Below are 57,671 nucleotides of genomic sequence, written 5' to 3' on the forward strand. Positions count from 1 at the left end.
CCTTGGTCTACACCAAGCGCCCGTGTCCCAGTAGTCTCGTCCGTGGCCAGCAGCACACCATGGTGACCTCCCCCCCCCTTTCGCCGCCTCCAGGAGGATCACGGTGAACGTTCGCACCAGAAGCTCTGCCGTCATCGGCGCTCTCTGCCTCGTCACGTCCGTCGCCCTCGCCTCGGCGTCCGCCTCTCCCCGCGACGACGCGGCGAAGGTCGCGCTCACCAAGGTGGCCACGGCCAAGAATCCGTCCGCGGGCACCGCGGGCCCCGGTGGCGCCGTCTGGATCGCCGAACGCGCGGGCACGGTCCGCGTGTTGGGCAAGCAGGGGCTCGGCGAGCCCGTGCTCGACATCTCCGCCGAGACCACCACCGACGGCGAACGCGGCCTGCTCGGCATCGCGTTCGCCAACGACTTCAAGCACTTCTACATCTCGTACACGGACCTCGAAGGCACCAGCACCATCGACGAGTTCGCCGTGCGCAAGGGCAAGCTGCGGCCGGAGACCCGGCGCACCGTTCTGACACAGACGCAGCCCTACCCGAACCACAACGGCGGCGACATCAAGTTCGGCCGCGACGGCTACCTCTACATCGCGTTCGGCGACGGCGGCTCCGGCGGCGACCCGCACGGCAACGGGCAGAACCTCGACACGCTCCTCGGCAAGCTGCTGCGCATCGATCCGCGGGGCGGCAAGCCGTACGCGATCCCGCGGGACAACCCGTTCGTCGGCGACCCGAAGGCGAAGGACGAGATCTGGGCGTACGGACTGCGCAACCCGTGGCGGTTCTCGTTCGACAAGGGCACGGGCGACCTGTTCATCGGTGACGTCGGCCAGAGCGCCTGGGAGGAGATCGACCGCGCCCCGGCCTCCAGCAAGGGCGGCGAGAACTACGGCTGGTCGCAGATGGAGGGCACCCATCCCTTCCGCGAGGGCACCGAGCCCGCGAACCATGTGCCGCCGGTCCACGAGTACGACCGCACCGGCCTCGGCTGCTCCGTGACCGGCGGGTTCGTGTACCGGGGGAAGGAGATTCCCCAGCTCAGGGGCCAGTACCTGTTCAGCGACTACTGCGACGGCACCGTCCGTGCCCTGAAGCTGAAGGACGGCAAGGTCACCGGGGTGAGCGACCTGGGCGTCAACGGCGGCGAGGTCGTCTCGTTCGTCCAGGGCGGCAGGGGCGAACTGTACGTGCTCGACCTGGGCGGGCCGGTGTCGCGCATCGACCCGGCGGCGTAGGGGCGGCGGCGTAAGGCCCGCGGCACAGGTCCGGCGGCGCGCGGGCGCGCTCACCGTCCGTTGGCCGAGAAGTGCTGGTAGTCCGGGGAGCGCCAGCGTCCTCCCCACTGCCAGCCGACCTCGCGCATCGCCGTCGTGATGACGTCACCGTTCTTGATCATGCCCTTGGCGGTGCGTCGCCTGTCCAGATAGGCGGCGCCCGCCGCGGGGTAGACGCGCCCGTTCCTGTCCACGTACGGGTTCTCCAGCGTGTTGATGTCGACCGCGTCCCCGTACGAGTGCTGCGAGAGCCGTGACGGATCGCCGGTGACGGCACGGCAGTTGAACGCCGAGGTGTTGTCCGCCTTCATCGCCGCGACGTCGCTGCCGCCGTACGCCGCCATCGTCCGCATCCGGCGGACGGGGAACCGGGCGTCGAAGGCCCGGCCGAATACGTACAGCATCGGGCGCACGGCCTGCTCGCGCACGACGAGCTCACCGGCGTGGACACGGCCGTCGAACCCCCAGTGATTCATGCGGATGAGCCGCAGGCCGGAGGGCGCGACCGGGCACCCCGGGTGCCAGCTGCGGCCGAGGTCACGCGCGGAGACGGCGCTGACCCGCGCGTCCAGGGCGGGTTCCCGCCGCGTGTCCGCGGCGGCGGGCGGCGGGCCGACCGCGGTGAGGAGGACTGCGGCCGGGGTGGCGAGTGCGAGGAACGCACGGGCTCTAAGCGTGATCACCCCACAGGCATAACGCGCCCCCACGGCCCTGCCCGGTCCGCGCAGCCGCCCGTCGGCCGCCATTCGCCCGATTGGTGGGACCCTCGCCGCTCCTCGCCGCACCCTCGTTTTTCCTTTCTATGGACAAAGTGTGGACGTCACTCGACGTCATCCCTACGCTGAGCGTCGCTCTGCCACAGAGATCTGCGTAACCCACGACGGAACCACGCAGGAGGAAGAGTGAAGCCTCACCACGGAGCCCGAAGTACCGCCAGGGCCCGAAGATCCACGGGACTGCTGCTCAGCGCCTTGCTCGGAGCCGGTCTGCTCGCACCCGGCGCGGCCGCGGACGACGACGACGCGCGCCCGTTCGCGGACTTACCGCCCCAGGAACCCGGCGTCACCCTGCGCGTCTTCGACGTGCGGACCCCGCTGGAGAAGCTGTGCGACCTCAAGCCGGCCCAGACCCCCAACGTCGACAAGCTGATCCCGACGGCGGACTGGACGTCGACCGACGGCTTCGGCTTCAGCGACAACTTCGTGTCGCAGATCGTCGGGAACCTGAACGTGCCGGAGGCGGGCGCGTACGACTTCCGGCTGATCAGCGACGACGGTTCGCGGCTCTTCCTCGGAGGACAGCAGGTCATCGACCACGACGGGCTGCACGGCGCCGAGCCGAAGGACGGGAGCATCACGCTCAACGCGGGGTACCGGTCGCTGCGCATCGACCACTTCGACCGGGGCGGCGGCCAGCAGGTCACCCTTCAGTGGAAGCCGCCGGGCGCGAGCGAGTTCACGACCGTGCCGAACTCCGTGCTCAGCACGGACGCCGACGTCGTCCGGGTCACCGCGCCCGGCCGCAAGGAGTGCGAGGGCACGTACGACACACCCGGTGACGGCCTGCCGCTCATCGAGGTCAACCCCGGCTACCAGCTCACCGACCTGCGCCCCAAGGGATTCGAGCCGCAGGTCTCGGCGATGGACTGGCTGCCCGACGGCCGGCTCGCGATATCGACGTGGGGCGGCAGCAACGAGACGAAGGGCGAGGTGTACCTCCTCGACCACGTCACCGGTGACACGAGCCCCGAGAAGGTCACGTACAAGAAGATCGCCGACGGGCTCAGGGAGCCGATGGGCATCAAGTACGTGGACGGGAAGCTGTACGTGTCGGAGAAACACCAGCTGACCGAGTTGAACGACACCGACGGCGACGACGTCAGCGACGAGAAGCGGAAGATCGCCGAGTGGCCGTGGGGCAAGAACTTCCACGAGTTCGCCTTCGGGCTGCTGTACGAGAAGGGCGACTTCTATCTGAACCTCTCCGTCGCCATCAACTACGGCGGCGCGACCACCGACCCGCAGCCCGCCCCGAACCGCGGCACGACGATCAAGGTCAACAAGTCGACCGGCAAGGTGAGTTACCTCGCCGGAGGCCTGCGCACCCCGAACGGCATCGGGCGCGGTCCGGGCAACGACCTGTTCGTCACGGACAACCAGGGCGGCTGGCTGCCCGCGTCCAAGCTGGTCCACATCAAGCAGGACAGATTCTTCAACCACTACACGAACCCCGACGGGCCCTTCGACGACAAGCCCGTCACCAAGCCCGTGCTGTGGCTCCCGCAGAACGAGATAGCCAACTCCCCCAGCACGCCCATGCGGTTGAAGAAGGGGCCCTTCGCCGGGCAGATGGTGTTCGGCGACGTCACGTACGGCGGACTGCAGCGCGCGGACCTGGAGAAGGTCGCCGGTGAGTACCAGGGCGCGGTGTTCCGGCACACGCAGGGCCTGGAGGCCGGCATCTCGCGGATCAGCGAGGGCCCCGACGGCGCGATCTACACCGGCGGTCTGGGCGCGGACGGCAACTGGGGCCAGGAGGGCAAGCTCCGCTTCGGCCTGCAGAAACTGACGCCGAACGGGAAGACCGCCTTCGACATCAAGACGATGCGCGCCACGCGTGACGGCTTCGACCTCACCTACACGAAACCCCTCTCCGAGGAGACCGCGGCCAGGCTCACCGAGGGCGCGTACGCGGTCGAGCAGTGGCGGTACGTTCCCACGCCGGACTACGGCGGCCCGAAGGTCGACGAGGAGTCGCTGCCGGTCGCGTCGGCGAAGCTCTCGGACGACCGGCGCACGGTGCGGCTCACCATCCCCGGCCTGCAGCCGGACCGGGTCGTGCACGTCCGCTCGCCCCGCCCGTTCTCGTCCGCGGGCGGCGAGGAGCTGTGGTCCACCGAGGCCTGGTACACCCTGAACGCCAAGCCGGGCCCGCAGGAGCCCGTCACGACGTACGACGCCGAGTCCGCGAAGCTGTCGGGCAGCGCCGACATCGACAACGAGCACGCCGGGTTCACCGGCGGCGGCTTCGTCGACGGCTTCGGCGACAAGGGCGCGAAGGCGACCTTCGACGTCGTGGCCGACAAGGCGGGCGCGTACGACGTGGGGCTGCGCTACGCGAACGGCCCGCACCCCGCCCCCGGCACCAAGACGGTCGGCGTCAGCGTCAACGGCGGCACGGCGAAACAGACGAGTCTGCCGTCCACGGTCGCGTGGAACCGCTGGTCGACGAAGACCGAACGGCTCACCCTGCGCAAGGGCCACAACACGATCGCGTACTCCGTCGGCGCCGACGACACGGGTCATGTGAACCTCGACGCGCTCGACGTGCGCAGACCCGGCACGCGCATCGACCTGTTCTCCGGCGGCAGTGTCTCCACCGCCTGGCAACACGGTGACGGCCGCAGCGCGGAGTGGCCGCACAAGGCCGAGAAGTCCATGGAGGTGTGCTGCGGCGACCTGCGCACGAAACAGCACTTCGGGGACTTCAGGCTGCATGTCGAGTTCCGGGTGCCGAAGCTGCCGGACGACGTGACCGGTCAGGACCGCGGCAACAGCGGCGTCTACCTCCAGGAGCGGTACGAGGTGCAGATCCTGGACTCGTACGGCGTGGCGAAGCTCGCGGACGACGAGGCGGGGGCGATCTACCGGAAGAAGGCCGCCGACCGCAACGCGTCGAAGGCGCCGGAGACCTGGCAGACATACGACATCACCTTCCGTGCCGCCCGCTTCGACGCGGACGGCAAGAAGACGTCGGACGCCCGGGTCACCGTCGTGTGGAACGGCGAGAAGGTCCACGACGACGTGGCCGTGGACGGCCCGACCGGGGCGGGTGACGCCGAATCCGCGACGGCCGGCGCGATCCGGCTGCAGGACCACGGCAACAAGGTCCGTTTCCGGAATGTGTGGGTGGAGCCGCTGACCTGACCCGCCGTCACCCTCCGGCGAACAGGGTCGTCCCGTCGGGGCCGACCGCCTCGACGCGGGCGCCGTGTTCGACGGTGCGGCTGACCGTGCAGTACTTCTCGTGGGTCAGCCGGATGGCACGCTCCAGCGCCTCGGCGGCACGGGTGTCACCCTCGGGCAGGTCGAGTTCGTAGGAGACGCGCACGACGCCCACGCGACCGTCGTCCTCGGGCCGGGACACCGACTCGACGACGACGCGCAGGGCGTCGTGCTCGACGGTGCGGGCGGTGCGGTCCACGACGAGTCCGCCGCAGCCGCCGAGTGCGGCCAGGAGGAGCTCGACGGGGGTGAAGGAGGGCTGGGCGTCGGCATGGTCGGCGGCGGCGATGCGGACCTCGGCGCCGCGGTCGTTGCGGGCGGTCCAGTCGCGTTCGCCGTTGCGTACGGTCTCGATGCGGTAGTCGGCCATGGCCGAACGGTAACCAGGGCGGGGCTCGGTATGGCGCAGGCCGGTCCGACGGGCCTGGCTCAGGCGTCCGGTACGGCGAAGTCGCACCACACGGCCTTGCCCTCGCCGCGCGGCTCCACGCCCCAGCAGGAGGCGACCGCCTCCACGAGGAGCAGCCCGCGCCCGGAGGTGGCGGTCTCCGCGGGCGACCTCCGGCGGGGGCGGTCGCTGGAGCGATCCTTCACCCACAGGCGGACGCGTCGCGGCGGCCCGGAGAGCACCTCCAGGGTGAGGATGGCGCCTCCGTCGGTGTGGACGAGGGCGTTGACGAGGAGTTCGCCGGCCGCCACCTCCACGTCGTCGGCGACGGCGCCGAAACCCCACGAGGCGAGGTGTTCGCGCAGTGCGGCCCGCGCGTCGGCGAGCCCTTCGGGGTCGGCCTGGTGGACGTACCGGTGAATGCGCGGCTCCTGGGGCGTGCCGGGGTCGGGCAGTCTGCGCAGGACGAGGAGCGCAACGTCGTCACTCGTGCCCCAGCGCTGCCACAGCGCCTGGGAGAGGTGGTCCGCCAGGGCCTCGGCGCGTTCGGGGCCCTGGCGCATCACGTCGGCGAGGTTGCCCATGCCGGTATCGACGTCGAGAGTGGCGTCCTCCACGAGCCCGTCGGTGCAGAGCACCATCGTCTCGCCCGGCACCAGGTCGAGGCGGACCTCGGGGAAGTCCTCCATGCCGAACTCGGAGGCCAGGCCGAGGGGCAGCCCGCCGGGCACCCGGGGCACGCCCACCCGGCCGTCCACGTGGCGCACGAGGGGCGGCAGATGTCCGGCGCGGACGGCGCGCACGATGCCGGTGGCGGGGTCGAACTGGGCGTACGTGCAGGTGGCGAACCGCTCGGTGTCGAGCTCGGCGAGGAAGCGGGAGGCACGCGAGAGGACCGTGCTCGGCGGGTGGCCCTCGCCCGCGAAGGCGCGCAGGGCGATGCGCAGCTGGCCCATGATGGCCGCGGCGTGCGTGTCGTGCCCCTGTACGTCGCCGACGACCAGGCCGATGCGGCCGCGGGGCAGGGCGACGACGTCGTAGAAGTCGCCGCCGACGTCGCGGCCGCCCCACGCGGCGTGGTAGCGCACGGCGACCTCGCAGTCCGCGACGGCGGGCACCCCGCGCGGCAGCATGGTGGCCTGGAGGCTCTTGGCGAGATCCCGCTCCTCGTCGAAGAGCATGGCGCGCTGCAGCGACTGGGCGACGATGCCGGAGAGCCCGATGCAGAGGTTGCGGTCCGCGTCGGTGAAGTCCTTGCGGCCGCGGTAGAAGAGGCCGAGTCCGCCGATGGCGCGGTCCTGGGCGACCAGTGGCAGGAACGCCGCGGAGTCGAGCCGCATGCGCTCGATGTAGGGGCGCAGTCGGGTGAAGCGGCGCGCGAGGTCGGGCAGCGAGGCGACGAAGCGGGGCTGCCGGGTCATGACGGCCTCGGCCAGCGGCTGGGACTCGTCGAACTTGTGCAGTTTGAGTTCGTCGAGGGCCTGCATCGTCTGGCCCACCAGGGCGATCAGCTTCAGCTTGTCCCCCTCGACGAGGCCGAGGACGAGTCCGTCGGCGGCGAACCGGTCGAGGCCGCTCGCGCCGGACAGGACGGCGACCACGTCGTCGACGGTGACGGCCCGCGAGAGGGCCTGCGTGGTGCCCTGCACCATCAGGGCGATGCCCTGGCGGCGTTCCTCCCTGGGGTCGATGGCGGCGAGCTCCGCCCCGTCCTCCGACGCCGACCGCAGGACGCCGAGCACGCGCACGGCCCGGCCCTCGCCGTCGCGCACGATGCGTCCGCGCGCGTGACCGAGGTGGCTCGTGCCGTCCCTGCGCCGGGCGCGGAAGTACACGCCGTAGCGGTCCGCGCCGGAGGCGACGGCCTCGGTGACGGCGTAGTTGATGCGCACGGCCTCTTCAGCAGGGATGCGCCTCGTCAGGCAGGTCACGCGCCCGTCGAATTCATCGGGTCGCAGGTCGAGCACCGCGAGGGAACCGGCGTCGAGACCGAGCGCGCCGGTCTTCAGGTCCCAGTCGAAACCGCCCACGCCGGTGAGGAGCAGGCACTGTTCCACATCGACGGATGTCTTCTTCGCTGACGTCATGGTGGTCTCCGGTATGCCGCTCGGCCACCATAAGCCGCCCGCGCGTCACCCGCCCGCCGGAGTCCGGCGTGCCATTGGTCCCGTCAAACGTGACGTTGGTCCTGTGTGACTCGTCATTGTCGGGACATTCGCTCTGTGTCGGCCTGGGGATCCAGTGCCGACCGGAGCACAAAGAGAGGAACGTTCTCGTGGGCATCATCGCCTGGATCCTGATCGGTCTCATCGCGGGAGCCATCGCCAAGGCCCTCACCCCCGGCAAGGATCCGGGAGGCTGCCTGCTGACCATGGTGATCGGCATCGTGGGCGGCCTGCTCGGCGGCTGGCTGGGCAAGGTGATCTTCGGCGTCCACTCGATCAACGGGTTCTTCCACCTGTCGACGTGGATCGCCGCCATCGTCGGCTCCGTGATCGTTCTGTTCATCTACCGCCTGGTCTCGGGGAAGCGGTAGAAGCCGCCCGTAGGGCCTCTCGGGGGCGCGCATCCGGCCGGATGCGCGCCCCCGAGGCGTTTCCGGGTTCCACCGACTCCTGAATTCGCTCGCGTGTTCGAACACTGGTTACACTGGTCGCATGGCAACGCACCAGCTCCAGGGATCGCTCTTCGACCAGAGCGACGACGTACGCCTGGGCTCCCTGGCCGGAATCCGCCGGACCGTCCTCGGCGACGGCGCGTGGATCGACCTGCTGACGGGCTGGCTGAGCGGCGCCGACACCCTGTTCGAACAGCTCGCCACGGAGGTCCCGTGGAAGGCGGAGCGCCGCCAGATGTACGAACGGGTCGTGGACGTCCCCCGCCTCCTCGCCTTCTACGGCGCGCGCGACCCCCTCCCCCACCCCGTCCTCGACGAGGCCCGCCGAGCCCTCTCCGAGCACTACGCCGCCGAGCTCGGCGAGGCGTTCACGACGGCGGGGCTGTGCCACTACCGGGACGGGCGCGACAGCGTGGCCTGGCACGGCGACCGGATCGGCCGGGGCGCCCGCGAGAACACGATGGTCGCCATCCTCTCCGTGGGAGCCCCGCGCGATCTGCTGCTCCGCCCCCGCCGTGGCGGCGCGACCGTCCGGCAGCCCCTCGGACACGGCGACCTGATCGTGATGGGCGGCTCCTGCCAGCGCACCTGGGAGCACGCCGTCCCGAAGTCGACGCGCGCCTCCGGCGGACGCATCAGCATCCAGTTCCGGCCGCACGGCGTGCGGTGAGGGCGAACAGCCGGGTGAGCGGGTGGAAGCGGTAGCGCCCGGGGGCACGGGACTCAAGGAGCTGTACGTCGACCAGTTGCTCCAGGATCACCTCCGTCGCCGACAGGGCGCCGCCGGTCGTCACCGCCGCCTCGGCCACCGTCAGCTCCCTCTGCTCGCCGTGCTCCCCCTGCTCCGCCGCGAGGAGCGGAAGAGCCAGCGCCGCCGCCCGCCCGCTCGGGCCGCGGGCCTGCAGCTCCCGGTGGCCGGCCGCCAGAGCCGCGTGCATGTCCAGGTCCGCGAAGGACAGCTCCGCGAGGCGGCGCGCCGGATCCGCGAGCCGGTCGGCGAGCTCCCGCACCGGCCACCGGGGCCGCGCCGCGAGGCGGGCGCCCGCGATGCGCAGCGCCAGCGGCAGGTGTCCGCAGTGCCGCGCGATGACCTGGGCTGCGCCGTGCTCGGCGGTCAGCCGCCCCGGCCCCGCCCACAGGGCGAGGACCGCGACGGACGCCGGGGGCGGGAGGGGCGTCAGATGGAGGTGCGCGGCGCCGTTCAGGGTGGCGAGGACGCCGAGGCTGGTGACGAGGACCGCGCAGCCGTGCGCCGCGGGCAGCAGCGGACGCACCTGGGCCGCGTCCACGGCGTTGTCGAGGACGATCAGGACGCGCCGCTCGGTGAGCAGCGTGCGGTAGGCGGCGGCCGCGTCCTCCGCACTGCCGGTGTACGGCCGCGGCGCGCCCAGCGCGTTGAGGAAGCGGCGCAGGACGACTGCGGGCGGGACGGGGCGCTCGTCGCGGTGTGAGCCCCGCAGGTCGGCGTAGAGCTGGCCGTCGGGGAACCGCTCGGCGAGCCGATGGGCGGCGTGCACGGCGAGCGCGGACTTGCCGACGCCGCCGGGGCCGTCGAGCGCGACGACGGCAGGACCCGCGCCCCGCGGTCCGGGGCGGAGCACGTCGAGCGCCTCCAGCTCCCTTTCCCTGCCCGGGAGTCCGGGGATGTCAGGAGGGAGCTGCCGGGGCACGGGCGGCAGGGGCCCCGCGTCGTCCTTTCCCTGCGGTACCGGGTGGCCGTTGACCGCCGTGCGGGACCGGCGCGCCTCCTCCACCCGGTCGCGGGCCGTCGCCAGTATCCGCAGTTCGCGCCCGGTGGCGCCGAGGAGCTGGACCAGCGTGTCGAAGCGGTCCGTCGGCGGCAGCGTCTTGCCCGCGAAGTAGTCGCCGATCACCCCGTGCGCCCAGCCCGTCCGCGCCGACAGCTGGCGGTAGGTGAGCTGTGCACCGCCGTCCCTGCGCGCGGCACGCCTGCGCAGCTGCCGCAGCAGCGCGGCCAGCGCCTCCGCCGTGTCCACGGAATCGACCGGGCCCACGCCCGTCGGCGCCTCCCGCGGTTCTCCGTCCGGCGGATGCCCCGCCGCCCCCGTAGTCGCCCCCACTGCCCCCGTGACCCCCATCGTCGCTGCCGCCGCCGACGCTCCGCGCATCCGGATCTGTCCGGTGCTGCCCGACATCCGGGGCCGCCCCCGGGGAGGCGTTGCGAGCATCCCTCTACCGCTCGGAAGCCGCACTCCGGCGAGCGGGCACCGCACCGGCCGTCACCAAGGCATTCGTGGAACGCCGTCGACCGGTTTGGTGCGGCACGACCGACATCGGACAACCGACCTCGGACACCCGACATCGGACAACCAAGGAGACACGACCTCTATGAGCAGGGTCTGCAACAAAGCTCCCAATCTGCCGGACGGCAGCATCGCCGACCAGTCGCTCTACGCGAGCGTGGACGGCCCCATCGCCACCGGCTCGGCCCACTTCATGCGGGCCGGCAGCGAGCTCCACCTGATGCACTCCGACCTGGAGTTGAACGACCAGCGCCAGGCCGCTCTGCGGGTGCGCTGCGCCGCCGCGGCCGTCCAGGCGGCGCTGGTGGAGTACCGCACCTCGCACCGCGTCGCCCAGGAGCTCGGGTTCTACCCGGTCCACGACGAGCGGCTGCGGACCGCGGGCGGCGGGACCGCCCCGGTGCGCGAGACGCTGGACGCCGCCCGGCAGGCGGACCTGGTCCAGCTGGACGACGTCGCCGTGGAAACCATCGCGCTGCGCTACGAAGCGGGCGGCGACGAGGCCGCGTACAGCCACTTCGTGACGGCGCTGACCGGGTTCTCGACGGAGCTCGACGCTTTCGCGGCCGGTGCCGCGGACGCGCCTCCCGCCGACTGGCAGCGGCTGGCCTGGCAGTTCCTGACGGCGTTCGACCGCATCCGGATCTACGGTCAGGCGCTGGCTGTCATCAACATCCTCGGTATGACCCCCAGTGCCGTCGCCGGCGCCGGAGACGGAAGGAGCAACCGGATATGAGCGCCGTCTGCAACAAGATGCTCGCCCTCGGCGAGGAGGACCTGCGCGACAAGAAGCACCTCGCGCTGAGCGCGGGCACGGAACTGACCGCCGCGACCAGCGAACTGTGCCGGGCGCTCGAACTCGCCGAGCACGGCGACGGGGTCAACGCCGCCGCCGTGTACGCCGCGGCGGCGCGGGACCGGCTCGACAACGCCGCGCGGATGCTGGCCCGGGTGGGCGACATCCTCGCGACGGGCACCCTCACCGAGGAGTCGGCCTCCTGGTACCGCAGGCTGGACTACGACCGGCTCTACCGCTCCGGTCTGAGCCTCGGCCAGGTGCCGCACTCCATCGAGCTGTGGCAGGCGTTCGCCCGCCAGGCCGCGAAGGGCGGGCCTGTCGCCATCTGCCGCGACATGCGGGGCCGCACCGTCGCGGTCGCCGCTCTCATCGGGGACTGGCTGGAGCGGGCCGACGGCCCCGGGTCGGACGGAGAGCTGCTCCGCATCCAGTCCGCGATGGCCGACCTGGCCGCGTACGCCCAGTTCGTGGCCTTCGCCAACAAGGTGGAGCCGCGTGACCCGGCGTGGCTGACTCCGCTGGGGTCCGCCGTCGCCTAACGGCTGCCCCTGTGAAGAAAGAAGGAGCGTCGGCCCCGGCCGGCGCTCCTTCCGCGTTCCCGTCACCGGCAGGCGCGGTGCCCGTCACCTGTAGGCGCGCGCCTGAAGCCCGTACATCTGCGCGTAGAGCCCGCGCCGCGCCAGGAGTTCGTCGTGGCTGCCCGTCTCCGCGACCCGGCCGTGGTCGAGGACGACGATCAGGTCGGCGCCGCGCACGGTCGAGAACCGGTGCGAGACGAGGAGGGTGACGCCCCACGACTCCGGACGGCGGGCCGCCTCGATGTGCCGCTCGAAGACGAGGTGTTCGGTCTCGGCGTCCAGGGACGCGGTCGGCTCGTCCAGGATGCGCAGCAGGGGTGCGGGGCGCATCAGGGCCCGTGCGATCGCCAGCTTCTGCCACTGGCCCGTCGACAGGTCGACCCCGCCCTCCCAGCGGCTGCCCAGCTGGGTGCCGAGGCCCGCGGGGAGCGTGCCGGGCAGATCGACGGCGCCCGCCCTGGCCAGCGCGCCGGCCACCGCCCGCCGGTCGGCGATACGGGACAGGTCCCCGACGCCGACCGTCTCGTGGGCGGTGAACTCGAAGCGTACGAAGTCCTCGAAGGCCGCGCCGAGCCGCTCGCGCCACGCCTCCGGGTCCAGCGCGTCGAGGCGGACGCCGTCCACCGTGATCCGGCCCCGCGTCGGCTCGTACATCCGGCACAACAGCTTGACCAGCGTGGACTTCCCCGAGCCGTTCTCACCGACCAGGGCGACCACTCCCCCGGCGGGCAGCCGCAGCGTGACGTCGTGCAGCGCGGTCCGTGTAGTGCCCGGATAGCGGAAGGACAGTCCGTCCACGACGATGCCGTGCCGCAGTTCCGTCGGTACGGCCGCCGTCGACGTGAGGCTCGCCCGCTCCGCGTACGCCTGCAGCCAGCGCAGGCGTTCGGCGCTCTGCAGGAGTTCGACGACGGCTCCGGTGGTCTGCACGAGACCGGCGACGTGGCCGGTGAACCGTCCCGCCAGGACGACGGCGAGCAGCACGGCGCCGAGGCCGGTGCGGCCCGTCACGGCGAGATGCCCGACGAAGGCGACCGCGCCGATCAGGCCGAGCGAGTTGAGCAGGCCGGAAGCGCCGCCGAGCAGGGTGATCCGCCACTGCGCCCGGACCTTGACGCGGTCCGCACGCTGCCTCAACTCGGCGACTCTGGAGCGGAGTTGGGGCCCCGCATCGTAGACGCGCAGTTCCTTGCCCGCCGTCGGCGAGGTGGCGAGGGCCGCCAGACGTGCGGCGAGCCGGTAGTCGGCGGCGGTGGCCTCCTGCGCGCGGGCGCTGATGCCGCGGGCGGAGATCTGCACCCGCATGGCCACCGCCCCGATGAGCGGCAGTACCAGCAGGGCGGGGTGGACGGCGGCGAGGAGCACGGCGGTCACCAGGAAGCCGCCGAACTGTTCGAGGAGGTTGAGCACCCAGTTGAGCAGGGCGCCGATGGCGAGGGTGCGGTCGCGCAGCAGGTGGAGCCGGTCCTGGAACGCGGGCGACTCCTGGTGCCGCAGTCCGGGTATGCCGGCGGCGAGCCGGGCGAGCAGCCGGTCGAAGGCGAAGCCCACCCGCTCGCTGAGCCCGATCCTCGCGCCGAGGGCCGCCAGTTCGACCGCCTCCCACGCGCCGAGGCTCACCACGAGCAACAGCGCGGCCGTCAGCGTCGTCTCGAGGGATCCCAGCTCCGCGCCCTCCGCCATCGACCGCAGCCACAGGGCCTGGAGCGCCGCGAGTCCGGCCGCGGCGGGCACGAGCAGCATGCCGAGCACGGCGAGTTTCCAGGACTCGCGGAAAGATCCCACGACGAGGGTGCGCAGGGCGCCGAGCACGGCGCGCGCACCGCGCTCGGGCCGGGGGACGTCGGTCTCGGTGCTGTCGCCGGGCACGTCGGGCCCGGCGGGCAGCGCTCGTGACCGTACGCTCCCGGCACCCACGACTTCAAAGTCACCCTCCCCGTCCCCGTCCACGAACCGATCGGCCTGCAGCCGGTACATCCGGGCGTACCTGCCGCCGCGCGCCATCAGCCCGTCGTGCGTGCCGCTCTCCACGATGCGGCCGCCGTCCATGACATGGATCAGGTCGGCCCTGCGCACGCCCGAGAAGCGGTGCGAGACCAGGAGCGTGGTGGCGCCCCCGCTCACCGTCAGGAACCGGTCGAAGAACGCTGCCTCGGCCCGTGCGTCGAGGTGTGCGGTGGGCTCGTCGAGGACGAGGACGCCGCCCGTCCGCGCGGCGAGGAGCGCGCGGGCGAGGGCGACCCTCTGCCACTGGCCCGCGGACAGGTCGGCGCCGCCCGTGAACTGCCGGGAGAGCACGGTGTCCCAGCCCGCGCCGAGCGTCCCGACGAGTTCGGCCCCGTCGGCCAGGTCGAGGGCGCGCTCCAGTTCGCGGGGGTCGTCCGCGAGGCCGGGTGCGCCGATGCCCACGTTGTCGCGCAGTGTCAGCGGATACTTCACGAAGTCCTGGAAGACGACGGAGATCCCCCGGCGCCACCCCCGCACCGCGTGCTCCCGTACGTCCGTGCCGTCCGCGGCGATGCGCCCGGCGTCGGGTTCGTAGAGCCGTGCGAGGAGTTTGATCAGTGTCGTCTTGCCGCAGCCGTTCGCCCCGACGAGCGCCACGGACGTGCCGGCGGGGATCGTCAGGTCGAGGCCGCGCAGCACGGGTTCGTCCGTGCCGGGGTAGGTGAAGTGGACGGACTCGAAGGCGATGCTCCGGCGGGTTTCGGGGGCGTCGCCGCTCACACCCCCGTTCTTCGTGAGCTCCCGCACGTCGTCCGCGGTCCCGCGCGCCTCGAGATCGGCGAGGGACCGCAGGCCGAGGAGCGCGTCCCGCACCACGTTGTCGGCGTCGCCGACCCAGCCGAGCGCGGGGACGGCGAGCGCCGCCTGGGCGCTGATCACGAGCCGGGTGAGGTCCAGGTCGCCGCGTGCGGCGGCGAAGGCGGCGTACCCGAGGACCGCCGCCTCCGCGAGGACCACGAACCCCACCGCTCCGCAGGCCCGCCGCGCCGCCGTCCCGCGGGTGGCCCAGACCTCGGCCATGCCCGACTGCCAGACGGCCGTCATCCGCTCGGCGAGCCAGTCGCGGAGCCCGAGGAGCCGGGCTTCCTTGGCGGGTTCGGGGTCCACGGCCAGCGACCGCAGGTATCCGGCCCTGCGGATCACCGCGCTCGCCGCCTGCATGCTGCCGTGCACGTGGCGCGCCAGACGCTGGTAGGAGCGGTACGTGAGGACCGCGGCGAGCGCGAGCAGTATCGGCGCCCACCAGGCGAGCGGCGCCAACAGGACGAGCAGGCCGAGCCCTTCGAGGCGGGGGCGCACGATCTCGGGGAGCAGGGTGGCGAGTTGGTCGGGGCGGCTGTTGGCCTCGGTGACCAGCCGCAGCGTGTCGGCGTAGCCCGGCTCCTCGAGGTGTCCGATGCCGTCCGGGCCGGTACCGGCCGCCATGGCCCTGTCCTCCACGACGGTGGCCGCACGCAGCCTGAGGACCGCGGCGAGCCCGCCCTCCAGGGCGCGCAGTGCCGTCCGTACGAGGATCAGCGCCCCGAACACGGTGAGTGCGGCCAGGACCCGTCGGGCGTCGGCCGATCCGGGGCCCGCGGTCACGGCTCCGGGCAGGTCGCCCACGAGCCGCCCGGTGGCGATCACGACGAGCGGCCCGGTGAGCGCCCCGCAGACCACGGTCACGGTGAGTGCGACGGTGTGCCGGGGACCGGCCCGCCACAACAGCCGCACCGCTGCCGCCCACTCCTGCCACGTCCGCATACCAGCCTCCTCGACCGTGCCCCGTCGTTGGGGGCCCGATGCTCACAGAGGAGGCAGGTGGCCGGGTGACGGTCCCGGGCGCGGCCGGACAGTGCCGGTCGTGCGGCCGGGGGCCGTCAGCTCCGGCGTCGCGTGAGCGCGTGGCGTACCACTTTGGTGAGCACGGCCGGGCGGAAGAGGAGCGCGGGCGGTGCCGTCATGTTCAGGACCCGCACGAACCGCGCCCACACACTCGGGTCGTGCACGGCGAGCGCGAAGACGTGCTGGTTGTACCAGTGGGCGAAGCGGGCGGGCAGCGGGTGCCGGGTGGGCGCCCACATGAGGTCGGAGCTGGTGGCCATGGTCCACGGGACCTGGATGACGCGGGCCGCGGCCCGCTGGTAGGCGCGGCTGAGCCCGTCGAGGCCACCGGTCCTGTGCCGGTGCAGCAGGCGGCCGAGCAGCTGCGCTTCGAGGGCGGCGACCGTGAGCCCCTGCCCGTACACGGGGTTGAAGACGCAGAGCGCGTCGCCGACCGCGACCAGGCGTTCGGGCCAGTGCGTGTTCTTGTGGTGCAGGCGCCATTCGTTGCCGTTGTTCGTGTAGCGGCGGATCTCTCCCTCTCGGGTGCCGCGCTTGATCTGTTCGGCGAGGCGAGGGGTGCCGAGGCTGTGGGCGAAGTCGAGGTAGCCCTCGTCGTCGGTGGGCGGCACGTGCTCGTCGACGCCGAACAGCGAGCACATCCAGCGGTCCCGCTCCACGGCGAGGACCACGCCGCCGCGCGGCACGTCGGGCGCGAAGGCCATCTGGTAGGCGACGTCGAAGTCCTGCCGGTCCTCGGGCGGGCGTACGTAGCACGCGGAGGTGTAGGTGATCTTCGACTTGATGACGTTCTTCGGGGAGGCCGGCAGGTGAGCGTCGGCGAGCCAGCGGTCGACGGACGTGGTGCGGCCCGACGCGTCGACCACGAGGTCGGCGGTGACCTCGGTGGCCTCTTCGTCCTCGGTGCGGTACCGCACCCGGTCCAGGCGTCCCGGCGCGCTCGCGGTGACCGTGTCGCAGTGGGCGGCGGGGACGACGCGCACCGCGGGGAGCGCCGAGACGCGCTGCCGCAGCCGGCGCTCCAGTTCGTCGCGCGTGAAGGTCTGGATGCGGACGCCCACCGGGTCGGTGGGCGCGTATCCGGTGGGCAGCAGGAAGCTGATCCGCTCGCCGTAGTCGAAGACGGGTGCGCCCTCGTCGGCGAGCTCCGCGCGCAGCCCGGGGAAGAGGGCTTCCAGGGCCTCGCCGCCGCGGGCGAGCAGGGCGTGCGCGTGGTAGCCCTGCGGGACGTGCGGGTGGACGCCGGTGTCCGGCAGCACCGGGTCGCGCTCCAGGACGAGCACCTCGGTGAAGTGGTCGGCGAGGGCCCGTGCGGTCACGAGACCGGCGTATCCGCCCCCTACGACGACGGCCCGCTCCCAGCGGGCCGCGGGTGACGAGCTGTGCTGGTTCTCCGGCATGGCCGGTCCCCTCCCTGTCGGCGCGACGTCACCCCACTCCACCGCCCGGCACCCCCGTTCTCAAGACCCCCCGGGGAGCGCACGGAAGCACTTGATCTTCCGTCCTACGTCTCACGCCGGTGATCTCGGGTACTCGTCACGGGCCGCGATCGCCCGTGTGGCGGACCGGCGGACTGTGTGAGCACCGTGGGAGGGGCCCACACCGGCCAGAGGCAACCGAGCTGAAAGAGCGCATCATGCCCGCAGGATCGAACAGCAAGAGGGAACGGCAGTACGAGCACATCAAGGAGAGCGCGAAGGACCGCGGCGCGTCCACGGGCCGCGCGAAGGAGATCGCCGCCCGTACGGTCAACAAGGAACGTGCGCGCTCCGGCGAGTCCCGCACGGCGAGCCGCACGTCGACGAAGGACCCGAAGTCCGCGTCGCAGCGTGGCGGCGAGCGTTCCCACCAGGGTTCGCAGGGCCCGACCAAGGACCAGCTCTACGCCGAGGCGCAGAAGAAGAACGTCAAGGGCCGCTCGTCCATGAACAAGTCGGAGCTGGCCCGCGCCGTCGGGCGCTGAGCAGGCTTCCCGTTCACCCGTACGGGCCCCCGGTGGGGCCTGCGCGGGCCGAGCAGAAAGGTGCGTCCCCATGCGTGCTCTGACATGGCAAGGCAAGCGCGACGTGCGCGTCGACGAAGTGCCCGACCCCCGCATCGAGAAGCCCGACGACGTGATCGTCCAGGTCACGTCGACCGGCATCTGCGGCTCCGACCTGCACCTCTACGAGGTCTTCGGGCCCTATCTGGACCCGGGCGACATCCTCGGCCACGAGGCCATGGGGGTCGTCGCGGAGACGGGCCCCGACGTCACCGAGGTGGCCGTGGGCGACCGCGTGGTGATTCCGTTCAACGTATCCTGCAACACCTGCTGGATGTGCAAGCGGGGGCTGCAGTCGCAGTGCGAGACGACGCAGGTCAAGTCGATGGGCACCGGCGCCTCGCTCTTCGGGTTCACCAAGCTCTACGGCCAGGTGCCCGGCGGACAGGCCGAACTGCTGCGGGTGCCCTTCGGCAACACGCTGCCCATCAAGGTGCCGCACGGCCCGCCGGACGACCGGTTCGTGTTCCTGTCCGACGTGCTGCCGACGGCCTGGCAGGGCGTGGAGTACGCCGACATCCCGCCGGGCGGCAGCGTCACGGTGATCGGCCTCGGGCCCATCGGCGACATGGCCACCCGCATCGCGCGACTGCGCGGCGCCGAGCTCGTCATCGGTGTCGACCTCGTCGACGCCCGTCTGGAGCGCGCCCGGCGCAACGGCACCACCGCGCTCGACCTGCGCGAACACGGCAAGGACCTGGGCGACGCCATCCGTGACCTCACGGACGGCCGCGGCACGGACTCAGTGATCGACGCGGTCGGCCTGGAGGCGCACGGCTCGCCGGTGGCGACGGCCGCCCAGCGCGCCACCTCGCTCCTGCCCGACAAGCTGGCCCGCCCGCTGATGGAGAAGGCGGGCGTCGACCGCCTCAGCGCCCTCCTCGCGGGCATCGACGCGGTCCGGCGCGGCGGCACCCTGTCCATCAGCGGGGTCTACGGCGGAGCCGCGAGCCCGCTGCCGCTCCTGACCATGTTCGACAAGCAGATCCAGCTGCGCATGGGCCAGGCCAACGTGTGGCGCTGGATCGAGGACATCCGCCCGCACCTCACCGACGACGACCCGCTGGGCGTCGACACGTTCGCCACGCACCACCTGCCGCTGAAGGACGCCCCCTCGGCCTACGCCACGTTCCAGGCCAAGGAGGACGGCATGATCAAGACGCTGCTGCAGCCATGAGTGCACGGCACGACGACGATCCCGGCGCCCTGATCGTGATCGACATGATCAACACGTACGACCACAAGGACGCCGAGCGGCTCCTGCCGTCGGTGCGCGAGGTCGTGCCGGTGATCACGGACCTGCTCGCCGCCGCGCGTGCGAGCGGGGCGCCGGTGATCTATGTCAACGACAACTTCGGCCAGTGGCGCTCCCACCACGGGGAACTGGTCGAGGCCGCCATGGCGGGGCCGCACGGGGACCTGGTCGGTCCGGTGCGGCCGGACGACGACTCGCTGTTCGTCGTGAAGGCCCGGCACTCGATCTTCTACGAGACGCCGCTGACCTATCTGCTGTGGCAGCTGGGCGTCCGCAAGGTGACGCTGTGCGGTCAGGTGACCGAGCAGTGCGTGCTGTACTCGGCGCTCGACGCCCACATCAGGCACCTCGACGTGACCGTGGTCGCCGACGCCGTCGCCCACATCCACCCGCATCTCGCGGAGGCGGCCCTGGAGATGATGCGCATCAACCTCGGAGCCCGGATCGCCAACGGCAAGGACATCGGATTCGGCGGAGGCGTCGCGGGCTCATGACGCGTTTCCTGACGGTGGGCGCACTGCTGGCCTGCGCGGCCGGCGGCGTGGTGCTCGCCCTGCTGACGTCGCCCTGGTGGTGGGCGGCCGCCGCGCCGCTCCTGGCCGTGGCGCTGACCGGGGTGTACGACCTCGTGCAGCCACGGCACTCCGTGCTGCGGAACTATCCCGTCCTCGGCCATCTGCGGTTCCTCATGGAGACCCTGCGGCCCGAGTTGCAGCAGTACTTCGTGGAGCGCAACTACGACGGCAGGCCCTTCGACCGCGACACCCGCAGCATCGTCTACGAACGGGCGAAGGGGGTCGCCGCCGAGGAGCCGTTCGGCAGCGAGCGCGACATGGACGACCGGGGTTACGAGTTCCTCGTGCCGTCCATGGCGCCCGCGCCGGTGCCGGACGAGCCGCCCCGCGTCCGGATCGGCGGGCCCGACTGCACGCAGCCGTACGACATGGCTCTCCTGAACGTCTCGGCGATGAGCTTCGGCTCCCTGTCCGCCAACGCGATCCTGGCGCTGAACACCGGGGCCGCGCGGGGCGGGTTCGCGCACGACACCGGTGAGGGCGGCCTGTCCGACCACCACCTGCGGCCCGGCGGCGACCTCGTCTGGGAGATCGGGACGGGCTACTTCGGCTGTCGCACCCGGGACGGCGGGTTCGACGCCCGGCAGTTCGCCGAGAAGGCCGCCCACCCCGCGGTGCGCTGTGTGTCGCTCAAGCTGTCGCAGGGCGCCAAGCCGGGCATCGGGGGCGTGCTGCCCGGCAGCAAGGTCAACGCCGAGATCGCCTCCGTACGCGGCGTGCCGCAGGGTGAGACCGTCATCTCACCGCCGTACCACCGGGTGTTCTCCACGCCCCGCGAACTCGTCCGGTTCCTGGCCCGGATGCGGGAGCTCGCACACGGCAAGCCGGTCGGATTCAAGCTCTGTCCTGGGTCGCGGACCCAGTTCCTCGCCGTGTGCAAGGCCATGGCGGCGGAGGGCATCACCCCGGACTTCGTCATCGTCGACGGCGCCGAGGGCGGGACGGGCGCGGCGCCGCTGGAGTTCGCCGACCACCTCGGCATGCCGCTCACCGACGGGCTCATCACCGTGCACAGCGCCCTGACGGGTGCGGGGCTGCGGGACCGTATCCGCATCGGCGCGAGCGGCAAGGTCGCGACGGGCTCCGACATCGTCAAACGCCTGGCGATGGGCGCCGACTACACCAACGCGGCCCGCGCGATGATGTTCGCCGTCGGCTGCATCCAGGCCCAGCGCTGCCACACCAACCGCTGCCCGACCGGCGTCACCACGGTGGACCCGCACCGTGCCCGCGCCCTCGACGTCGTGGACAAGTCGGCGCGCGTCGAGCGGTTCCAGAAGGCCACGGTCCAGAGCGCGCTGCAGATCATGGCCGCGATGGGGGTACGCGACGCCACCGATCTGGGCCCGCATCTCGTGCGGCGCCGCGAGGACAACGGCAGGTTCCGGTCCTACGCCGAGCTGTACGACTGGCTCTCCCCCGGCGAGCTCATCGCCGGGCCGCCGCAGAGCTGGGCCGCCGACTGGAGCGCCGCGGACCCGGACCGCTTCGTCACCTGAGCGGCCTCGTTTGGATCACATGGCACCGGATACAGAAGGGACGCCACGTATCGCCCGCGACAACACGGGCACCCGGACCGTGACCTGTCTCAGGTCGGGAACGCCGAAGACGAAAGGCACACGCTGATGAACCACGGCACAGGTAAGGCGACCACTACCGATGCCGGCGTACCGGTCGAAAGCGACGAACACTCGCTCACCGTCGGCGCCGGCGGCCCGATCCTCCTCCAGGACTCCTATCTGATCGAACAGATGGCGCAGTTCAACCGGGAGCGCATCCCCGAGCGCCAGCCGCACGCCAAGGGCAGCGGCGCCTTCGGCCACTTCGAGGTCACCGGGGACGTCAGCCGTTACACGAAGGCGGCACTCTTCCAGCCCGGCGCGCGCACCGATCTGGTCGTCCGGTTCTCGACCGTGGCCGGTGAGCGCGGCAGCCCGGACACGTGGCGCGACCCGCGCGGCTTCGCGGTGAAGTTCTACACCAGCGAGGGCAACTACGACATGGTCGGGAACAACACCCCGGTCTTCTTCGTGAAGGACCCGATGAAGTTCCAGCACTTCATCCGGTCGCAGAAGCGCCGCGCGGACAACAACCTGCGCGACCACGACATGCAGTGGGACTTCTGGACCCTGTCGCCCGAGTCCGCCCACCAGGTCACGTGGCTGATGGGCGACCGCGGCATCCCGCGCAGCTGGCGCCACATGAACGGGTACTCCTCGCACACCTACATGTGGATCAACGAGCAGGGCGAGCGGTTCTGGGTGAAGTACCACTTCAAGACCGACCAGGGCGTCGAGAACTTCACCCAGCACGAGGGCGACCAGATGGCCGCGGCCGACACGGACTACCACACCCGTGATCTCTTCGAGCACATCCGGGACGGGGACTACCCGAGCTGGACGCTGTACGTGCAGGTCATGCCGTACGAGGAAGCGGCCACGTACCGGTTCAACCCGTTCGACCTGACGAAGGTGTGGCCGCACGGCGACTATCCACTCGTCGAGGTCGGCAGGATGACCCTGGACCGCAACCCGACGGACAACCACGCCGAGATCGAGCAGGCGGCGTTCCAGCCCAACAACCTGGTCCCCGGCATCGGCCCGAGCCCCGACCGCATGCTGCTGGCCCGGCTGTTCTCGTACGCCGACGCGCACCGCTACCGGATCGGCGCGAACTACCAGCAGCTGCCCGTGAACGCCCCGGTCGTGCCCGTCCACACGTATTCCAAGGACGGGGCGATGGCGTTCCACAAGCGCCAGGACCCGGTCTACGCGCCGAACTCGAAGGGCGGTCCCGCAGCCGACACGGCCCGCTACGGCTCCCCGCCCAGCTGGTACGCGGACGGCGACATCACCCGCGCCGCCTACGTCGACCATGCCGAGGACGACGACTGGGGCCAGCCGGGCACCATGGTCCGCGAAGTGCTCGACGACGCCGAGCGCGACCGGCTCGTCGACAACGTCGTCGGGCACCTGCTCAACGGCGTGACCGAGCCGGTGCTCGTCAGGGCCTTCGAGTACTGGTCGAACATCGACAAGTCGATCGGTGAGCGCATCGAGCAGGGGGTGCGCGCCAAGGCGAACGAGAAGGACCCGAAGGCCGCGGAGCAGGCCAACCCGGCACGCAGCAGCATGCAGGACAAGGCCTGACCGCTCCCCGTCTCATCTCCTGGGTCGGGTCCTCGGCAGCCTCGTCGCTCCGGCGGCGGCGAGCAGACAGAGGCCGAGGACCCACCAGAAGGTGTCGCCGAACGCGGCGGAGATGTCGGGGTCCCGGGCCGCGAGCCGGTTCTCGAGGACCACGGCGAGGGCGGCCGTGCCGACCGAACCGCCCACCGTGTTGAGCAGGTTGAGCGCTCCGGCCGCACGCGGGAGCTGTTCGGGCTCGATGCGGCTGTAGACGATGTTCATCACGGGCGCGCCGATCATCGCCATCCCGATGCCGCGGACCGCGAGCGCCGCGATGATCACCGCGTCCGGCGGTTCGTGGCCGAGCAGGGTGAACGGGACCGTCCCCGCGAGGATCAGGGCGATGCCGGTGACGACCAGGGTCCGCGGCGCGACCTTGTCGATGGTGCGGTTGACCAGGACGGACCCGGCCGCCGCGCCGATGCCCTGCGGGGCGAGCAGCAGCCCGGCCTGCCACGCGGAGAGGCCGCGGCCCGTCTGGAAGTACAGCGGCAGCAGGAACGTCGTGCCGAACACCGACGCGCCGAGGACGAGCAGCGCGAGGGCCGCCGCCCCGAACGGTGGCCGGGCGAACAGCCGGGGGTCGACCAGCGGCGTGGCGCGGGTGCGCAGTCCGTGCACGGCGAAGCCCGCCAGCATCGCGAGGCCCGCCGTCACGCCGAGCGCCGCGGGCAGGTCGCGGCCGTGGGCGACCTCGGTGAGCCCGTACACGAGGACGGCGAGGCCGGGCGAGAGCAGCATGGCGCCCCGCAGGTCGAACGCCGTGCGCCGGGGCGCCGGGGGCACCGCGGGCACGTGGCGGCGGGCGAGAACGGCGGCGACCGCGCCGATCGGCAGGTTGACGAGGAACAGCCACGGCCAGGACGCCGCGCTGAGGATGGCGCCGCCGACGAGCGGGCCGAACACCGGTGACAGCAGCGGGACGACGGCGACGACGCTGATCACGCGGCCGGTGCGGTGGCGGCCCGCGATGCGGGCGAGCAGCGCCTGACCGGTCGCGGGCAGCAGCCCGCCGCCGAGCCCCTGGACCACCCGGAACACGATCAGGCTGGTCGCCGACCAGGCGAGCGCGCACAGCACCGAGCCGAGCAGGAACACGCCGACGGCGGCGAGCCAGGTGCGTCGGCCGCCGAAGCGGTCGGCGAGCCAGCCGGACGCGGGGACGGCCGCGACGACGGCCAGGAGGTAGGCGGTGCTGACCCACTGGATGTCGGCGACCGACGCGTCGAACTCCTCGGTGAGGCGGTCGATGCCGACGCTGACGATGGTGGCGTCCAGCGTGGCCATGAAGGTGCCGAGGACCAGGATGAACGCGATGCGCAGCAGCTGTCCGTCGACCCGGTCGGCGGGCGGCGCGGTCTCCGTCGCCCGGCCCCCTGGAGCGCTGGTCATCGGCCCTCCAGGAGGTCGCGGACGTCGCGGTCGAGGTGCTCGTCCAGGGTGCGGAGGACGTCGAGGAGTTCGCCGGCGAGTCCGTCGGCGCGCACCCCGGCGCGGTGGGCGAGCACGCCGGTCCAGCCGTCGCCGTCCGGCATGACCGTCAGGGTCACCGGGTGGTGCGTGGACTCGCGGAAGCGGGTGCCGATCACCGTGAGCCCGGGAGCCGGCTCGCGGAGCCGGTCGGGGTCGACCGGGTAGTTCTCGAAGACGACCATGCTGTCGAAGAGCCTGCGCCGCCCGGTCAGCCGCTCCAGGTCGGTCAGGGCGACGTGGTGGTGCTCGACCAGTGCGCGCTGCCCGGCCTGGAGTCCGGCGAGCGTCTCGGCGAGGGTGCCCGCGAGCCGAGCGCGGACCGGGACGGTGTTGGCGAGGAGGCCGACGATCTCCTCGACGCCCGCGAGCTCCGGGGGACGGCAGGCGACCATCGCGCCGAAGCAGACGTCCGTACGGCCCGAGTGCCGTGCGAGCAGCACCGACCAGGCGCCCTGGATGAGTGTGTTGCGGGTGAGGCCGCGGCGCGCGCCGAGGCGGGTGAGGGCATCGACGAGGTCAGCGTCGAACGTGATGAGGGTGGGTTCCTGCCAGGCGGGGCCCGGTTCGCCCTCGCTCAGGTAGTCGCCCTCGGGCAGCCCGGCCAGTTCGGCGGTCCAGAGGCCGAGGTCGGGTTCGTGGTCGGCGCGCCAGCGCAGGTAGTCGCCGAACGGCACGGGGGCGGGCAGGTCGGGGGCGGCGCCGCGGGTGCGGGCCGTGTAGAGGTCGAACAGTTCGGTGAGGATGCGCGGGGCGGACCAGCCGTCGGAGAGGACGTGGTGGCTGGTCATGACGAGGTGGGACCGGTCGGCGCCGTCGCGGATAACGGTCAGGCGCAGGAGCGGGCCCTCGGCGAGGTCGAACGGTTCGGCGAGGTCGGCGGCGAGCGCCTCGTCGGCGGGTCCTTCGACGACGCGGAAGTCCGGCCGCGGCGACGTGGGGAGCACCGCGAGGTCGGCGGGGAACACGGCCCCGAGGTTCGGGTGACGGTCCATCAGGTCGGCGCCGGCCGCGCGGAGGGCGTCGAGGTCGAGCGGCCCTTCGAGGGTGAACGCCGACTGCACGGTGTACGGGTCGGGGTGTTCGGTGCGCGAGTGCCGGAGCATCACTTCCTGGAGCGGGGTCAGCGGCTGGATCCCGGCGACGGTCCTGCCGCCGTCGAGTGCGCTGATCTCCGGTGCGGCGGCGAGTTCGAGGAGGGCCGTGCGCAGGCACTCGGCGAGCTCCTCCGCCTCCGCGGCGGTGAACAGGGCGGCGGGCCAGGTGAGGCGGACCCCGAGCGCGTCGTCGCGCACGAGGGCGTTGACCATCAGGCTGTGCGGCAGGGGCAGGTCGTCGGTGCCGCCGGAGCCGAGCGGGTCGGCGTCGGGGGACGGCTGCCACGGTGTCTCGTCGGTGGGGGCGCCGGGGAACTGGCCGAGGTAGTTCCAGGCGATCTCCGGCGTGACCGGGTCGAGGAGACCCGCGGAGGTGAGGATGCCGTGGCCGAGCCCGTCGCCCTGGGCGCGCAGCCGCTCCTTGACCGTCTGTACGTCGTCGTCCGCGTCGAGGCGCACGGGGTGCACTGCGGTGAACCAGCCGACGGTCTGGGAGAGGTCGACGTGCCGCGGGCGGCCGTGGCTCTCCAGCGCGACGAGGATCTGCGGGGTGCCGCGCCAGGCCCGGACGGCACGGGCGAGCGCCGTAAGCAGCACGGCGTCCGGGGTGGTGCGGTGGGCGGCGGGCAGGGTCGTGATCAGTGCGCGGGTCGCGTCGGTGTCGAGGTGGATCTCGTGGTGGCGTGCGGTGGCGACGGTGTCCCTGGCGGGGTCGAGCGGTTCGGTGAGGGCGGGAGTGGCGGTCATCCGCTGCCAGTGCGGGAGTTCCTCCCGGCGGTCGGCGTCGCGCAGGGACTGCGCCCAGCCGAGGAAGGACTGTCCGTGCCGTGCCAAGTCGCCACCTGCGTGGGCGTGTCGGACGTCGTCCAGGAGGATGCGCCAGGACACGCCGTCGGCGACCAGGTGGTGGGCGACGAGGACGAGCCTGCCGGGCCTGTCGGGTCCGGCGTCCACCCACAGGGCGCGCAGCAGCGGTCCTGTGCGCGGGTCCATCGCGTCGCGGATGCCGGTGACGCAGGCGTCGACGAGGGTGCGCAGGTCGCCGTCGGCGGCGCGGACGACGGTGAGGATGTCGGCGCCGGTGACCGCGCCGGTCTGCGGGATGTGCAGGACGTCCGCGCCGAGGCGGGCCCGCAGCACGTCGTGCCGGGCGAGCAGCGCGTCGAGTACGGTCTGCCACTCCCCCGCGTCGCCGCCCGGCGGGACGCAGATCTCCACCCACTGGCAGAAGCCGTCGGCGGCGGTGCCGGCGCGGCGCAGCAGGTCGCGCATGATCGGGGTGAGCGGCGCGTCGCCGGTGGCGGGCGCGTCGCCCTCGTCGAGGGTGCGGGCGCGGGCCGCGATGCCGGCGACCGTCACTCCCTCGAAGACGTCGCGCGCGGTCAGGCCGAGTCCCCGGCGGCGGGCACGGGAGACGACCTGCAGCGACACGATGCTGTCGCCGCCGATGGCGAAGAAGTCGTCGTCGGGGCCGACGGCGTCGGTGCCGAGGACGTCGCGGAAGACGCCGAGCAGGACCGCCTCGGCCTCGGTGGCGGGGTCGCGGCGGGCGGCGGTCACGGTCTCTGGGGCGGGCAGCGCGGTCGGGTCGAGCTTGCCGCTGGGGCTCAGCGGCAGCCGGTCGATGGGCACGAGCGCGGTCGGGACCATGTGGTCGGGCAGTTCCCCGGCCAGGAATTCCCGTACGCGGGCGGTGTCCAGGTCGGCGCCGTCGGTCGGGATGACGTAGCCGACGAGCCGCCCTTCGCGCACGATGACGGCGCAGGCGCGGACGTCGGGGTGCGCGGTGAGCGTGGACTCGATCTCGCCGAGTTCGACGCGGAAACCACGGACCTTGACCTGGTGGTCGACGCGGCCCAGGAACACGAGCTGTCCGTCGGGCCGCCACCGCACCAGGTCGCCGGTGCGGTACATGCGCTCGCCGGGCGGCCCGAAGGGGTCGGCGACGAACCGCTCGGAGGTGAGTCCTGGACGCCCCAGGTAGCCGCGGGCCAGGCTGGGCCCCGCGAGGTACAGCTCACCGGTCACGCCGACGCCGACCGGCTGGAGGCCGCCGTCGAGGACGTACGCCCGGACGTTCGGGTCGGGCAGACCGATGGGCAGCGGCCCCTCGTCGTCCGGGTCGTAGTGCCAGGTCACGGAGTTGATCGTGACCTCGGTCGGGCCGTACGCGTTGAAGAGCGCCCGCCGTCCCCGGCCCCAGCGCCGCGCCAGTTCGGGGTCGAGGCGTTCGGCGCCGACGACGAAGAACACATCGGGGTCGACGGTCCGGTCGTCGGGCATCGCGGCGAGGAACGACGGCAGCAGGTTCACGCCCGTGACCCGGTGCTCGACGATGTAGTCGAGCAGTTCGTCGCCGGGGACGCGCACCTCCTCGGGGGCGATGACGGACGTGCCGCCGGAGAGGAGCGGCACCATCGTCTGCCAGAACGCGACGTCGAAGCTGGTCGACGCGAAGTGCAGGTACCGGTCGTGCTCGGTGACGCCGACGACCTCCTCCTGCAGCGCGATCAGGTCGGGCACGCCCCGGTGGGTCACGCCGACGCCCTTGGGGCGCCCGGTGGTTCCGGAGGTGTAGATGACGTACGCGAGTGCGTCCTCGGTGAGCCGGGCGCGGGCCTCGGCCGGATCGGTGTCCGGCGCGGCGGCGAGCGTAGCGGGGTCGTCGAGGCGCAGGACGGGGATGTCGCGGTCGACGGGCAGTGCGGCGCCGGTCGACACGACGGCGGCCGGGGCGATGTCGTCGAACATGTACGCAAGCCGCTCCCGGGGGTAGCTCGCGTCCATCGGCACGTACACCGCGCCCGCCTTGGCCACGCCGAACAGCGCCACGGTCATCTCGATGTCGCGGCCGAGCAGCACGGCGACCGGGTCCTGCGGGCGCACCCCGCGGGCGATCAGCGCGTGGGCGACGCGGTTGGCCTCGCGGTCGAGCTCGGTGTAGCTGAGGCTGCGGTCGCGGCAGACGAGGGCTTCGGCGGCGGGCTTGCGGCGCACCTGGGCGGCGAACTCGTCGAGCCAGTGGCCGCGGGCCTTGGCGGGGACGATCTCGGTGCCGGTGCGCAGGATCCGCTCGCGCTCGTCGGCATCGAGGGCGGACAGCCGCACGGCGGGGCGTGCCGGGTCGGCGACGATCTCGCGCAGGAGATGGTGCAGCCAGCGGCCGTAGTCGCGGACGGTGTGGGCGTCGAAGGCGCGCGGCTGGTAGCCGAGGCCGATGGTGATCTCGTCGTCGGGGATGACGATGACGGTCAGCGCGTAGTGCGTGGCGTCGGTGATGTCGACGCCCGTCAGGTCGAGTCCGGGGGCGAGCGGGGTGCGCTTCCTGCTGGACAGCGGGAAGTTCTCCATCACCAGCATGGTGTCGAAGAGTTCACCGATGCCGACCGCCCGCTGGATGCCGGGCAGACCGACGTGGTGGTGCTCGGCGAGCGCGACGCTCTCGGCGTGCACGTGCGCCAGGATGTCGCTCGCGGTCTGGTCCTGGGTGTGCCGCACACGCACCGGGATGGTGGTGCCGAGCTGGCCGATCATCGACTCCACGCCCGCGACCTCGGCGGGACGGCCCGACACGGGGCAGCCGAAGACGACGTCGCGGCGCCCGGTGAGCTTGCCGAGGAGCAGGCCCCACGCGGTCTGGACGACGGTGGTGAGGGTGACGCCCTGTTCGCGGGCGAAGGTGCGCAGCCGGTCGCTGAACTCGCGGTCCAGCGTGACGCTTTCGCGTCCCGGCCGCTCGACGGTTGTGCCGGTGCTCGCGGGGGCGAGGCGGGTCGCGTCGTCGACGCCGGCGAGCGCGTCCCGCCAGGCGCAGGCCGACGCCTCGTGGTCGCGGTCGGCGAGCCATCGGAAGTACTCGGAGAGCGGCGGGGCGACGGGGGCGGCGGGGCCGCCGGTCAGCTCGGCGTAGAGGGCGAGGAGGGTGCGGCCGACGATCGGCATGGACCAGCCGTCGAGCAGCGCGTGGTGGTTGGTGATGACGAGCTTGTGCTCGTCGGGTCCGACGCGGGACAGCAGGAAGCGGATGAGCGGCGGGCGGGCCGGGTCGAAGGGGCGCTCCATGTCCTCGCGGGCGGCCTCGGGGAACCGGTCGTCCTCGCGCCAGTCGAGGTGGACGTCGGCGGGGATCACCTGCACCACGTCGTCGCCCGCCGTGCCCAGGTACACGCGCAACGCGGGGTGGCGGCGCAGGAGTTCGCGTGCCGCCTCGGCCATCACGTCGGGCCGTACCTCGCCGACGAGCGTCGTCACGGCCTGCACGACGTAGACGTCGGCTTCGTGGTCGTCGCGGACGAGGGTGTGGAAGGAGAGGCCGACCTGCAGCGGGGTGGCGGGCAGGACGTCGGCGACACGGCCGGTGCGTTCGAGGGCGTCGATGGTGTGCTGGTCGAGGTCGACCAGCGGCAGGTCCGACGGGGTGAGCCCGCCGGAGGTGTGGCGCGCGTGCTCGGCGAGCGCGTCAAGGGCGGCCGTCCAAGCGCTCTGCAGACCCGCCACCGCTTCGGCGCCGAGCACCTCGGACGCGGCCGTCCACTCGACGGCGAGCCGGGGCGCGCCCTCCTCGTGGACGAAGCAGTTGAGGGCGAGGACCTGTTCGAGTGCCTTGGCGTCGGGCTCGATGACGGAGAACGCGTCGCGCTCGGGCAGCCGCCAGCCGGTGCCGGGCAGCGAGCCGAAGCGGCCCAGGTAGTTCAGCAGAACGTCGGGCGGCGCGACGGAGCCCAGTTCGGCGCCCGCCTCCGGGTCGAGGTGGCGCAGGACTCCGTAGCCGACCCCCGCGTCGGGGACGCCTCGCCGGGCCTCCTTGGCCGCGCGCAGCACCTCCCCCACGCCGTCCACGCCGCAGGCCAGGGGGACGCGGACCGGGTACTCGCCGGTGAACCAGCCGACCGTGCGCGACAGGTCGAGGTGTTCCCGGCCGTGGCCCTCCATGGTGACGGTCACCGCGTCGTCGTCGACCGGCCCCCCTTCCCGCAGGGCGATCACCAGTGCGGCGAGCAGCACTTCGTCGACCCCGGCGCGGTAGGCCGCGGGCAGCGTGGTGAGCAGCGCCTCGGTGACCTCGGGCGAGGCGACGGTGACGGACCGGCGGGCGGTCGCGACCGTGTCGCGCTTCTGGTCGAGGGGGCGGGCGCCGACGCGGGACGCGGAGCCGAGGGCGGCGCGCCAGTGGTCGAGTTCGGGGCGACGGGCACCGGACGCGCCCTGCTCGGCGAGGAGCGTGGCGTGGCGGCGCCATGACGTGCCGACGGGTTCGAGTGCGGCACCCGTGCAGGCGGTGTGCAGGTCGGGCAGGAGGATGCGCCAGGACACGCCGTCCATGGCGAGGTGGTGGACGACGATGACGAGCCGGTCCGACGTGTCGTCGCCGGTACGGAGCAGCGCGGCCCGCACCAAGTCTCCTGTACGGGGGTCGAGTTGCGTGGCGAGGCGTTCGGCGAGCGCGGTGACGTCGCCCTCTCCGTGGCTCTCGTCCTCGGCGTGGACCTCGTCTTCGGCGTGGACCTCGTCGACGACGGCGCGCACGGCGCCGCGGGGCAGCACGTCGAGTCCGTCGTCCACGCGCAGCCGCAGCGCGTCGTGGTGGTCGAGGACCGCCTGGACGCCCGCGACGAGGTCTCCGTGGGTGAGGTGGTCGTCGATGTGCAGGGCGGTCCACTGGGCGTACCCGGCGACGGTGTCCACGTCCGGGTGCGGGTCGAGGAGGCCGCGCACGATGGGCGGGGCGGGCACGGGCCCGGTCGGCTCGTCCACCGGCCCGGCGACGTCTTCCACGAGGGTGGCGGAGGCGGCGAGCGCGGCGAAGCTGCGGCGGGCCAGGAGGTCCCGCGGCCGCAGTTCGAGGCCCTTGGCCCGCAGGCGGCTGCTGATGGTGATCGCGGTGATGCTGTCGCCGCCGAGGGAGAAGAAGTCGTCGTCGACGCCGACCCGTTCGACCTCGAAGACGTCGGCGAGGACGGCGCAGAGCAGCCGTTCCCGCTCGGTGCTCGCCGCGCGGCCGCCGCCGGAGGAGGCGGGGGCGGGCAGCGCGGCCCGGTCGAGCTTGCCGTTGGTGGTGACGGGCAGTTCGTCGAGGACCACCACGGCCGCGGGCACCATGTGTTCGGGCAGCCGCGCGGCGAGTTCGGCGCGGACCGCTTCGCCGGTGACGGTGGTGGACGCGACGTAGCCGATGAGGCGGGAGGAGCGGACGGTGGCGGCGGCCGCGGTGACGCCGGGGACGGCGCCGAGCGCGGCCTCGACCTCGCCGGTCTCCACGCGGTGGCCGCGGATCTTGACCTGTCCGTCGCCGCGGCCGAGGTAGGTGAGGCCGCGGCCCGGTATCCAGCGGGCGAGGTCGCCGGTGCGGTACATGCGCGCGCCGGGCGGGCCGAAGGGGTCGGCGACGAACCGGTCGGCGGTCGCGCCGGGCCTGCCGAGGTAGCCGCGGGCGAGGTGCGGGCCCGCCAGGTACAGCTCGCCGGCGCGGCCGTGCGAGACGGGCTGCAGCGCGCTGTCCAGGACGTAGACGCGGGTGCCCGCGAGGGGGTGGCCGATGGTCGGCTCGCCGCCGTCGATGCGGGCGGTGGTGGCGTCGACGGTGGCCTCGGTGGGGCCGTACATGTTGCGTGCGGTGATGCCGGAGTCGGCGACGCGCCGCCACAGCGCGGGCGGGGTGGCCTCGCCGCCGAGGACGAGGAGTGTGGGCCTGCGGTCGAGGAGGCCGCCGTCGATCAGCGGCGCGGCCATGGACGGCGTGGTGTCGACGATGTCGATGGCGTCGCGGGCGTACGCGGCGAGGAGCGCGTCGGCGTCGCGGGCGGTCTCGGTGTCGTACACGTGCAGGCGGTGCCCGCACAGCAGCCAGATCAGGTGGTCGAACGCGGAGTCGAAGGCGAACGAGTAGGTGTGCGAGACGTGCAGTTGCCTGCCCGCGGCACCCTCGGCCTCGGCGACGACGGTCGAGCGCTGGTGGTACAGAAGCGCGGCGAGACCGCCGGTCCGGCCGAGCACGCCCTTGGGCCGGCCGGTCGATCCGGAGGTGTGGATGACGTAGGCGAGGTGTTCGGGGTGGCGGGGCGCGGCCAGTTCACCGGTGGCCAGGGGCGCGCCGGACTGGGTGGCGGCCTCGTCGAGCAGCGTGCTCCAGGGCACTCCGTCGATGTCGTCGGCGGCGGTGAGCACCAGCGCGGGGCGGGTGTCGTCGATGAGGCCGCGCAGCCGCTCGGTGGGGTACGCGGTGTCCAGGGGCAGGAAGGCGGCGCCCGCGTCGAGTACGGCGAGGAGGGCGACGACCGAGTCGGCGGAGCGGGGCAGCGCGAGGGCGACGACATCATCGGCGCCGATGCCCCGGGCGCGCAGGGCTCGGGCGATCCGGTGGACGCGGTCGGCCAGTCCGGCCGCGGTCAGCCGCTCGTCGCCGCACACCAGGGCGGTTTGGTCGGGGTCGGCGGCGACCATGGCGTCGAAGGCGGCCGGGATGTCGGCGGGTGCGCCGGGCAGGGCGGGCGGGCACCAGGACGCGAGGAGGCGCTCGGTGTCCTGCGCACTTCCGGCGAGCGGGGTCCGGCCGACGGTCCGGCCGCCGATCAGCCCGGCGAGCAGAGCGCGCAGGCCGGAGAGGAGCCCGTCCACGGAGGCCTGGTCCTGGGACCTGGCGTCCACCTCGAAGCCGAGCAGCAGTCCCCCGTCGCGGGCCGGCAGGACGCTCAGGCCCATGTCCTCGGGCGGGCCGCCCGCGACGTTGCGCATCACGCCACTGGCACCGGCGAAGTCGAGGGCGAGGTCGAAGGCCTTGAGGTTGATGCCGCGGCCGTGCAGGAGCGCGCCCGCGCCGGGCACGCCGAGGTCCCGGGGCAGGTCCTCGCCGCGGTAGCGCTGGTGGTCGCGCATCTCCTTCATGGCGGTGGCGACGCGGCGGCTCAACTCGCCCAGCCCGTCCCCGGGTTGCACGGTGACGCGCAGCGGAAGGACGTTGACCGCCATGGCGGGGGTGCGCAGCTCGACCGAGCCCGTGCGGCACATGAGCGGCAGGGCGAAGACGACGTCGGTGCGGCCCAGCGTGCGGTGCAGGAACGCGGCGTAGCAGGCGATGAGGGCTTCGCCCCAGGTGACGCCTTCGGCGTCGGCGAAGGCGCGGAGCGCGGCGGTCTCCTCGGGGGTGAGGGCGGCGCGGGCGGTCAGCGTGCTGTCGGGCGCGCCGCCGCTCGCACCAGCGTCGGTGTCGTGGTCGAGTTCGGGGAGCGGCGTGAACCGCTCGACCCAGTACGCGCGGTCCTCGGCGAAGCGGTCGCTCTCGCGGTAGGCGCGGTCGGCCTCGACGAGGGCGGCGAACCCGCCGAACGTCGACGTGCGGGGCTCGGTGCCGTTGACGAGGGCGGTGTAGTGGGCGGCGGTGCGGCGGGCGAGCATCGCGGCGGTGTAGCCGTCGAAGATCAGGTGGTGGCCGAGCTGGGTGTACCAGACCTCGCGGTCGGAGAGCTTGATGACGGTACGTGCGTACAGCGGCCGGTCCACCATGCCCCGGCAGGCGGCGCCCATCCGGGCCCGTTCGGCGTCGACGAGGGCGTGGGCGGCGGCCACCGGGTCGGGGTCGCCGCTGACGTCGATCACCTCGGGCGCGGCGACGGGGTCCTGGGAAACGGTCTGGCGCGGACCTTCCGGGGTGTCGTACACGCGCAGCCGCAGCGTCTCGGCTTCCTCGGTGGTGGCCCGGACGGCCTCGACGAGCGCGTCGACGTCCACGGGTTCGCCGCCGGATATCTCGACGACGTCGCCGACCACGTAGTACGGCGAGTCCGGTTCCAGGCGCTGCGCGTTCCAGATGCCCAACTGGGCGCCGGTCAGGGGCAGCAGGCCGTCCGAGGAGACGCTTGCGGTGCTCAACTTACTCTCCTTGCAGGGTGGGGACGACCATCGGCGTGGCGGTGACCGGGTCGGGGACGATGACGCTGGGCAGGTCGAAGACGTCCTTGATCAGCGCGGCGTCCACGATGTCCCCGGGGTCGCCCTCGGCGACGACCCGGCCGTCCTTCATGGCGACGAGGTGGTCGGCGAAGCGGCACGCCTGGTTGATGTCGTGGAGTACGGCGATGACGGTGCGGCCCTCGTCGCGCAACCTGGCGAGCAGGCCGAGCAGTTGGTACTGGTGGGTGATGTCGAGGAACGACGTCGGTTCGTCGAGCAGGAGGTAGGGCGTCTCCTGGGCGAGGACCATCGCCATCCACACGCGCTGGCGCTGTCCGCCGGACAGCTGCTGCGCGGGACGGTCGCCGAGGTCCTCGACCCCTGCGGCCACCATCGCCTCGTCGATGGCCGCGTCGTCGTCCGGCGAGCGCAGGGCGAGCAGCGACTGGTGCGGGAAGCGGCCCCTGGCGACGAGCTGGCGGACCTTGATGTCCTCGGGGGCGAGGGGGTCCTGCGGCAGGAAGCCGAGCTGCTTGGCGAGGGCCTTGGCGGGGTAGCCGCCGACTTCGCGGCCGTCGAACTCGACGTGCCCTTCGTGGGGGCGCAGCAGTCGTACGAGCGACCGCAACAGGGTCGATTTGCCACAGGCGTTGGGGCCCACGATGGCGGTGAACGCGCCGTCGGGGACGTCCAGGTTCAGCCGGGTGGAGACCACCCGGTCTCCGTAGCGCAGGGTGATGTCCCGCGCGGTCAGGCGTGCGGTCACGCGCGCGCCACCTCCTTGCTGAGGAGCCAGATCAAGTAGCAGCCGCCGATCGCGGTGCTGACGACGCCGACCGGCAGGGCGACGGGTGCGAGCAGCATCTGGGCGATCAGGTCGGCGCCCTGGAGCAGTACCGCGCCGGTCAGCGCGGCGGGGAGCAGCGGTACGCCCGCGGCGCCCGCGAGCCTGCGGCCGATCTGCGGGGCGGCGAGGGCGATGAACGCGATCGGTCCGGCGACGGCGGTCACCGTGGCGGTGCAGCCGACGCCGACGAGCACCATGAGCAGCCGCAGCCGGGTCAGTCCGACGCCGGTGGTCACGGCGATGGCGTCGCCGAGTGCCGCCTGGTGCATGGCGTGCGCCCGCGACGCCATGAGGGCGAGGAGCACGGCGATGACGGTGAAGGGGATGCCCAGGTCCTCCCAGCCGACTCCGGCGAGGGAGCCCGCGCTCCAGCCGACGGCGGCGATCGCCACTTCCAGGTCGGCGCGGAGCACGATCCACGAGTTGACCGCGGTGACCATCGCGTTGACGGCGATGCCGATGACGACGAGTCGCAGTCCGGAGAAGCCGCGGTCGAACGAGAGCAGGTAGATCACGGCGGCGATGGCCAGTCCGCCGAGCACCGACCCTGTGGCCAGCTGGGCGGAGGTGCCCGACAGGACGGTGAGGGCGAGGAGGGCGCCGGTGTAGGCGCCCGCGTCGAGGCCGATCACGTCGGGGCTGCCCAGCGGGTTGCGCGTGAGGTTCTGGAAGAGGGCACCGGCGACGCCGAGGGCGGCGCCGAAGACCAGTCCGGCGAGGACGCGGGGCAGCCGCCAGTCGGAGATGACCACGGAGCGGTGGGTGCCGGTGAGTGAGGCGAACACCTCGCCGGGGGTGGACCACGACGTGCCGTAGCAGAGTCCGAGCAGGCCGAGGCCGAGCATCAGGACGGTCATGACGGCGACGAGGACCACCGTGCGGCGTTCGGTTCTCGGTATGAGGGTGTGCACGGCTCTTCTCGTCACGAGTGTGTTCACAGCGACCCCGCCCCGTAGCGGCGCACGGCCCAGATGAGCATGGGGCCGCCGAGGAACGCGGTCACGATGGCCACCGGCACCTCGCCGGTGGGCAGCAGGACGCGCGAGCCGATGTCGGCGACGAGCAGCAGGATCGGGCCGAGCACCATCGTGTAGAGGATCAGCCACGGCACGGAGCCGCCGGCGGGCCTGCGGACCAGGTGCGGGACGATCAGGCCGACGAACAGGATGGGTCCCGCCACCGCGGTCGCCGCGCCGCTGAGCACGGTGATCAGCACGAGGGCGGCGACCCGCACGCGTCCGACGTTCGCGCCGAGGGTGTGCGCGACGGTCGCGCCGAGCGACAGGGCGTTGAGCGCCCGGCTCAGCAGCAGCGCGCCGATGAGGGCGAGGGCGATGACCGTCATGGGCAGGGCCATGGGGGCCTGTTCGCGGGCCGCGAGGGAGCCGACCGACCAGAACCGGTACGCGTCGAAGGTGTCGGGGAGCATCAGGCGCAGGCCCAGGGCGACGCCGTTCAGCACGGCGGTGAGGGCGACGCCCGCGAGCACCAGACGCAGCGGCGAGTGCCGTCCGACCGCGACGACGAGGAGTGCGGCGACGACCGAGCCGATGACCGCCAAGCCCAGCTCACCGGCTTGATCGACCGTCAGCCCGAGCGCCGAGCCGATGGTGACGGAGAATCCGGCCCCCGCCGTGACCCCGAGGATGCCGGGTTCGGCGAGGGGGTTGCGGGCCAGCGTCTGGATGAGGGCGCCCGCCACCGCGAGGGCCGCGCCCACCACGATGGCGAGCAGGGCGCGCGGCGCGCGGACGTCCCGCACGATCACGTGGTCGTCGTTGGAACCCTGGTAGTCGAACAGGGCCCGTACGACCTCGCCGGGCGCGACCGAGCGGGCGCCGATGCCGATGCTGAGCACGGCGACGACGGCCATCAGCACCAGGCCGCCGACGAGCAGGCCGGTCCGCGAGACGGTCTTTCCGGTTCCGGCCGCCTCACGGGCGCGGCCCGCGACGGTCACCGCTTCAGGAGCGGAGCGAACGACGTGTCGATCGCGTCCAGGGTCTGCATGGCCTGCCCATAGGTCGCGGCCTCGGTGTAGCGGATCGGGAAGGTCTTGCCGGCCTTGACGGCGGGCAGGTTCTTCCACAGCTTGGAGTCCATGACGTACTTGACCGGCTTGGGGACGCTGCCGTCGGGGTTGACGGAGTAGGTGATGGCGTCGGCCTTGCCGAGGGCGTCCGGCAGTTCCTCGATGGAGGGGTACTCGCTGACGGCCTTCGAGCCGGGTCCCGGCTCCTTGACCTTGCCGTAGTACTTCGCGCCGACGTCCTCGGCGATGTTGGTGCCCCACGAGCCGCCGAACTCGCGCTGGAACGTGCCCTTCGCGGTCTCGCCGTACGCGCCGACGTGGCCGAGCTTCAGCTGGGGCAGCACGTTCGCGTACTTCTTGGCCAGCTTGCCGGCCTCGGTCTCGTACTTCTCCTTCGCGGCGTCGAACTTCTTCAGCGCGCCCGCCGCGTCGGACTGCTTGTGGGCCAGCTTGCGCCAGGCGGACGGCACGGTCGGGCCGATCGCGACGACGGGAGCGATGCCTTCGAGCCGCTTGACGTCGATGTCGCCGAGGACCGGGGCGGGCACGCCGATGACGATCAGGTCGGGCTCGGCCTCGGCGATGGCCTCGTAGTTGGTCTCGGTCGCGAGCTCGCCCGCCACCTTGGGCGTCTTCTTGTACGTGGCGAGGTCCTGCTTGCTCATCATCGACTCGCCCCGCTTCCAGGACGAGATGCCGACGAGGGGGGCGCCGCCCTCGATCAGGGCCGGGACGGCGTAGCCGGTGGCGACCACACGCTTCGGGTCGGACGGAATCTTGATCTTGCCGTTGTCCGCAGCGAACGTCCGGGTCTTCCCCTTGCCGGAGTCGTCCGATCCGCCGTCCGACGAACCGCACCCGGTCACCAACAGGGCCAGCGCCACGGCACCGACCAGGCCCGACGATCTGCGTATGGACATGTCTCGCTCCTTGTTACTTAGGTAAGGCTCACCTTAGTAGATGGCCCTCTCGGCAGGTCAATCGGGGCGCGTGACGATGTCGCGCGCCCGGTCCGGCCGGTTGATCAGTGGTCGTCCTCGTCGAAGTCGGCGACGCCGCGCTTCCAGTACCCGGTGATGTCGTGGTCGGCCTTGCCGAGCCCCAACTCGTCGCGGACCCAGCGGCGCAGGGGCTTGATCTGGCCCGCTTCACCGGCGACCCACACGTAGACGCGCTCCCCCTCGGGCACGGTCACCGCGGTCACGGCACGCTCCAGAGCCCCGCCCGTACCCGCGGGCAGCCCGCCGCGGTGCAGCCAGCGCACCTCGAAGCCCTCGGGCGCGGACAGCTCGATCTCCTCGCCGGCGTCGGCGACTTCGACGAACGCCCAGCCCTTCGCGGTCCGCGGCAGCTCCTCCAGCCACCGCGCGATGGCGGGCAGGGCCGTGATGTCACCGGCGAGCAGATAGCGGTCGTAGGCGTGCGGGACGATCAGGCCACCGGGCGGTCCCGCGACGTGCACGACAGCGCCGGGCTCGACCGTGTGCGCCCAGTCCGACGCGAGGCCGCCGTCGTGCGGGACGATGTCGATGTCGAGTTCGCCCGTGGCGGGGTCGTAGCGGCGCACGGTGTACTCGCGCGAGGTGGGCGCGGGCCGGGGCCAGCGCAGCATTGCCCCGTTGCGCTCGGGCAGCCGCAGCTCGCCGTCCGGTTCCGGGAAGATGAGCTTCACGTGCTCGTCCGGGGCGTGCGCCTCGAACCCCTCGGTGCCGGGGCCGCCCAAGGTCAGCCGCAGCAGCCCTTCGCCGACCTTGGCGGTGCGGACGACCTCGGTCTTCCGGATGCCGATCGGATAGCCCACCTTCTCGGCGTGCGACCCTTCGCGGACCTCGGCGATCCGGTCCAGGTGGCGGTGGCGGTGGTCGACCCGGGTCACGCGGCACGCTCCGTCAGGAGAGCCGTCCAGTGGCCCAGTTCGGGCTGCTCGGCCAGGTCGGGGAACTCCAGCGCGGTCGCCCCCGCGGCACGCCACCGCTGAACCAGGGTCATGATCCGCACCGAGTCGAGACCGAGGTCGAACAGGTCCTCGTCCGGAGCGATCTCGGCGGGGTCGCAGTCGAGCAGCTCCGCGATGTCGGCGCGGACGCGCTCGGGCGACAAGCTCTGGTTCATCGGACGCTCCTTCAGGAAAACACGCAGCACGGGCTCTCCTCCCCCGGCCCGTACTCAGGGAAGGCTAACCTAACTTAGCCATGGTGATCACGTGAAAACGGGAGGCCTGAATGAAGGCCTCCCGTTGTTCCGTGCCGATGGCCGCGTCTCGCGTGCCGCGTGTCGAAGCGTCACATGGCGTCGCGCAGGGCGTTCTCGACCACTTCGGTCAGGGCCGGGTGGATCCACAGCGGACGCTCGGCGACGTCCCGCGCCGTCAGCCCGAAGGTCATCGCGAGGACGAGCGGCTGGATGAGGGTGGCGGCCTGCGGTCCCAGCACGTGCGCGCCGAGCAGGCGGCCCGTCCCCCGGTCCACCAACACCTTGCAGAAGCCCTGGGTCTCCTCCAGGGCCCAGCCGTACGCCACGTCCTCGTACCGGCGCGTGCCGACCACGTACTCCTTGCCCCGCTCGCGGGCCTCCTGTTCGGTGAGCCCCACCTGGGCGATCTGGGGCCGGGTGAACACGGCCGCGGGCACCACGTCGTACGACATCGTGCGCGGCTCGTCGGGGTGCAGGAGGTTGTGGGCCACCACTTCGGCCTCGCGGTTGGCCACATGCTTCAAGGGCGGTCCGGGGATGATGTCGCCGAGCGCCCAGACGCCCTCGGCGCCGGTCCGCAGCTGCGTGTCGACCTCGATCATTCCCTTGTCGTCGCACGCGATGCCCGCCTTGTCCAGGTCGAGCGTGTCGCTGTTGGGCTCGCGGCCCACGGCGACGAGCAGCGTGTCGGCCTCGACGACCGCGTCGTCGTCGAGCGTGAGGCGCAGCCGCCCGGGGCTTCCCTCCACACGGACCAGCTCGCGGCCGAGCCGCAGGTCGTACTGGTCGCGCACGGCGTCGGTGAAGGCCGCCGCGACCGATTCGTCCTGCTCGGCGAGGAGCGTGTCCTTCTTCTCGACGACGGTGACGTCGGTGCCCGCCGCGTGGAAGACGTGGGCGAGCTCTGCGGCGATGTAGCCGCCGCCGAGGACCACCATCCGCTCGGGCACCTCGTCGAGGCGCATCACGGTGTCGGACGTCTCGAAGGGCAGACCGGAGTCGGCGACCGGGGGCGGGACGACGGGGCGGCCGCCCGCCGCGACGACGATCCGGTCCGCGCGCAGCGTCTCGGTCCCGTCGGCCGTCTCGACCAGGAGCTCGCGCTCTCCGGTGAAGCGGGCGCGGCCGCGGTACACGGTCACGAAGTCCGAGGCGCGGCGGTCGTCCTCGCCGTCCCGCGACACGGAGTCGAGGCGGTCGAAGACGCGCTCCTGGACGGCCGGCCAGTCGATGCCGTCCGACGTCGCCCGCACGTCGTGCCGATCCGCTTCCCGTACCCCATCGGCCACCTCGGCCGTCACGGACAGCATCTTGCTGGGGATGCAGCCCGCGTTGAGGCAGGTGCCGCCGAAGGGACCCTCCGCCACGACGGCGACGTCCAGACGGGAGAAGCGGTCGTCGATCAGCACGTTTCCGGAGCCGACGCCGAGGACGAGGAGATCATGGTGTCGCATATACGGAGAGTATCCACATATGACCTCGGCACACCTCCGGAGCCGCGCCCACCCCTGTGTCCGTCCGCACGCGCGGGCTTGTCACAGGTGCCGCGGCGGGCTGTTGCGGACGGCGGAGCGGCGCGCCCACAGCGCCATCGCCAGGAGGGCGACCCCGGGCAGGAAGTACGCCCACGCGTTGGCCGTGCCCCTGGCGGCGCCGACGCCCCAGGCCACCGACCAGACGGCGAGCAGGACGCACAGGGCGCCCCAGGCCAGGGTCCGCATGCGCTGCCGCGCCTCGAGTCTCTGCTGGGTGCCGCGCTCCATCTCACCCATGGCGTACGGGCCGCCGTGCTCATCATGTGTCGTCATACTCCGCCGGATGCCCCCAAGTCCGCGCCCGAACCAGCCCCGCACCGGCCCTAGTCGACGTCGGCCCGGGACTCCCCCATCGCCAGACCGTCGATCCAGTTGATGGCCGCCGTACTCCCGTCGGTGCCCCAATAGGTGCCCCACCGCGGCTTGTTGCCGAGGTCGTCCCAGGTACGGGCGCCGGTGCGGGAGGCGATCTCCTTGCCGTCCAGGTACGCGGAGAGCTTCCCGGAGCTGCCGGAACTCGTGGTGATGCCGAGCTGGACGGAGTGCCAGGCACCGGCCGACCACGGGGCGGAGCCGATGGCGATCCACTCCTCGCCGGGGGCGACGTACCAGACCTTCAGCCTGCCGTCCTCGACCTTCATGATGACGGGGTAGTTCTGGCTGTGCTGGTCGTTGGTGCCGTTGGACTTCCACTGGAAGACGGTCTGCGCCTCCCCCGTCTTCGTCATCGAGTCCCACCCGAACCAGTACGTGCGTCCGTCACGGAAGGCGTACTCGCCGCTCGCGGTCCGCACGTTGTGCGCCTCGCAGCGCGGTACGCCGATGGGTTTGTTGAACTTGAAGAAGTCACCGCGGGCCGTGCCCCAGTTGTCGACGGTGACGCTGCCGGGCGCGTCGCACAGGGTGGTCCCGAAGACGCCCAGCCCGCGGGACGCGTCGCCGTCCCACAGCACGCTCTTGGCGCTCTTGGCGCTCCCGCCGTTTTTGGCCTGCTCGGTGCGCCCACCGCTGTCGTGCGCCGCGAGGTCGGCGGCGTGCGGCGCGGCGACAGCCCACGCCAGAACGCCGGCCACGGCGATGCCGCCTGCCCAGGTCAGTGTCTTCGCGGTCCGGTTCACGGCGTGCTCCTGCGAGGTGGGGGGTGGGGCGGCCACGAGGGTGCCACTCCCCCCACCACGACAGCAAGCGCTTTCACACCGGAGGTTTCAGAAGCGGCGTGCCACAGCCTTCTGTTGACGCGCCACCGTCTTCTGCGCGCTCCCCGTCAGCGACCGGACCGTCCCCTTCGCGTCCCCCGCCGCGCCGCTCAGCGCCTTCGTGGCGTCGCGGCCGGTGCGGCGGGCCGCCTTGCGGCCGGTCGCGGCCGCGGTGCGGGTGCGGTGGGCGAGGGACGGCTTGCCGTGGGTGTCGGCCGCCGCGATGAGGAGGCCGCCGAGCAGCGAGAGGTTCTTGGTGAACTGGGTGCGCTGGGCGGCCCGTTGCTCCGGATCCTTCTCCTTCCACCACGCGTGCCCCGCCAGGGTCGTCGGCACCAGCGTGCCGGCGAGCGCGAGGGCCGCGACGCGCGGGACGCGGCCGGTCGCCAGCATCAGGCCGGCGCCCAGCTGGACCGCGCCGTTGATGCGGACGAGCCGCTCGGGGTCCTCCGTGAGCCAGGGGATCCGGGAGGCCACGGGCGCGACCACGGGCTCGGCGGCGGGAGCCGCGCGCTGCGGGTCCCGGAGGGTCTGCAGCCCGCCCGTGACGAAGACGGAGGCGAGCATCGGGCGTGCGCATTTCCTGAGAACAGCCATGCCCATCGGCTGCCCGAAATGCGGGCGGTCAGTCAGACGGCATCAGGCGGGCCGCTCCGGGTACGGGAACAGCAACCGAAGCCCGACCGACCGCACCCCCGCCGTGACGGCAGGACCGCGGGACGGCGGAACGAATCGAGGAGGACTCCATGGCCGGACTGATCTCACGCCTCAGGGCCTACAGTCGCACCCCGCAGGGGCGACGCACCATCGCGTCCGCGCGCCGCGCCGCCGCCGACCCGCGCAAGCGCGCGCAGGCCCGCTCGCTCCTCTCCCGGTTGCGGGGACGCCGTCACTGAGCCGGTGGCCGGGCGGGCGATGAGTTCCTGCGTGTGCGGCGGTCTTCAGAGATAGTTGCCGCACACCAAGACTTCCGGGAGCCTTCAGATGCGTACCTTGATCAGCACCGCTTTCGTCTCGCTCGACGGCGTCGTGGAGGCTCCGGGAGGTGAACCCGGCTACCGGAACTCCGGTTGGACGTTCAAGGACATCGACTTCCTCCCGGAGGCGTACGAGATCAAGGGCCGGGAGCAGCAGGAGGCCGCCGCGATGATGATGGGCCGGGTCAGCTACGAGGCGTTCAGCCCCGTCTGGCCGGGCATGGAGGACTTCGCGGACTACAAGGTGATGCCGAAGTACGTCGTCTCCACCACCCTGCGCGAGGGCGACCTCGTCGACAACTGGGGCGAGACCACGATCCTGCGCTCGCTCGACGACGTCGCCGCGCTGAAGAAGACCGAGGGCGGCCCGATCATCGTCCACGGCAGCGCCTCCCTCAACCAGGCCCTCGCGGACGCCGGTCTGATCGACCGCTACCACCTGCTCGTCTTCCCGCTCCTCCTGGGCGCGGGCAAGCGACTGTTCAGCGACGCGGACAAGGACGCGCAGAAGCTGCGGCTCGTCGAGCACGAGGCCTACGCCAACGGCCTGCAGAAGAATGTGTTCGACGTCCTGCACTGACCTTAATCTGTGCGAATGTTGCTCTACGCCCCGGCGGCCCTGCTCTTCCTCGTCTTCTGCTGGCGGATGGTGCGCGAGCGCCGCCGGTTCGGCAACGCGGTGCTCCTCGGACTCGCCGCGCTCTGCGCCCTCGCGGCCTGGATGTACCGGCTGGTCTCGTCCGGCTCGACGGTCGGGCTCGTCGTCGCCTCCACGCTGCTCGCCCTCGGGGCGGTCGGCATCCTCGTGCTCGTGGGCCTGCTCTTCCTCAACGGACTGCAGATGGTGCGCAAGGAGGGCCGCAGCCCCTCCAACCTGCTGTCCTTGATGGGTGCCCTGTGTGTCATCGGCGTCGTGGCCCTGGTGGTCACGGCGGCGGTGCTGCGGACGCCGGTGCTGGTCGGCGTGGGCACGGCGGCGCTCGGTCTCACCGCTTACCTCTCGTTCCTGTTCCTCAGCTTCGTCGTGTACGCGTTTCTCTACGGCCGCATGCGCATCCGCCGCAAGGCCGACTACGTGGTCGTCCTCGGCTCCGGCCTCGTCGGCGGGTCCACGGTGCCGCCGCTCCTCGCCAGCCGTCTGGAGCGGGCGCGTGAGGTGCACGCACTGCTCGGCAAGCGTGGCGCCGCCCCCGTGCTCATCACCTCCGGCGGGCAGGGCCCCGACGAGGACCTGCCGGAATCGCACGCAATGGCGGACTACCTGGTGGAGCGCGGCTTCCCCGCCGAGCTGATCGAGCGGGAGGACCGGTCGACGACGACGGAGGAGAACCTGCGGTTCAGCAAGGCGATCATGGAGAAGACCGGCGCCGACTACCGGTGCGTCGTCGTCACGAACAACTACCACGCGTTCCGCGCGGCGCTCATGGCCCGCCGGGCCGGTGTCAGGGGGCAGGTGGTCGGCTCGACCACAGCGGCGTACTTCTGGCCCAACGCGACGATCCGCGAGTTCGTGGCCGTCCTTGTCGCCTACAAGCGGACCAACATCGCCATGTGCCTGCTGTTCGTCCTGGCCGGAGTCCTGGCGTGGGCGGCCCGCTAGAGGGCCGGTCGGACGGGCGGTGAGTCGTCCGTGCATCGGACACGCATGAGCGGCCGCGTCCCTGTCCCACGAAGGCGCGCGGCCGCTCAGCTCGGAGGTGGAGCCGCCCACTGACCGGTCAGCGGCTCCGGCAGGATGTCACCCCTGCACCCGTCGCGTGCCCACGGGGCGGGCGCGTACACACGTTCGCGCCCAACCGTTCCGTCCGCTTCACGTCGAGTCCCTCACCACCAGCTCCGGCTCGAAGATCAGGGACGTCGGTTCCGTCCGTACGCCCCGCACGTGCTCGTGGAGCAGCCGCGCCATCGCCGCCGCCATCTCCTCCACCGGCTGGCGGACGGTGGTGAGCGGCGGCCTGCAGGTCAGCGCCACGCTGGAGTCGTCGAAGCCGACCACCGCCACCTCCTGCGGCACCTGCCCGCCCCGCTCGCGCAACAGCTCGCACACGCCCTGGGCCATGAGGTCGTTGGCCACGAACACTCCGTCGAGGTCGGGGTGCCCGGCCAGGAGTTCCACCATCGCCGCCGCGCCGCTCTCCCGAGTGAAGGCGCCCTCGGCGATCGGCACGTACGCCGTCCCCGCCCGCTCCAGCGCCTCCCGGAAACCGGCGAGCCGCTCCTGCCCCGCCGGCAGGTCCAGTGGTCCCGTGACGGTGGCGAGCCGCCGTCGGCCCCGCGCGAGGAGGTGTTCGGCGGCGAGCCGTCCGCCCTCGCGGTGCGCCAGATCGACGTAGCTGACCGGGACGGGCTGCGTGGGACGTGCGAAGCACACGGCGGGCAGGCTCTCGGCGACGAGCTGGGCCGGAAGCGGGTCCTCCGCGTGCGTGGAGACGACGAGCGCCCCGTCGGCACTGCCCTGCCGCAGGAACTCCGTCACCTGTTTCCTGGCCGCCGCGCTCTCGGCGACCATCAGGACCGGGTGCATGGAACGCGGCCGCAGGAAGCCGACCACGCCGCTGATCACGCGGCCGAAGAACGGGTCGGCGAACACCCGTGCCGCGAAGGCGTTCTGCACGCCGTCGCCGGGACGGCCGTCTCCCCGTTCGCCGTCGTCCCGTTCGCCGTCGTCGCCCCGTTCGCCGTCGCTCTCCTCGCCCGCGCCCGAGATGACGAGCGCGAACGTCTCCGTGCGCCGGGTGACCAGGGAGCGCGCCGCGCGGTTGGGCGCGTACCCGGTGCGCTCGATCGCCTCGCGCACCACGTCCCGGATGGCCGGGTCGACGTTGCGCACTCCGTTGATCACCCGCGACACCGTGGCACGGGAGACCCCCGCCTCCCGTGCCACGTCCTCGAGCGTCAGCGACTGTCTCTCCATGCGTGCACTCTAACTTCCCTGCACAGCACGGAGATAGAGCGCTCTCCCGTCGTGCGTCGGCGGCTCATGGGGTCACTGGTACACGCCGAACTCGTAGAGCGAGTAGCCCCATCCCGTGCCGCGGGCGGTGCCGTGGATCCGTACGTAGCGGCCCGTTCCGTCGACGTCGAAGTCGTCGATGCCGCCGTTGCCGTCCTTCACCTCGTGGACGGTCCGCCAGTTCTGTCCGTCGTCGGAGGTCTGGATCGTGTACGCCTTCGCGTACGACGTCTCCCAGTTGAGCTGGACGTGCCGGAACGACCGGGGGGAGCCGAGGTCGACCCGCAGCCACTGGGGGTCGCTCCAGTCGCTGGCCCAGCGGGTCGTCGCCTTGCCGTCGACCGCGCCCGCGGCGGTGCAGGGGCAGTCGCCGCCACCGGCCTGCTCGGAGGAGGCCGTCGCTGTCCTGCCGAGGGCGATGTTCGTGCCGTCGACCGGCGGGGCCACCACGCGCACCGAGCGGGTCTCGACGCCGACGTTGCCCTTGCCGTCGGTGACCTTGACGTAGATCTTCCACACGCCCGTGCGGTCGGGCGCGGTGACCTTCAGGCGACCGTTGCCCAGGTCCGTGTGGCGCAGGGGCGTCAGATTCTTGTCCTTGTCGATGTACATGCTGTTGGCGAGGACTTCGTGGCTCAGGGCATCCCCGTCGGGGTCGGTGGCCTGCGTGGCGAGGGTGAGCGCGCGGCCCGCCGGAACGTTGGCGGCGTCGCCCTCGACGTTCATCGAGGAGATGACGGGCGCGGTGTTGTCCCGGGAGGTGTCGGCGCCGTACGCCTTCTTCACGGCGGTGTACGCGAGCCGCTTCTGGCCGGCGGGCAGCAGGTTGAACCAGATGCCGCCGAAGTCGTACTCGGTGCCGTAGTGGAACATCGTGGCGCCGAGTGCGACGCCCTTGTGGCCGGTGACGCAGTTCCAGGCCTTGGTGTATCCCTCGGCCTTGGCGCGGTCGGTGGGTTCCCGCGGCACTCCGTTGGCGTCGTCGGGCACCTCCCACTCCCCCGCGGGCCCGGTCTCGGTGACGATGTACGGCTTGGTGTAACCGCCCTGCTCCCAGGTGGACTTGATGTCGCAGACCGCGTCGTAGGAGTTCACGGCGTACAGGTCGAGGTCGGGGGCGTTCTTCTTGTAGTAGGGCCAGGCGCCGGTCCACGCGTCGGTGGACGTGACGGGGTGGTCGGGGTCGACGGCATGGATCTTCTTGGTGACGTCGTTGACGAAGGTGGTGTAGGCATCGCGCTGGCGCTCCAGCTCGGCGCCGGTGTAGCAGTTCTGCAGCCCGAGCACGGACTCGTTGCCCACGTTCCACATCAGGACGCCCGGGTGGTCCTTGTAGGCCCGCACCCACTTGGGGAACTCTTCGAGCATCTGGTTCTTGTACGCACTGTCGGTCAGGTAGTTGACGCAGCCGCCGCTGCCGGGGCCACCGCCCGGCTGCAGCCAGAAGCCCGCGATGACCTTGACGCCGTGGCGGGCGGCGGAGTCGAACAGCGGCTTGCTGGAGGCGTCGGTGCCCCAGGTGCGGATGGTGTTGACACCCATGGACCTGAGGTCGGGCATGTACGTGTCGGCGTCGGCGACGCTCGGCCCCCAGGTCAGGCCCTTGACCTGATAGGGGGAGCCGTTGACTGTCAGTTGCCAGTTCCCTTGCGAGCCGGTCACCTTCACCACGCTGCCGGCGGCACCGGCCTGCTGGGCGGGCAGGGCGAGGGCACCTGAGGCGAGCAGGGCGACGGTGAGCGGCACGGCGAGGCGCCGCCGTCTCGTCGGCGGACGGGGTGTGCGCACTCCGGGCATGCGGACTCCGGGCATGGGGGGTCTCCTGTGGGGGTGAGGTGGAATGGGCCTGCGCCGGTCAGGGGAGTTCGTAGTTCTCGTCGAGCGCCGCGCCCGCCTCGGGGTGCGTCTCGTCGTATCCGCGGGCGTTGCACTGCAGCCCGCCGACGACGCAGTGGTCGACCAGGGCCTTGAGCGTCGCGGGGTCCCAGGCGTTGAAGAAGTCGTAGTGGAACGAGTGGCCCGCGCCGCTCGCCAGTTTCACCTGCGACAGGTCGCCGTTGACGGGGAATGCCATCTTGAACTCGATCATCGGCACCGCCACCGGGTGGGACGCCGGGCAGATGTTGTCGTTCGTGCCCGGCTTCACCGTCGGGTACGACATGTGGCTCTGGTGGTCCGGCGTGTCGAGGTTCTTCCCGTCCCAGCAACTCGGCGCTTGGAAGCGGATGTTGAGCTGGGTGTCCGCCGATGTCGGGCAGTTCTTGGGGATGTCCACGTTGAAGTAGCTCTCACCGCACTCCCAGCCCTCGACGAAGCCGGGGTGGCGGCGGAACTCCTCGGCGCTCTGCGTCGGACTGCCGACGACGTAGCGCAGCCCCTCCGGGAACGGGCGCACGCTGGTGTAGTCGGTGACGCCGGCCTTGTAGTAGATGACCTGCGGGCCCACCGGGAGGACCGGCTGCCCGGCCTTCAGGAGGGTGGGCATCCAGTACGCCGACTTGTCGCCGGGCGCCTTGCACGCGGTGTTCCCGCGCTTCAGGGAGTCCGTGGTGCTGTGCGCGTCCGTCGTGGTGTTGCCCATGAAGGTGTGGTCGTGGGACTTGCCCGGTTGGCCCGGGTAGACGATCGGGTCGTCGGGCCTGGTGTGCGTGACCGAGCAGTTGGCCTGGAACTCGTGGAAGTAGCGGTGGGGCGGCGCCTTCACCCCCTCCTTCAGTGCCGGCTTCGCGCCGGTGACCGGCGACGACGCCGGGATGGTGCCGTCACCGTCGCGGTCCTCCGCGGCGGTGACGGTGGACGCCGCCATCGTGTGGCCCTGGTGGTGGTGCGCGGAGCTCGGGGCGGGGGCGGAGTCGGCGCCCGCTGCCATGCCGCCCACGCCGAGCGACGTCGCCAGGAGCGCGCCGGATATCAGTAACCCTGAGATGATCTTCGATCTCCGTGCCATGGAGACCTCCTGCCGAGTCAGCCGGATCGATGGGGTTGCCAGTGGTTCGGGAGAGCGCTCTCCCGACTCGGAGTGTCGTGGCCGTCGTGTGAGCGTGTCAATAGAAAGTGAACGCTTCCGAGCCACGCCCGCACCACGGCGCCCTCCACCCCCCGGCGGCACCGTCCCGCACTTTTTCTCGACGCCAAGCGGCCCTGTACAGGCCTTTCTTGATGTTCCATCAGGGACAACACCGGTAACTGGCGTGCGACCCCTTGACGCGCCCCTCACGCGGATGAACTATTCCCGGTCAAGAGAGCGCTCCCCCGGCTCCCGATCGTTCACTTCCTGAAACAGGAGAGCCCCCATGCCACCCACCCCCACACGCCGCACGGTTCTGGGCGCCATCGCCGCGTCGGCCGCCACCGCGGGCCTCGGCGCCGCCGCCTCCCCCGCGTCCGCCTCCGCCACCGCGGCGCGGCCCCTTGCCGCTCGTCGCCTGCCGGGCGGCGGCGACCTCGGGCCCAACGTGATCGTCTTCTCGCCCTCCACGTCGGGCATCCAGGCGAAGCTGGACCAGATCTTCAAACAGCAGGAGAGCGCGCAGTTCGGCACCGGGCGGTACGCCCTGCTGTTCAAGCCGGGCACGTACAACGGGCTCAACGCCCAACTCGGCTTCTACACCTCGATAGCGGGGCTCGGCCTCTCCCCCGACGACACCTCGATCAACGGTGACGTGACGGTCGACGCCGGCTGGTTCAACGGCAACGCCACGCAAAACTTCTGGCGCTCAGCCGAGAACCTCGCGCTCACCCCGGTCAACGGCACCAACCGGTGGGCCGTGGCGCAGGCGGCACCCTTCCGGCGCATGCACATCAGAGGCGGGCTCAACCTCGCGCCCAACGGCTACGGCTGGGCCAGCGGCGGCTACATCGCCGACAGCAGGATCGACGGCAGCGTCGGCCCGTACTCGCAGCAGCAGTGGTACACCCGCGACAGCTCCGTGGGCGGCTGGGTCAACGCCGTGTGGAACATGGTGTTCTCCGGGGTACAGGGCGCGCCGGGCCAGAGCTTCCCGAACCCCCCGTACACCACGCTGGAGACCACGCCGATCTCGCGCGAGAAGCCCTTCCTGTACCTGGACGGCGCGGACTACCGGGTGTTCCTGCCGGAGAAGCGGACCAACGCGCGCGGCACGACCTGGGGGAACGGAACACCGCGCGGCACGTCGCTGCCGCTCGACCAGTTCTACGTCGCCAAGCCCGGCACCAGCGCCGCCACGATGAACGCCGCCCTCGCCCAGGGCCTCCACCTCCTCCTGACGCCCGGCATCTACCACGTCGACCGAGCCATCGAGGTGAACCGCGCCAACACCGTCGTGCTCGGCCTCGGCTACGCCACGCTCGTGCCCGACGGCGGCGCCTCGGCGATGAAGGTCGCCGACGTGGACGGGGTGCGGCTCGCCGGCTTCCTCATCGACGCGGGTCCCGTCAACTCACCCGTGCTGTTGCAGGTCGGGCCGCGGGGCTCCACCAGGGACCACTCCGCCAACCCGATCACCGTCCAGGACGTCTTCATCAGGATCGGCGGCGCGGGGCCCGGCAAGGCCACGCTCAGCATGGAGGTCAACAGCCGTCACACGATCATCGACCACACCTGGGTGTGGCGCGCCGACCACGGTGCCGGAGTGGGCTGGGAGACCAACCGCGCGGACTACGGGGTGCACGTCCGCGGTGACGACGTCCTGGCGACCGGCCTGTTCGTGGAGCACTTCAACAAGTACGACGTGGAGTGGTCGGGGCAGCGGGGACGCACGATCTTCTTCCAGAACGAGAAGGCGTACGACGCGCCCAACCAGGCGGCGATCCAGGACGGCAATGTGAAGGGCTTCGCCGCCTACAAGGTCGCGGGTTCGGTGACGTCCCACGAGGGCTGGGGCCTCGGCAGCTACTGCAACTACACGTCGGATCCGTCGATCCGGCAGGACCACGGGTTTGCGGCCCCGCGGACGCCGGGCGTCAAGTTCCACGACCTGCTGGTCGTGTCGCTCGGGGGCATGGGCCAGTACGAGCACGTCATCAACGACACCGGTTCCGCCACGTCGGGCAGTTCGACGGTGCCGTCGACGGTCGTCTCCTACCCGTGAGCCGTCCTACGTGAGGCGTGCTCCGGGCCACGGCCAGGGCCGGGGAGGACGGAACGGTCAGTTCCCGACTTCCCGGTCCCAGTCCTTCTCGAATTCCTTCTTGAACTTCTTCTCGCAGGCACGGCGGTCGTCCTGGCTGTCGGCGTCCTTCATGCACTCCTTGAAGGTCTGCGCCGAGTCCGAATTCAGGATCGACACACCCAGGGCGATGATCAGCCCCGAGGCGATCAGTCCGAGCAGCCCGAGGACCGCCCCGGTGATGGCCATGCCCCGGCCGCCGGCCCGCCCGCGACGCGCCCGCACCGCGGCGACGATGCCGAGGATCACGGCGAGCAGTCCCAGCAGGACGCCGCCCACGACCGTCCAGAAGAGTACGCAGGCGAGGATGCCGAGGACGAGCGCCGCGATGGCGAGGCCCCGGCCGGGTGCCGCACCGGGCGGGGGCTGCTGGGGTTGCTGCCATCCCTGCGGCCCCTGCCCTCCCTGCGGCTGCTGCCATCCCTGCGGTTGCGAGCCGTCGTAAGCCGCCATCCGCTGACCTCGCCTTTCCTGGTCCCCGAGCCGACGATCATGACCTTCGGTCATCCTCACCCAGAGGACGAGGGGCCGCACCCGGTGTAGGCCTCGGCGAGGTACGTGGACCCGGCGGCCGAATCCGTCACGGCGGCCAGCTCGCCGAGCTGGCGGTGCGTGTCGAAGTCGGTGGCGTCGGGGTGCCGGTGCAGCATCGCCGTCATCCAGTAGGAGAAGTGCTGGGCCCGCCAGACGCGGCGCAGCGCCCGGGGCCCGTACGTGTCGAGGGCGGCGCGGTCGCCCGTGCGGACGGCGCTCTCCACTGCTTCGGCCAGGACCCGTACGTCGACCAGGGCGAGGTTGAGCCCTTTGGCGCCGGTGGGCGGGACGGTGTGGGCGGCGTCCCCGGCCAGCAGCATGTTCCCGTACCGCATCGGGTCGCACACCAGGCTGCGGAACCTGAGGACCGAGCGGTCCGTGACGGGCCCCTCCTTGAGCGAGAAGCCGTCCGGTCCGGCCACCCTGGCCTGCAGTTCCGTCCAGATCCGGTCATCGGACCAGTCCGCGGGGTCCTCGTCGGGGTCGCACTGGAAGTACATGCGCTGCACGGTGTCGGTGCGCTGGCTGATCAGGGCGAAGCCCCGCTCGGAGTGGGTGTAGACGAGTTCCGCGGCGCTGGGCGGTGCCTCGACGAGGATGCCGAACCAGGCGAACGGGTACGCGCGGTAATAGTGCGTACGGGATTCTTCGGGCACCGCGGTCCTGCACACGCCGTGCGCCCCGTCGGCGCCGACCAGGATGTCGCACCGCACTTCGCCGGGCCGTCCGTCGGCGCCGTCGAACAGGATGCCCGGGTGCTCCGTCGTCAGGTCGACGACCCGGGTGCCCGTGATGCCGAAGCGGACGTCCGCGCCGTCGCGTTCGCGGGCGTCGGCGAGGTCGGTGAACACGTCGGTCTGCGGATAGAGCCAGACGCTCTCGCCGACGAGTCCCCGGAAGTCGATGCGGTGGCCGGTGCCCTCGAAGCGCAGCTCGATGCCGTCGTGCCGCTGCCCGTCGCGCAGCACGCGGTCGCAGACTCCGGTGTCGGTCAGCAGCCGGACGCTGTCCGCCTCCAGGATGCCCGCCCGGCTGGTCCCCTCTATCTGCGCCCGGGTGCGGTGGTCGACCACGACGGAGTCGATGCCCTCGCGGGCGAGGAGGTGGGAGAGCATGAGACCGGCCGGGCCCGCGCCGACGATGCCGACCGTGGTGCGCGTGAGGTCTCGGAACACGGCCCGTCCCTTCAGGTCAGGTCGGTCGGGTCAGGTCGCCAGGATGGCGTCGACCGTCTCGTCCAGCGCCAGCGCGGAGCTGTCGAACCACTCGCCTTCGCCGCGGAGTTCGGCGCGCATCGCCTCGTCCAGGAACGACCAGTCGTCGGCGAGGACCTTGTCCCGCGCGGTGAGGCGCCGCGACACGACGTCGATGGAGGGGGCCAGCACGATCAGGCGCAGCGGCAGGTCCTTCAGGTGCTCCCGGTAGAACTCCAGGTGCGCGCGGCGGACGACCACGTCGTCGATGACCGGGACGACTCCCGCCGCGTGGAAGCTGCGGGCGAGGACGGCCGCGTTGCGTGCGCGCAGGAGGAGTTGGCGGTCGGCTTCGAGGTCTTCCTCGGGTTGCGGAAGGTGGCTGCCCGAGACGATCAGGTCCTGGAGGTGGTCGCCCTCGATGTGCGCGCCGAGGGGAAACCTGCGGGCGAGCGCGTCCGACACGGAGCTCTTGCCCGACCCCGGGATGCCGACGACGAGGAACACGTGCGGCGCCGGTTCCGTGTCGACGATCTGCCCCTGGAACGACGTGTCCGGCATGTGCTTCCCACTCTCCGACGCTCACGACCCGAATCAACAGCGTCAGCTTATGCGCGGCGGGCCGCGGGGCTCACCCCGTTTTCGATGCGTCTGCAACGCGGCGCGAACGGAATTGCTTCACATCGCCCACACATTCTCCACCGCGATCTTTGCCCAACGGTTGATTGCTGGACCAATTCCCAGCTCAGGGGCGGTAATTACTCAATCTTTGGCAAGTTTTTGCTCTGTCATCAGTCGGTAATGCGATGGCAAAGTGATGGTTACGACGGCCGACCAGGCTGTCTCCAGGGCGACACCCGCCCACCGTCACGGCGGGCCAGTGCCGCCCCGCCGTCACCACCGACCCGACCACACCGCGTTCCCGGGCCCGCCGGAGCGACGCAGGAGGCAGGCCACCTTGAAGTCACTGATCGACAACGCTCGTTCGTTCGCCGCGACGCACGTGGCGGACCCCCACAACGCAGCGGCCTTCCGGGCCCTCGAGGCCGGGCAGTCACCCGAAGCCCTGTTCGTCACCTGTTCCGACTCGCGCGTCGTCCCGGCCCTGATCACCGGAGCACGGCCGGGCGAGCTCTTCGAACTCCGCACGGCGGGCAATGTCGTCCCGCCCTACCCCGCGGCCGGCATCGACGGCCGCGCCGAAGGCCCCATGAGCGAGGCCGCCACCATCGAGTACGCGGTGTGCGTGCTCGGCGTCCGCGACATCGTCGTCTGCGGACACTCCCACTGCGGCGCCGTCGGCGCGCTCGTGCGACGCGAGGACCTGTCGGCCGTACCAGCCGTACGCGACTGGCTGGAGCACTCCGTCGGCCCCGACGCCGCCCTGCGTTCACTGGCCGCGACCTCGCCCGACGTGGCGGAGGCCGTCCAGGCCCACGTACTGGCGCAGGTGGAGCGGCTGCGCGGGTACCCCTGTGTGCGCGAGCGCGTCGCCGACAACTCCCTGACGCTGCACGCCTGGTACTACGAAGTGCACACGGGCACCGTCAGCACCCACCGGCCGTCGGACACCGGCCAGGAGTCGTTCAGTCCGCTGTGAGCACCGCCGCTCCTCATCGACCGGCCCGCTCCCACGACAGGACCCCCACCCTCATGTCCTCCTCTCCCCCATCTCCCTCCGCTTCTCCCTCCGCCCTGCGCTCCCCCTACCGCGCCCTGCGCGAACCGGGCGTGCTGCGCCGGGACATCCTCGCCTCGCTCGTCGTCTTCCTCGTCGCCCTGCCGCTGTGCGTGGGCGTGGCGGTCGCCTCCGGCGTTCCGGCCGAACTCGGCCTCGTCACCGGCATCGTCGGCGGCCTGGTCGTCGGCTGCCTGCCGGGCAGCGCGATACAGGTGAGCGGCCCGGCCGCCGGACTCACCGTGCTCGTCTTCGAGGCCGTGCGCGAGTTCGGGCTCAGCATGCTCGGCGCGATCGTGCTGCTCACCGGCGCGTTGCAGATCGTCCTCGGTCTGCTCCGCTGCGGCCGCTGGTTCCGCGCGATATCGGTCTCCGTCGTCCAGGGCATGCTGGCCGGCATCGGCCTCGTGCTGATCTTCGGCCAGCTCTACACCATGGCCGGGGCGAAGCAGCCCCTGTCCGGCGTGGACAAGATCACCGGTCTGCCCGGGCTGCTCGCCGACACGGTCGGGGACACCACGGCGCTGACCGCGGCGGCCGTCGGACTCGGCACGATCGCCGTCCTCGTGCTGTGGCCGAAGCTCCCCTCCGCGGCACGCGTGGTGCCCGCCCCGCTGGCCGCCGTGGCCCTCGCCACCGCCGCGACCGCCGGGTTCGGCCTCGACGTGGCGAACGTGTCGGTGCGCGGCATGGTCGACGCCGTCCAGCCGCCCGGTCTCGGCGACCTCGCGGAGCTGGGCAGCGTGGCGGTGCTCGGCACCGTCCTCGCGTTCACCCTGATCGCCTCTGCGGAATCCCTGTTCAGCGCGGCCGCGGTGGACCGCATGCACGACGGTCCCCGCACGCACTACGACAAGGAGCTCGTCGCCCAGGGCGTCGGCAACACGGTGTGCGGCGTGCTCGGCGCCCTGCCGATGACCGCGGTGATCGTGCGCAGCTCCGCCAATGTCAACGCCGGGGCCCGCACGCCGCTCTCCCGGATCCTGCACGGCGCGTGGCTGCTGCTGTTCGCGGTGCTCCTGCCGGCCGCGCTCGGCATCATCCCCCTCGCGGCGCTCGCCGGTGTCCTGGTCCACGCGGGCTGCAAACTGATCCCCGTCAAGGAGATCGTCCCGCTCGCCCGCACCCACCGCGGCGAGGCCGTCGTCCTCTCCGTCACGGCGATCGCCATCGTGGTGACCAACATGTTCGAGGGCGTCATCCTCGGCCTGGTGCTCGCCGTGGCCAAGTCCGCCTGGGACACCTCCCATGTCCACGTGGACGTGCGGGAGTTGACCGACGGCCGGATGGTGGTGACCCTCACCGGCAACGCCACGTTCCTGCGGCTCCCGCGCATCCTGGAGACCCTGGAGGCCATGCCGCAGGACCGCCCCATCGAGCTGGACCTGACGGCCTTGCGCCACCTGGACCACGCCTGCCGCACGACGCTGGAGAACTGGGCGCTGCGGCACAACGACAGCGGCACGGAAGCCGTACGGATGAAGACGCTTCCGGCGATCGAGGCCGAGGCCGCACCTGTGGCTGAGGCAGCACCTGCGGCTGAGCCCGAAGCCAAGGCCAAAGCCAAAGCCAAGGCCTGACGGCCTTCTGCAGCCCGACGTCCGCCGCTCACTGTTTCCCCCCTGCTCCGGGGGCCGGACCCAGAACACAGGGGCCGGCCCCCGGTGTCCCACCCAACCCTTCGGCACGGCGTGCCGATCAGCCATGGAGGTTTTCACCGTGGAACAGCTCATCAAGCGCATGACGCAGGAGTCCGTCTGGCAGAAGTGGGTCGCGGTCAACTCGGCCCAGGGCACCGGCTCGAAGGAGGGCTGCATCAGCGCCACCGGCAAGACCGGCTGTATCTCCTAGCAGCGCCGTTGACGCGGCGGGCGGTGGCGGTGACGACGGCGGCACGAGCCGCGGTCACCGCCCCGCCCCGCCGTCCATCCATCCGGCCACGCCCCGTACGCCCCCGTCCGGCCCCAACCCGCCCAGCACCGGAGCCCTTTTGAACCGCCTGCCGAGCGCCGACGTCCTGGCCAAGGTCCGGGACATCCCCCTGTACCGCGCGTCCGTCGAGCGCGGCGACTTCCCCGTCCTGGAGAAGCCGGAGATCGCCCGGGACTTCCCCGCCAACTGGATGACCCCCGAACTGGAGCGGGCCCTGGAGACGGGCGACGCCGAGTTCGTCCTGTCCACCGGGACCAACCACGCCCGTATGCGGCTCATCCGGCCGCCGTACTTCCTGCTCCGCTCCTACTACCGCCTGTGGAGCGAGCACCCCGAACTCGGCGCCCTCTGGCACGCGGGAGCCCGGCGCGTCTCACTGACCACCGTCCTCGCCACCGAGCACGTCGCCCGTGTCAACGCCCGCAAGCCGGGTGCGACGCCCGGCGAACGCTGGCTGGACGACCGGACGCTGTACCTCAACCGGCGCCTCGATCCGGACGGTTGGGACCGCGCCGAGGTCGAACGGATGCTCGCCGAGATCCGTGAGGTGAGCGCCGCACACCCCACGGGCGCGTACCTCCTGGACTGCTCGAGCTACCACCTCGCGCACCTGATCCGGAAGGTCACCGAGTGGGACCTGTGGGACCGCTTCCCGCGTCCGGCCGGGATCATCCACGCCTACGAGTACACGCCGCTGAACGTCCGCGCGTATCTGCGCAGCCACTTCGACTGCCCCGTCGTCGACCTCTTCGGCAGCACGGAACTGGGCTACCTCTTCTACAGCGAGGGCGAAGGGCGCTACCGCCCCTACCTCCACGACATGAGCGTGGAGCTGATCCCGGTCGAGCCGGGCAGCGGCATCCACAGCCTCATCGTCACCAGCGTCCGCAACCCGTACATGCCGCTCGTCCGCTACCGATCCGGCGACTGCGTCCGCACCGCCGACGGCAGCACCGACCCCGAGCGGATCATCTCCTTCTGTGGGCGCGAGAAGGAACTGCTCGCCACGCCCGCGGGCCGCGTCGCCCAGGCCGACCTCGACGCCCGGGTCGCCGCGGTCTCGCCCCGCGTCTTCCTGCACCAGCTGCACCTCACCGCCGAGGACCGGTGCGAGCTGTGGTGCACGACGTTCGACGGCAAGCCGCTCGCACCCGAGGAGACCGACGCACTCGCCGCTGCCGTCGG

Annotated in this window: 43 protein-coding genes (1 of these 43 running past the window's edge); 19 read left to right on the forward strand and 24 right to left on the reverse strand. The window is 71.9% G+C overall.

What is annotated here, in order from left to right:
* Positions 1-103: 103 nt before the first annotated feature.
* On the forward strand, positions 104-1,234 hold the full coding sequence (locus DEJ49_RS02530) for a PQQ-dependent sugar dehydrogenase (protein WP_150182171.1): 1,131 nt from the start codon (positions 104-106) through the stop codon (positions 1,232-1,234).
* Positions 1,235-1,284: 50 nt separating this feature from the next.
* Here the strand turns inward: DEJ49_RS02530 and DEJ49_RS02535 are convergent, their stop codons facing one another.
* Complete coding sequence (locus DEJ49_RS02535; protein WP_223832691.1) at positions 1,285-1,956, reverse strand: M15 family metallopeptidase; 672 nt, start codon at positions 1,954-1,956, stop codon at positions 1,285-1,287.
* Between the two features lie 219 nt (positions 1,957-2,175).
* Here DEJ49_RS02535 and DEJ49_RS02540 point away from each other — a divergent pair, with 219 nt between their 5' ends.
* Positions 2,176-5,199, forward strand: a complete 3,024-nt coding sequence (locus tag DEJ49_RS02540) for a family 16 glycoside hydrolase (RefSeq protein ID WP_190329246.1) — start codon at positions 2,176-2,178, stop codon at positions 5,197-5,199.
* Between the two features lie 7 nt (positions 5,200-5,206).
* Here DEJ49_RS02540 and DEJ49_RS02545 read toward each other — a convergent pair whose 3' ends face one another.
* Together DEJ49_RS02545 and DEJ49_RS02550 are read right to left on the reverse strand one after the other, a co-directional pair.
* On the reverse strand, positions 5,207-5,647 hold the full coding sequence (locus DEJ49_RS02545; protein ID WP_150182173.1) for an OsmC family protein: 441 nt from the start codon (positions 5,645-5,647) through the stop codon (positions 5,207-5,209).
* Positions 5,648-5,706: 59 nt separating this feature from the next.
* On the reverse strand, positions 5,707-7,752 hold the full coding sequence (locus DEJ49_RS02550; RefSeq protein WP_150182174.1) for a SpoIIE family protein phosphatase: 2,046 nt from the start codon (positions 7,750-7,752) through the stop codon (positions 5,707-5,709).
* Positions 7,753-7,940: 188 nt separating this feature from the next.
* On the opposite strand from DEJ49_RS02550, the gene DEJ49_RS02555 reads away from it, so the two are divergent.
* Positions 7,941-8,201, forward strand: coding sequence for a GlsB/YeaQ/YmgE family stress response membrane protein (locus tag DEJ49_RS02555; protein ID WP_150182175.1), 261 nt, complete (start codon positions 7,941-7,943; stop codon positions 8,199-8,201).
* A gap of 121 nt (positions 8,202-8,322) precedes the next feature.
* The gene (locus DEJ49_RS02560; RefSeq protein WP_150182176.1) at positions 8,323-8,952 is read left to right on the forward strand and encodes an alpha-ketoglutarate-dependent dioxygenase AlkB; all 630 of its coding nucleotides are present in this window, start codon (positions 8,323-8,325) and stop codon (positions 8,950-8,952) included.
* Here DEJ49_RS02560 and DEJ49_RS02565 read toward each other — a convergent pair.
* Positions 8,918-10,297, reverse strand: coding sequence for a helix-turn-helix domain-containing protein (locus DEJ49_RS02565; RefSeq protein ID WP_150182177.1), 1,380 nt, complete (start codon positions 10,295-10,297; stop codon positions 8,918-8,920). The two genes, DEJ49_RS02560 and DEJ49_RS02565, sit on opposite strands and share 35 nt — an antisense overlap.
* A 334-nt stretch (positions 10,298-10,631) precedes the next feature.
* Here DEJ49_RS02565 and DEJ49_RS02575 point away from each other — a divergent pair, with 334 nt between their 5' ends.
* Together DEJ49_RS02575 and DEJ49_RS02580 are read left to right on the forward strand one after the other, a co-directional pair.
* Positions 10,632-11,282: a hypothetical protein gene (locus tag DEJ49_RS02575; RefSeq protein WP_150182178.1), complete on the forward strand. Its 651-nt coding sequence runs from the start codon at positions 10,632-10,634 to the stop codon at positions 11,280-11,282.
* Positions 11,279-11,884 carry a hypothetical protein gene (locus DEJ49_RS02580; protein ID WP_150182179.1) on the forward strand — a complete coding sequence of 202 codons (606 nt, stop codon included), beginning with the start codon at positions 11,279-11,281 and terminating at the stop codon, positions 11,882-11,884. The genes DEJ49_RS02575 and DEJ49_RS02580 overlap by 4 nt, the downstream gene beginning before the upstream one ends.
* 84 nt (positions 11,885-11,968) lie before the next feature.
* Here the strand turns inward: DEJ49_RS02580 and DEJ49_RS02585 are convergent, their stop codons facing one another.
* Together DEJ49_RS02585 and DEJ49_RS02590 are read right to left on the reverse strand one after the other, a co-directional pair.
* The gene (locus tag DEJ49_RS02585; RefSeq protein ID WP_150182180.1) at positions 11,969-15,673 is read right to left on the reverse strand and encodes an ABC transporter ATP-binding protein; all 3,705 of its coding nucleotides are present in this window, start codon (positions 15,671-15,673) and stop codon (positions 11,969-11,971) included.
* 116 nt (positions 15,674-15,789) lie between these two features.
* On the reverse strand, positions 15,790-17,154 hold the full coding sequence (locus tag DEJ49_RS02590) for an FAD-dependent oxidoreductase (RefSeq protein WP_150182181.1): 1,365 nt from the start codon (positions 17,152-17,154) through the stop codon (positions 15,790-15,792).
* A 236-nt stretch (positions 17,155-17,390) separates the two neighbouring features.
* On the opposite strand from DEJ49_RS02590, the gene DEJ49_RS02595 reads away from it, so the two are divergent.
* From DEJ49_RS02595 to DEJ49_RS02615, 5 genes are all read left to right on the forward strand, one after another.
* A complete protein-coding gene (locus DEJ49_RS02595; protein ID WP_150182182.1) occupies positions 17,391-17,717 on the forward strand; it encodes a plasmid stabilization protein in 327 nt (108 codons plus the stop codon).
* A 70-nt stretch (positions 17,718-17,787) separates the two neighbouring features.
* Entirely contained in the window at positions 17,788-18,972 is a 1,185-nt protein-coding gene (locus DEJ49_RS02600; RefSeq protein ID WP_150182183.1) for an alcohol dehydrogenase catalytic domain-containing protein, read from the forward strand.
* Positions 18,969-19,544 carry an isochorismatase family cysteine hydrolase gene (locus DEJ49_RS02605; protein WP_150182184.1) on the forward strand — a complete coding sequence of 192 codons (576 nt, stop codon included), beginning with the start codon at positions 18,969-18,971 and terminating at the stop codon, positions 19,542-19,544. Before DEJ49_RS02600 ends, DEJ49_RS02605 begins: the two co-directional genes overlap by 4 nt.
* The gene (locus tag DEJ49_RS02610) at positions 19,541-21,124 is read left to right on the forward strand and encodes an FMN-binding glutamate synthase family protein (RefSeq protein WP_150182185.1); all 1,584 of its coding nucleotides are present in this window, start codon (positions 19,541-19,543) and stop codon (positions 21,122-21,124) included. Before DEJ49_RS02605 ends, DEJ49_RS02610 begins: the two co-directional genes overlap by 4 nt.
* Positions 21,125-21,250: 126 nt before the next feature.
* The gene (locus DEJ49_RS02615; RefSeq protein ID WP_150182186.1) at positions 21,251-22,774 is read left to right on the forward strand and encodes a catalase; all 1,524 of its coding nucleotides are present in this window, start codon (positions 21,251-21,253) and stop codon (positions 22,772-22,774) included.
* Between the two features lie 12 nt (positions 22,775-22,786).
* Here the strand turns inward: DEJ49_RS02615 and DEJ49_RS02620 are convergent, their stop codons facing one another.
* The 12 genes from DEJ49_RS02620 to DEJ49_RS02675 form a co-directional block, all read right to left on the reverse strand.
* Positions 22,787-24,205, reverse strand: a complete 1,419-nt coding sequence (locus DEJ49_RS02620; protein WP_150182187.1) for an MDR family MFS transporter — start codon at positions 24,203-24,205, stop codon at positions 22,787-22,789.
* Entirely contained in the window at positions 24,202-34,245 is a 10,044-nt protein-coding gene (locus DEJ49_RS02625) for a non-ribosomal peptide synthetase (RefSeq protein ID WP_150182188.1), read from the reverse strand. The genes DEJ49_RS02620 and DEJ49_RS02625 overlap by 4 nt, the downstream gene beginning before the upstream one ends.
* 1 nt (position 34,246) lies before the next feature.
* Positions 34,247-35,032, reverse strand: a complete 786-nt coding sequence (locus DEJ49_RS02630; protein WP_150182189.1) for an ABC transporter ATP-binding protein — start codon at positions 35,030-35,032, stop codon at positions 34,247-34,249.
* Positions 35,029-35,970, reverse strand: a complete 942-nt coding sequence (locus tag DEJ49_RS02635) for a FecCD family ABC transporter permease (RefSeq protein ID WP_150187997.1) — start codon at positions 35,968-35,970, stop codon at positions 35,029-35,031. The genes DEJ49_RS02630 and DEJ49_RS02635 overlap by 4 nt, the downstream gene beginning before the upstream one ends.
* Before the next feature lie 77 nt (positions 35,971-36,047).
* Positions 36,048-37,073, reverse strand: a complete 1,026-nt coding sequence (locus DEJ49_RS02640; protein WP_150182190.1) for a FecCD family ABC transporter permease — start codon at positions 37,071-37,073, stop codon at positions 36,048-36,050.
* Positions 37,070-38,065: an ABC transporter substrate-binding protein gene (locus tag DEJ49_RS02645; protein ID WP_150182191.1), complete on the reverse strand. Its 996-nt coding sequence runs from the start codon at positions 38,063-38,065 to the stop codon at positions 37,070-37,072. Before DEJ49_RS02645 ends, DEJ49_RS02640 begins: the two co-directional genes overlap by 4 nt.
* A 104-nt stretch (positions 38,066-38,169) precedes the next feature.
* A complete protein-coding gene (locus tag DEJ49_RS02650) occupies positions 38,170-39,021 on the reverse strand; it encodes a siderophore-interacting protein (protein ID WP_150182192.1) in 852 nt (283 codons plus the stop codon).
* Positions 39,018-39,257, reverse strand: a complete 240-nt coding sequence (locus tag DEJ49_RS02655) for a phosphopantetheine-binding protein (protein WP_150182193.1) — start codon at positions 39,255-39,257, stop codon at positions 39,018-39,020. Before DEJ49_RS02655 ends, DEJ49_RS02650 begins: the two co-directional genes overlap by 4 nt.
* 170 nt (positions 39,258-39,427) lie before the next feature.
* Positions 39,428-40,792 carry a mycothione reductase gene (locus tag DEJ49_RS02660; protein WP_150182194.1) on the reverse strand — a complete coding sequence of 455 codons (1,365 nt, stop codon included), beginning with the start codon at positions 40,790-40,792 and terminating at the stop codon, positions 39,428-39,430.
* Between the two features lie 81 nt (positions 40,793-40,873).
* Complete coding sequence (locus tag DEJ49_RS02665) at positions 40,874-41,146, reverse strand: hypothetical protein (RefSeq protein WP_223832693.1); 273 nt, start codon at positions 41,144-41,146, stop codon at positions 40,874-40,876.
* Positions 41,147-41,196: 50 nt separating this feature from the next.
* On the reverse strand, positions 41,197-42,027 hold the full coding sequence (locus DEJ49_RS02670; RefSeq protein WP_150182195.1) for a heparin lyase I family protein: 831 nt from the start codon (positions 42,025-42,027) through the stop codon (positions 41,197-41,199).
* A gap of 51 nt (positions 42,028-42,078) precedes the next feature.
* Positions 42,079-42,666 (reverse strand): DoxX family protein, encoded by a 588-nt coding sequence (locus DEJ49_RS02675; RefSeq protein WP_150182196.1) that lies wholly within the window; start codon positions 42,664-42,666, stop codon positions 42,079-42,081.
* A 149-nt stretch (positions 42,667-42,815) separates the two neighbouring features.
* Here DEJ49_RS02675 and DEJ49_RS35855 point away from each other — a divergent pair, with 149 nt between their 5' ends.
* The 3 genes from DEJ49_RS35855 (at position 42,816) to DEJ49_RS02685 (ending at position 44,646) form a co-directional block, all read left to right on the forward strand.
* Complete coding sequence (locus DEJ49_RS35855; protein WP_190329248.1) at positions 42,816-42,965, forward strand: hypothetical protein; 150 nt, start codon at positions 42,816-42,818, stop codon at positions 42,963-42,965.
* An 88-nt stretch (positions 42,966-43,053) separates the two neighbouring features.
* Positions 43,054-43,626, forward strand: a complete 573-nt coding sequence (locus DEJ49_RS02680; protein WP_150182197.1) for a dihydrofolate reductase family protein — start codon at positions 43,054-43,056, stop codon at positions 43,624-43,626.
* 15 nt (positions 43,627-43,641) lie between these two features.
* The gene (locus tag DEJ49_RS02685) at positions 43,642-44,646 is read left to right on the forward strand and encodes a YdcF family protein (protein ID WP_150182198.1); all 1,005 of its coding nucleotides are present in this window, start codon (positions 43,642-43,644) and stop codon (positions 44,644-44,646) included.
* A 210-nt stretch (positions 44,647-44,856) separates the two neighbouring features.
* Here DEJ49_RS02685 and DEJ49_RS02690 read toward each other — a convergent pair whose 3' ends face one another.
* From DEJ49_RS02690 to DEJ49_RS02700, 3 genes are all read right to left on the reverse strand, one after another.
* A complete protein-coding gene (locus DEJ49_RS02690; protein WP_150182199.1) occupies positions 44,857-45,960 on the reverse strand; it encodes a LacI family DNA-binding transcriptional regulator in 1,104 nt (367 codons plus the stop codon).
* A 72-nt stretch (positions 45,961-46,032) separates the two neighbouring features.
* On the reverse strand, positions 46,033-47,811 hold the full coding sequence (locus DEJ49_RS02695) for a discoidin domain-containing protein (RefSeq protein ID WP_317850438.1): 1,779 nt from the start codon (positions 47,809-47,811) through the stop codon (positions 46,033-46,035).
* Positions 47,812-47,854: 43 nt separating this feature from the next.
* Positions 47,855-48,946 carry a DUF1996 domain-containing protein gene (locus tag DEJ49_RS02700; RefSeq protein ID WP_150182200.1) on the reverse strand — a complete coding sequence of 364 codons (1,092 nt, stop codon included), beginning with the start codon at positions 48,944-48,946 and terminating at the stop codon, positions 47,855-47,857.
* Positions 48,947-49,292: 346 nt separating this feature from the next.
* Between DEJ49_RS02700 and DEJ49_RS02705 the strand changes: the two genes are divergently transcribed.
* A complete protein-coding gene (locus DEJ49_RS02705; RefSeq protein WP_150182201.1) occupies positions 49,293-51,071 on the forward strand; it encodes a coagulation factor 5/8 type domain-containing protein in 1,779 nt (592 codons plus the stop codon).
* Between the two features lie 57 nt (positions 51,072-51,128).
* Here the strand turns inward: DEJ49_RS02705 and DEJ49_RS02710 are convergent, their stop codons facing one another.
* The 3 genes from DEJ49_RS02710 to DEJ49_RS02720 are packed head-to-tail and all read right to left on the reverse strand — an operon-like array spanning position 51,129 to position 53,437.
* Positions 51,129-51,602 (reverse strand): DUF4190 domain-containing protein, encoded by a 474-nt coding sequence (locus tag DEJ49_RS02710; protein ID WP_150182202.1) that lies wholly within the window; start codon positions 51,600-51,602, stop codon positions 51,129-51,131.
* A 56-nt stretch (positions 51,603-51,658) separates the two neighbouring features.
* Positions 51,659-52,858 (reverse strand): 4-hydroxybenzoate 3-monooxygenase, encoded by a 1,200-nt coding sequence (locus DEJ49_RS02715; RefSeq protein ID WP_150182203.1) that lies wholly within the window; start codon positions 52,856-52,858, stop codon positions 51,659-51,661.
* Positions 52,859-52,888: 30 nt separating this feature from the next.
* Positions 52,889-53,437 (reverse strand): AAA family ATPase, encoded by a 549-nt coding sequence (locus tag DEJ49_RS02720; protein WP_150182204.1) that lies wholly within the window; start codon positions 53,435-53,437, stop codon positions 52,889-52,891.
* A 397-nt stretch (positions 53,438-53,834) separates the two neighbouring features.
* Here DEJ49_RS02720 and DEJ49_RS02725 point away from each other — a divergent pair, with 397 nt between their 5' ends.
* The 4 genes from DEJ49_RS02725 to DEJ49_RS02735 all read left to right on the forward strand — a co-directional run.
* Positions 53,835-54,476: a carbonic anhydrase gene (locus tag DEJ49_RS02725; protein ID WP_411757131.1), complete on the forward strand. Its 642-nt coding sequence runs from the start codon at positions 53,835-53,837 to the stop codon at positions 54,474-54,476.
* 53 nt (positions 54,477-54,529) lie between these two features.
* Positions 54,530-56,134, forward strand: a complete 1,605-nt coding sequence (locus DEJ49_RS02730) for a SulP family inorganic anion transporter (protein ID WP_150182205.1) — start codon at positions 54,530-54,532, stop codon at positions 56,132-56,134.
* 124 nt (positions 56,135-56,258) lie between these two features.
* Positions 56,259-56,405 carry a hypothetical protein gene (locus tag DEJ49_RS35860; protein ID WP_190329692.1) on the forward strand — a complete coding sequence of 49 codons (147 nt, stop codon included), beginning with the start codon at positions 56,259-56,261 and terminating at the stop codon, positions 56,403-56,405.
* Between the two features lie 139 nt (positions 56,406-56,544).
* Positions 56,545-57,671 carry the 5' portion of a hypothetical protein gene (locus DEJ49_RS02735; RefSeq protein WP_150182206.1) on the forward strand. 94 nt of this gene lie beyond the right edge of the window, so 1,127 of the gene's 1,221 nt are visible here — the first part of the coding sequence; its start codon is at positions 56,545-56,547; its stop codon lies beyond the right edge, outside the window.

The organism is Streptomyces venezuelae, from assembly GCF_008642335.1.
GTDB classification, from domain to species: domain Bacteria; phylum Actinomycetota; class Actinomycetes; order Streptomycetales; family Streptomycetaceae; genus Streptomyces; species Streptomyces venezuelae_F.

Excerpts from the sequence above, each read along its gene's own strand:
- DEJ49_RS02545 (WP_150182173.1), bottom strand. The coding sequence starts at position 5,647 with ATGGCCGACTACCGCATCGAGACCGTACGCAACGGCGAACGCGACTGG.
- DEJ49_RS02550 (WP_150182174.1), bottom strand. The coding sequence starts at position 7,752 with ATGACGTCAGCGAAGAAGACATCCGTCGATGTGGAACAGTGCCTGCTC.
- DEJ49_RS02560 (WP_150182176.1), top strand. The coding sequence starts at position 8,323 with ATGGCAACGCACCAGCTCCAGGGATCGCTCTTCGACCAGAGCGACGAC.
- DEJ49_RS02575 (WP_150182178.1), top strand. The coding sequence starts at position 10,632 with ATGAGCAGGGTCTGCAACAAAGCTCCCAATCTGCCGGACGGCAGCATC.
- DEJ49_RS02580 (WP_150182179.1), top strand. The coding sequence starts at position 11,279 with ATGAGCGCCGTCTGCAACAAGATGCTCGCCCTCGGCGAGGAGGACCTG.
- DEJ49_RS02585 (WP_150182180.1), bottom strand. The coding sequence starts at position 15,673 with ATGCGGACGTGGCAGGAGTGGGCGGCAGCGGTGCGGCTGTTGTGGCGG.
- DEJ49_RS02590 (WP_150182181.1), bottom strand. The coding sequence starts at position 17,154 with ATGCCGGAGAACCAGCACAGCTCGTCACCCGCGGCCCGCTGGGAGCGG.
- DEJ49_RS02595 (WP_150182182.1), top strand. The coding sequence starts at position 17,391 with ATGCCCGCAGGATCGAACAGCAAGAGGGAACGGCAGTACGAGCACATC.
- DEJ49_RS02600 (WP_150182183.1), top strand. The coding sequence starts at position 17,788 with ATGCGTGCTCTGACATGGCAAGGCAAGCGCGACGTGCGCGTCGACGAA.
- DEJ49_RS02605 (WP_150182184.1), top strand. The coding sequence starts at position 18,969 with ATGAGTGCACGGCACGACGACGATCCCGGCGCCCTGATCGTGATCGAC.
- DEJ49_RS02610 (WP_150182185.1), top strand. The coding sequence starts at position 19,541 with ATGACGCGTTTCCTGACGGTGGGCGCACTGCTGGCCTGCGCGGCCGGC.
- DEJ49_RS02615 (WP_150182186.1), top strand. The coding sequence starts at position 21,251 with ATGAACCACGGCACAGGTAAGGCGACCACTACCGATGCCGGCGTACCG.
- DEJ49_RS02620 (WP_150182187.1), bottom strand. The coding sequence starts at position 24,205 with ATGACCAGCGCTCCAGGGGGCCGGGCGACGGAGACCGCGCCGCCCGCC.
- DEJ49_RS02635 (WP_150187997.1), bottom strand. The coding sequence starts at position 35,970 with ATGACCGTCCTGATGCTCGGCCTCGGCCTGCTCGGACTCTGCTACGGC.
- DEJ49_RS02645 (WP_150182191.1), bottom strand. The coding sequence starts at position 38,065 with ATGTCCATACGCAGATCGTCGGGCCTGGTCGGTGCCGTGGCGCTGGCC.
- DEJ49_RS02655 (WP_150182193.1), bottom strand. The coding sequence starts at position 39,257 with ATGAACCAGAGCTTGTCGCCCGAGCGCGTCCGCGCCGACATCGCGGAG.
- DEJ49_RS02660 (WP_150182194.1), bottom strand. The coding sequence starts at position 40,792 with ATGCGACACCATGATCTCCTCGTCCTCGGCGTCGGCTCCGGAAACGTG.
- DEJ49_RS02665 (WP_223832693.1), bottom strand. The coding sequence starts at position 41,146 with ATGACGACACATGATGAGCACGGCGGCCCGTACGCCATGGGTGAGATG.
- DEJ49_RS02675 (WP_150182196.1), bottom strand. The coding sequence starts at position 42,666 with ATGGCTGTTCTCAGGAAATGCGCACGCCCGATGCTCGCCTCCGTCTTC.
- DEJ49_RS35855 (WP_190329248.1), top strand. The coding sequence starts at position 42,816 with ATGGCCGGACTGATCTCACGCCTCAGGGCCTACAGTCGCACCCCGCAG.
- DEJ49_RS02680 (WP_150182197.1), top strand. The coding sequence starts at position 43,054 with ATGCGTACCTTGATCAGCACCGCTTTCGTCTCGCTCGACGGCGTCGTG.
- DEJ49_RS02685 (WP_150182198.1), top strand. The coding sequence starts at position 43,642 with ATGTTGCTCTACGCCCCGGCGGCCCTGCTCTTCCTCGTCTTCTGCTGG.
- DEJ49_RS02690 (WP_150182199.1), bottom strand. The coding sequence starts at position 45,960 with ATGGAGAGACAGTCGCTGACGCTCGAGGACGTGGCACGGGAGGCGGGG.
- DEJ49_RS02695 (WP_317850438.1), bottom strand. The coding sequence starts at position 47,811 with ATGCCCGGAGTCCGCATGCCCGGAGTGCGCACACCCCGTCCGCCGACG.
- DEJ49_RS02700 (WP_150182200.1), bottom strand. The coding sequence starts at position 48,946 with ATGGCACGGAGATCGAAGATCATCTCAGGGTTACTGATATCCGGCGCG.
- DEJ49_RS02705 (WP_150182201.1), top strand. The coding sequence starts at position 49,293 with ATGCCACCCACCCCCACACGCCGCACGGTTCTGGGCGCCATCGCCGCG.
- DEJ49_RS02710 (WP_150182202.1), bottom strand. The coding sequence starts at position 51,602 with ATGGCGGCTTACGACGGCTCGCAACCGCAGGGATGGCAGCAGCCGCAG.
- DEJ49_RS02720 (WP_150182204.1), bottom strand. The coding sequence starts at position 53,437 with ATGCCGGACACGTCGTTCCAGGGGCAGATCGTCGACACGGAACCGGCG.
- DEJ49_RS02730 (WP_150182205.1), top strand. The coding sequence starts at position 54,530 with ATGTCCTCCTCTCCCCCATCTCCCTCCGCTTCTCCCTCCGCCCTGCGC.
- DEJ49_RS35860 (WP_190329692.1), top strand. The coding sequence starts at position 56,259 with ATGGAGGTTTTCACCGTGGAACAGCTCATCAAGCGCATGACGCAGGAG.